General features: G+C 49.5%; 54 protein-coding genes, 1 riboswitch and 1 other annotated feature (2 of these 56 cut by a window edge). Of the genes, 22 read left to right on the plus strand and 32 right to left on the minus strand.

Annotated features, from left to right (window positions below):
• The 10 genes from C9I99_RS17820 to hisIE form a co-directional block, all read left to right on the plus strand.
• Window positions 1-167, plus strand: the 3' end of a protein-coding gene (locus C9I99_RS17820) for an EAL and HDOD domain-containing protein (RefSeq protein ID WP_107350203.1). 1,066 nt of this gene lie to the left of the window's left edge; only the last 167 of its 1,233 coding nucleotides appear in the window; its start codon lies off the left edge, out of view; its stop codon occupies window positions 165-167.
• Complete coding sequence (locus C9I99_RS27235; RefSeq protein WP_166645390.1) at window positions 164-682, plus strand: YchJ family metal-binding protein; 519 nt, start codon at window positions 164-166, stop codon at window positions 680-682. Before C9I99_RS17820 ends, C9I99_RS27235 begins: the two co-directional genes overlap by 4 nt.
• 378 nt (window positions 683-1,060) lie before the next feature.
• Window positions 1,061-1,197 (plus strand) — a sequence feature (His leader region).
• A 36-nt stretch (window positions 1,198-1,233) separates the two neighbouring features.
• Window positions 1,234-2,130, plus strand: a complete 897-nt coding sequence (gene hisG, locus C9I99_RS17830) for an ATP phosphoribosyltransferase (protein ID WP_107350204.1) — start codon at window positions 1,234-1,236, stop codon at window positions 2,128-2,130.
• Window positions 2,131-2,133: 3 nt separating this feature from the next.
• On the plus strand, window positions 2,134-3,447 hold the full coding sequence (gene hisD / locus C9I99_RS17835; RefSeq protein WP_107350205.1) for a histidinol dehydrogenase: 1,314 nt from the start codon (window positions 2,134-2,136) through the stop codon (window positions 3,445-3,447).
• A 7-nt stretch (window positions 3,448-3,454) separates the two neighbouring features.
• The gene (gene hisC, locus C9I99_RS17840) at window positions 3,455-4,501 is read left to right on the plus strand and encodes a histidinol-phosphate transaminase (protein ID WP_107350307.1); all 1,047 of its coding nucleotides are present in this window, start codon (window positions 3,455-3,457) and stop codon (window positions 4,499-4,501) included.
• A gap of 16 nt (window positions 4,502-4,517) precedes the next feature.
• A complete protein-coding gene (gene hisB, locus C9I99_RS17845; protein WP_107350206.1) occupies window positions 4,518-5,603 on the plus strand; it encodes a bifunctional histidinol-phosphatase/imidazoleglycerol-phosphate dehydratase HisB in 1,086 nt (361 codons plus the stop codon).
• Entirely contained in the window at window positions 5,603-6,262 is a 660-nt protein-coding gene (gene hisH, locus C9I99_RS17850; protein WP_107350207.1) for an imidazole glycerol phosphate synthase subunit HisH, read from the plus strand. Before hisB ends, hisH begins: the two co-directional genes overlap by 1 nt.
• 15 nt (window positions 6,263-6,277) lie before the next feature.
• A complete protein-coding gene (gene hisA, locus C9I99_RS17855) occupies window positions 6,278-7,012 on the plus strand; it encodes a 1-(5-phosphoribosyl)-5-[(5-phosphoribosylamino)methylideneamino]imidazole-4-carboxamide isomerase (RefSeq protein ID WP_107350208.1) in 735 nt (244 codons plus the stop codon).
• Window positions 7,013-7,029: 17 nt separating this feature from the next.
• On the plus strand, window positions 7,030-7,803 hold the full coding sequence (gene hisF / locus C9I99_RS17860) for an imidazole glycerol phosphate synthase subunit HisF (protein WP_107350209.1): 774 nt from the start codon (window positions 7,030-7,032) through the stop codon (window positions 7,801-7,803).
• A complete protein-coding gene (gene hisIE, locus C9I99_RS17865) occupies window positions 7,800-8,426 on the plus strand; it encodes a bifunctional phosphoribosyl-AMP cyclohydrolase/phosphoribosyl-ATP diphosphatase HisIE (protein ID WP_107350210.1) in 627 nt (208 codons plus the stop codon). The genes hisF and hisIE overlap by 4 nt, the downstream gene beginning before the upstream one ends.
• Before the next feature lie 72 nt (window positions 8,427-8,498).
• On the opposite strand, the gene C9I99_RS17870 is transcribed toward hisIE, so the two are convergent.
• Together C9I99_RS17870 and C9I99_RS17875 are read right to left on the minus strand one after the other, a co-directional pair.
• A complete protein-coding gene (locus C9I99_RS17870) occupies window positions 8,499-9,077 on the minus strand; it encodes a thymidine kinase (protein WP_107350211.1) in 579 nt (192 codons plus the stop codon).
• A gap of 184 nt (window positions 9,078-9,261) precedes the next feature.
• Window positions 9,262-10,857 (minus strand): Na+/H+ antiporter NhaC family protein, encoded by a 1,596-nt coding sequence (locus C9I99_RS17875; RefSeq protein WP_107350212.1) that lies wholly within the window; start codon window positions 10,855-10,857, stop codon window positions 9,262-9,264.
• A 100-nt stretch (window positions 10,858-10,957) separates the two neighbouring features.
• Window positions 10,958-11,141: riboswitch (Lysine riboswitch) on the minus strand.
• Between the two features lie 370 nt (window positions 11,142-11,511).
• Between C9I99_RS17875 and C9I99_RS17880 the strand changes: the two genes are divergently transcribed.
• The gene (locus C9I99_RS17880; RefSeq protein WP_107350213.1) at window positions 11,512-11,907 is read left to right on the plus strand and encodes an H-NS family histone-like protein; all 396 of its coding nucleotides are present in this window, start codon (window positions 11,512-11,514) and stop codon (window positions 11,905-11,907) included.
• A 279-nt stretch (window positions 11,908-12,186) separates the two neighbouring features.
• On the opposite strand, the gene C9I99_RS17885 is transcribed toward C9I99_RS17880, so the two are convergent.
• Both C9I99_RS17885 and C9I99_RS17890 read right to left on the minus strand, forming a co-directional pair.
• Window positions 12,187-13,155: a lytic murein transglycosylase gene (locus C9I99_RS17885; protein WP_107350214.1), complete on the minus strand. Its 969-nt coding sequence runs from the start codon at window positions 13,153-13,155 to the stop codon at window positions 12,187-12,189.
• Between the two features lie 3 nt (window positions 13,156-13,158).
• Window positions 13,159-13,443: a YcgL domain-containing protein gene (locus C9I99_RS17890; RefSeq protein WP_107350308.1), complete on the minus strand. Its 285-nt coding sequence runs from the start codon at window positions 13,441-13,443 to the stop codon at window positions 13,159-13,161.
• Window positions 13,444-13,664: 221 nt separating this feature from the next.
• Here C9I99_RS17890 and minC point away from each other — a divergent pair, with 221 nt between their 5' ends.
• Genes minC through minE form a run of 3 tightly spaced genes read left to right on the plus strand, consistent with a single transcriptional unit; the run spans window position 13,665 to window position 15,431 of the window.
• The gene (minC, locus tag C9I99_RS17895) at window positions 13,665-14,327 is read left to right on the plus strand and encodes a septum site-determining protein MinC (protein WP_107350215.1); all 663 of its coding nucleotides are present in this window, start codon (window positions 13,665-13,667) and stop codon (window positions 14,325-14,327) included.
• Between the two features lie 21 nt (window positions 14,328-14,348).
• On the plus strand, window positions 14,349-15,161 hold the full coding sequence (gene minD, locus C9I99_RS17900; RefSeq protein WP_107350216.1) for a septum site-determining protein MinD: 813 nt from the start codon (window positions 14,349-14,351) through the stop codon (window positions 15,159-15,161).
• Between the two features lie 6 nt (window positions 15,162-15,167).
• Window positions 15,168-15,431, plus strand: a complete 264-nt coding sequence (gene minE, locus C9I99_RS17905) for a cell division topological specificity factor MinE (protein ID WP_107350217.1) — start codon at window positions 15,168-15,170, stop codon at window positions 15,429-15,431.
• An 83-nt stretch (window positions 15,432-15,514) separates the two neighbouring features.
• On the opposite strand, the gene rnd is transcribed toward minE, so the two are convergent.
• From rnd to C9I99_RS17945, 8 genes are all read right to left on the minus strand, one after another.
• Window positions 15,515-16,639 (minus strand): ribonuclease D, encoded by a 1,125-nt coding sequence (rnd, locus tag C9I99_RS17910; protein ID WP_107350309.1) that lies wholly within the window; start codon window positions 16,637-16,639, stop codon window positions 15,515-15,517.
• A 63-nt stretch (window positions 16,640-16,702) separates the two neighbouring features.
• Window positions 16,703-18,388 (minus strand): long-chain-fatty-acid--CoA ligase FadD, encoded by a 1,686-nt coding sequence (gene fadD / locus C9I99_RS17915; RefSeq protein ID WP_107350218.1) that lies wholly within the window; start codon window positions 18,386-18,388, stop codon window positions 16,703-16,705.
• Window positions 18,389-18,502: 114 nt separating this feature from the next.
• Window positions 18,503-19,414, minus strand: coding sequence for an alpha/beta fold hydrolase (locus tag C9I99_RS17920; RefSeq protein ID WP_107350219.1), 912 nt, complete (start codon window positions 19,412-19,414; stop codon window positions 18,503-18,505).
• Window positions 19,415-19,420: 6 nt separating this feature from the next.
• Window positions 19,421-19,975, minus strand: a complete 555-nt coding sequence (locus C9I99_RS17925) for a Slp family lipoprotein (RefSeq protein WP_107350220.1) — start codon at window positions 19,973-19,975, stop codon at window positions 19,421-19,423.
• An 88-nt stretch (window positions 19,976-20,063) separates the two neighbouring features.
• Window positions 20,064-20,345 carry a hypothetical protein gene (locus tag C9I99_RS17930; RefSeq protein WP_107350221.1) on the minus strand — a complete coding sequence of 94 codons (282 nt, stop codon included), beginning with the start codon at window positions 20,343-20,345 and terminating at the stop codon, window positions 20,064-20,066.
• Window positions 20,346-20,422: 77 nt separating this feature from the next.
• Complete coding sequence (gene tsaB / locus C9I99_RS17935; protein ID WP_107350222.1) at window positions 20,423-21,124, minus strand: tRNA (adenosine(37)-N6)-threonylcarbamoyltransferase complex dimerization subunit type 1 TsaB; 702 nt, start codon at window positions 21,122-21,124, stop codon at window positions 20,423-20,425.
• The gene (yoaA, locus tag C9I99_RS17940) at window positions 21,125-23,083 is read right to left on the minus strand and encodes a DNA repair helicase YoaA (RefSeq protein WP_107350223.1); all 1,959 of its coding nucleotides are present in this window, start codon (window positions 23,081-23,083) and stop codon (window positions 21,125-21,127) included.
• Window positions 23,084-23,227: 144 nt separating this feature from the next.
• Window positions 23,228-23,701, minus strand: coding sequence for a group I truncated hemoglobin (locus C9I99_RS17945; RefSeq protein WP_107350224.1), 474 nt, complete (start codon window positions 23,699-23,701; stop codon window positions 23,228-23,230).
• A 130-nt stretch (window positions 23,702-23,831) separates the two neighbouring features.
• Between C9I99_RS17945 and purU the strand changes: the two genes are divergently transcribed.
• Window positions 23,832-24,665, plus strand: coding sequence for a formyltetrahydrofolate deformylase (purU, locus tag C9I99_RS17950; RefSeq protein ID WP_107350225.1), 834 nt, complete (start codon window positions 23,832-23,834; stop codon window positions 24,663-24,665).
• Window positions 24,666-24,839: 174 nt separating this feature from the next.
• On the opposite strand, the gene C9I99_RS17955 is transcribed toward purU, so the two are convergent.
• Entirely contained in the window at window positions 24,840-25,430 is a 591-nt protein-coding gene (locus tag C9I99_RS17955; RefSeq protein WP_107350226.1) for a VOC family protein, read from the minus strand.
• A gap of 423 nt (window positions 25,431-25,853) precedes the next feature.
• On the opposite strand from C9I99_RS17955, the gene argS reads away from it, so the two are divergent.
• Both argS and C9I99_RS17970 read left to right on the plus strand, forming a co-directional pair.
• A complete protein-coding gene (gene argS, locus C9I99_RS17965) occupies window positions 25,854-27,584 on the plus strand; it encodes an arginine--tRNA ligase (protein WP_107350228.1) in 1,731 nt (576 codons plus the stop codon).
• 135 nt (window positions 27,585-27,719) lie between these two features.
• On the plus strand, window positions 27,720-28,739 hold the full coding sequence (locus C9I99_RS17970) for a GGDEF domain-containing protein (protein ID WP_107350229.1): 1,020 nt from the start codon (window positions 27,720-27,722) through the stop codon (window positions 28,737-28,739).
• A 31-nt stretch (window positions 28,740-28,770) separates the two neighbouring features.
• Here C9I99_RS17970 and C9I99_RS17975 read toward each other — a convergent pair whose 3' ends face one another.
• Window positions 28,771-29,376: a DUF924 family protein gene (locus tag C9I99_RS17975; RefSeq protein ID WP_107350230.1), complete on the minus strand. Its 606-nt coding sequence runs from the start codon at window positions 29,374-29,376 to the stop codon at window positions 28,771-28,773.
• A 318-nt stretch (window positions 29,377-29,694) separates the two neighbouring features.
• On the opposite strand from C9I99_RS17975, the gene C9I99_RS17980 reads away from it, so the two are divergent.
• Window positions 29,695-30,126 carry an HIT domain-containing protein gene (locus tag C9I99_RS17980; RefSeq protein ID WP_107350231.1) on the plus strand — a complete coding sequence of 144 codons (432 nt, stop codon included), beginning with the start codon at window positions 29,695-29,697 and terminating at the stop codon, window positions 30,124-30,126.
• A gap of 49 nt (window positions 30,127-30,175) precedes the next feature.
• On the opposite strand, the gene C9I99_RS17985 is transcribed toward C9I99_RS17980, so the two are convergent.
• From C9I99_RS17985 to C9I99_RS18005, 5 genes are all read right to left on the minus strand, one after another.
• Complete coding sequence (locus C9I99_RS17985) at window positions 30,176-30,421, minus strand: FeoC-like transcriptional regulator (RefSeq protein ID WP_107350232.1); 246 nt, start codon at window positions 30,419-30,421, stop codon at window positions 30,176-30,178.
• A complete protein-coding gene (gene feoB, locus C9I99_RS17990) occupies window positions 30,418-32,697 on the minus strand; it encodes a Fe(2+) transporter permease subunit FeoB (protein ID WP_107350233.1) in 2,280 nt (759 codons plus the stop codon). The genes C9I99_RS17985 and feoB overlap by 4 nt, the downstream gene beginning before the upstream one ends.
• Entirely contained in the window at window positions 32,697-32,924 is a 228-nt protein-coding gene (locus C9I99_RS17995; protein ID WP_107350234.1) for a FeoA family protein, read from the minus strand. The genes feoB and C9I99_RS17995 overlap by 1 nt, the downstream gene beginning before the upstream one ends.
• Window positions 32,925-33,237: 313 nt before the next feature.
• A complete protein-coding gene (locus C9I99_RS18000; protein ID WP_107350235.1) occupies window positions 33,238-37,029 on the minus strand; it encodes a hybrid sensor histidine kinase/response regulator transcription factor in 3,792 nt (1,263 codons plus the stop codon).
• Between the two features lie 268 nt (window positions 37,030-37,297).
• Window positions 37,298-38,329, minus strand: a complete 1,032-nt coding sequence (locus tag C9I99_RS18005) for a zinc ABC transporter substrate-binding protein (RefSeq protein WP_107350236.1) — start codon at window positions 38,327-38,329, stop codon at window positions 37,298-37,300.
• 93 nt (window positions 38,330-38,422) lie between these two features.
• On the opposite strand from C9I99_RS18005, the gene znuC reads away from it, so the two are divergent.
• Complete coding sequence (gene znuC / locus C9I99_RS18010) at window positions 38,423-39,208, plus strand: zinc ABC transporter ATP-binding protein ZnuC (protein ID WP_107350237.1); 786 nt, start codon at window positions 38,423-38,425, stop codon at window positions 39,206-39,208.
• Window positions 39,201-39,986 carry a zinc ABC transporter permease subunit ZnuB gene (gene znuB, locus C9I99_RS18015; RefSeq protein WP_107350238.1) on the plus strand — a complete coding sequence of 262 codons (786 nt, stop codon included), beginning with the start codon at window positions 39,201-39,203 and terminating at the stop codon, window positions 39,984-39,986. Before znuC ends, znuB begins: the two co-directional genes overlap by 8 nt.
• A gap of 86 nt (window positions 39,987-40,072) precedes the next feature.
• On the opposite strand, the gene C9I99_RS18020 is transcribed toward znuB, so the two are convergent.
• From C9I99_RS18020 to sdhC, 9 genes are all read right to left on the minus strand, one after another.
• Window positions 40,073-40,375 carry a VF_A0006 family four-cysteine protein gene (locus C9I99_RS18020; RefSeq protein ID WP_243734369.1) on the minus strand — a complete coding sequence of 101 codons (303 nt, stop codon included), beginning with the start codon at window positions 40,373-40,375 and terminating at the stop codon, window positions 40,073-40,075.
• Between the two features lie 117 nt (window positions 40,376-40,492).
• Complete coding sequence (sucD, locus tag C9I99_RS18025) at window positions 40,493-41,365, minus strand: succinate--CoA ligase subunit alpha (protein WP_107350240.1); 873 nt, start codon at window positions 41,363-41,365, stop codon at window positions 40,493-40,495.
• Window positions 41,365-42,531, minus strand: coding sequence for an ADP-forming succinate--CoA ligase subunit beta (sucC, locus tag C9I99_RS18030; RefSeq protein WP_107350241.1), 1,167 nt, complete (start codon window positions 42,529-42,531; stop codon window positions 41,365-41,367). Before sucC ends, sucD begins: the two co-directional genes overlap by 1 nt.
• A gap of 129 nt (window positions 42,532-42,660) precedes the next feature.
• Window positions 42,661-43,875, minus strand: a complete 1,215-nt coding sequence (gene odhB / locus C9I99_RS18035) for a 2-oxoglutarate dehydrogenase complex dihydrolipoyllysine-residue succinyltransferase (protein ID WP_107350242.1) — start codon at window positions 43,873-43,875, stop codon at window positions 42,661-42,663.
• Window positions 43,876-43,906: 31 nt separating this feature from the next.
• Complete coding sequence (gene sucA, locus C9I99_RS18040) at window positions 43,907-46,717, minus strand: 2-oxoglutarate dehydrogenase E1 component (protein WP_107350243.1); 2,811 nt, start codon at window positions 46,715-46,717, stop codon at window positions 43,907-43,909.
• A 108-nt stretch (window positions 46,718-46,825) separates the two neighbouring features.
• Entirely contained in the window at window positions 46,826-47,539 is a 714-nt protein-coding gene (locus tag C9I99_RS18045; RefSeq protein WP_107350244.1) for a succinate dehydrogenase iron-sulfur subunit, read from the minus strand.
• 15 nt (window positions 47,540-47,554) lie between these two features.
• Window positions 47,555-49,321 carry a succinate dehydrogenase flavoprotein subunit gene (gene sdhA, locus C9I99_RS18050; protein ID WP_107350245.1) on the minus strand — a complete coding sequence of 589 codons (1,767 nt, stop codon included), beginning with the start codon at window positions 49,319-49,321 and terminating at the stop codon, window positions 47,555-47,557.
• Window positions 49,322-49,669: a succinate dehydrogenase, hydrophobic membrane anchor protein gene (sdhD, locus tag C9I99_RS18055; protein WP_107350246.1), complete on the minus strand. Its 348-nt coding sequence runs from the start codon at window positions 49,667-49,669 to the stop codon at window positions 49,322-49,324.
• A complete protein-coding gene (gene sdhC, locus C9I99_RS18060; RefSeq protein ID WP_107350247.1) occupies window positions 49,663-50,043 on the minus strand; it encodes a succinate dehydrogenase cytochrome b556 subunit in 381 nt (126 codons plus the stop codon). The genes sdhD and sdhC overlap by 7 nt, the downstream gene beginning before the upstream one ends.
• A 409-nt stretch (window positions 50,044-50,452) precedes the next feature.
• Between sdhC and C9I99_RS18065 the strand changes: the two genes are divergently transcribed.
• Window positions 50,453-51,742 carry a citrate synthase gene (locus C9I99_RS18065; RefSeq protein ID WP_107350248.1) on the plus strand — a complete coding sequence of 430 codons (1,290 nt, stop codon included), beginning with the start codon at window positions 50,453-50,455 and terminating at the stop codon, window positions 51,740-51,742.
• Between the two features lie 65 nt (window positions 51,743-51,807).
• On the opposite strand, the gene C9I99_RS18070 is transcribed toward C9I99_RS18065, so the two are convergent.
• From C9I99_RS18070 to C9I99_RS18080, 3 genes are all read right to left on the minus strand, one after another.
• Window positions 51,808-54,561 carry a cation-translocating P-type ATPase gene (locus tag C9I99_RS18070; protein WP_107350249.1) on the minus strand — a complete coding sequence of 918 codons (2,754 nt, stop codon included), beginning with the start codon at window positions 54,559-54,561 and terminating at the stop codon, window positions 51,808-51,810.
• A 447-nt stretch (window positions 54,562-55,008) separates the two neighbouring features.
• Window positions 55,009-55,767, minus strand: coding sequence for a Nif3-like dinuclear metal center hexameric protein (locus C9I99_RS18075; RefSeq protein WP_107350250.1), 759 nt, complete (start codon window positions 55,765-55,767; stop codon window positions 55,009-55,011).
• 156 nt (window positions 55,768-55,923) lie between these two features.
• A complete protein-coding gene (locus C9I99_RS18080) occupies window positions 55,924-56,130 on the minus strand; it encodes a DUF2517 family protein (RefSeq protein WP_107350251.1) in 207 nt (68 codons plus the stop codon).
• A gap of 133 nt (window positions 56,131-56,263) precedes the next feature.
• Between C9I99_RS18080 and C9I99_RS18085 the strand changes: the two genes are divergently transcribed.
• Window positions 56,264-57,067 (plus strand): DUF1853 family protein, encoded by an 804-nt coding sequence (locus C9I99_RS18085; RefSeq protein WP_107350252.1) that lies wholly within the window; start codon window positions 56,264-56,266, stop codon window positions 57,065-57,067.
• 90 nt (window positions 57,068-57,157) lie between these two features.
• On the opposite strand, the gene pgm is transcribed toward C9I99_RS18085, so the two are convergent.
• A protein-coding gene (gene pgm / locus C9I99_RS18090) for a phosphoglucomutase (alpha-D-glucose-1,6-bisphosphate-dependent) (protein WP_107350253.1) crosses the window boundary here: on the minus strand, window positions 57,158-57,671 show its 3' portion. 1,133 nt of this gene lie beyond the right edge of the window; only the last 514 of its 1,647 coding nucleotides appear in the window; its start codon lies off the right edge, out of view; it ends in the stop codon at window positions 57,158-57,160.

Below are 57,671 nucleotides of genomic sequence, written 5' to 3' on the forward strand. Positions count from 1 at the left end.
TGGGAGGGCTACTGCGCTTGGCCATTGCCTACGATCAAGCTGATTGGAAAGCTATTAAACGACTGTGCAGAGCACTGACAATTGAAGAATCAGTCGTTGCAGAGACCTATCTCGACTCTTTAAAATGGGCCACTGTCTTTGAACAAACATTACCGAGTAAACCATGACCCAACAAACCCTGTCATGTCCATGTGGCAGCCAACGTCCACTGGCTGAGTGCTGCCAACCTATCCACCAAAACCCAAGTTTGGCAACCCACCCAGAGCAACTAATGCGATCCCGCTACAGTGCCCACGTGCTGGGGTTGGTCGATTATGTCGTGGCAACTTACCACCCTAGCTGCGAGGCAGAAGAACACCGTGAAGCGATTGCCGAATCGGTAGCTAGCCAATGGTTGGGACTGGAAGTGATAAACAGTGAAATTGCGACAGAAAGCGAGGGTTTTGTTGAATTCAAAGCATTTTACCAAGATGGTGACGAGCAATACTGCCTACACGAACGGTCGCGCTTTCTTAAAGAGACGGTCAATGGTCAACAACAGTGGTTCTACATCGACGGTGAATACCCAGAACCATCCGTTATCGAAGCGCATAAGCCGGCCTCTGCAGTAAGCGATAAGGTTGGCCGCAATGATCCTTGCCCGTGTGGCAGTGGCAAAAAATACAAAAAGTGCTGCGGTTAATATCAACCTGAAATCATTTAGCCCCCCCTGTCAGCGCTAGGGGGCTTTTTGAACCGGCATATTATTCACCGAACCGAATAATCCCACTCTAACTGGCCTTTCCCTCCCTCCAGCCCCTGTTAACATTTCGTATAGTGGCTTGTTGCAACTCGTCTTACCACAGAGTAGAACAACAGCACCAAACTGTTCAATTTGATTGCAAAACCTCTTTAACTGGCGGCATTTCACCCAACCAGCGTTTACCGTCGGATAATTTTTTAATATTTCCGTAAAATTGCTATTGCAAAACAAATCCAGCTTCGTTAGTGTGAATCACAAGCAAGCGTTAATAATGATTTATACAGAGTACATAACTATGCGTATCCCAATGGTAAACCTACACCACCATCATCATCCTGATTAGTCTTTCGGGAGGATACGCCTCGCTCTGGAAGACGCAAAAACACTCTTCCAGCGGTCGTCATAGTACAGATTACAAGGCCCTCGGAAGAGACATCTTCCGAGGGTTTTTTCGTTTTCAGGCTCAACATCGAGTAACAGGGATTAAAACAATGCAGACACAACGACTACGAATTGCGATTCAAAAGAAAGGACGCCTGAGCAAAGAGTGCCAGGAATTGCTCAAGCGCTGTGGCGTGAAGTTCAACATGGTGGGTGAGCGCTTGGTAGTGCATTCTGAAAACATGCCGATTGACCTGCTGCTGGTACGTGATGATGATATTCCAGGCCTGATCATGGACGGTGTGGTTGACCTTGGTGTGATTGGTGAAAACGAACTCGAAGAAGTCGGCCTTGAGCGTGAAGCCCGTGGTGAACCCGCAAACTACATCAAATTACGCCGCTTGGACTTCGGCGGTTGCCGCCTATCGATTGCCATCGATAAAGACGCCCAATACAACGGTCCTCAGGACTTGCAAGGCAAGCGCATCGCGACGACCTACCCACAACTTGTAAAGCGTTATATGGACGAGCTGGGCGTGACATTCAGTACCTGTATGCTTAACGGTTCAGTCGAAGTTGCCCCACGTGCTGGACTTGCCGATGCTATCTGTGACTTAGTATCAACGGGTGCAACACTGGAAGCCAATGGCCTGAAAGAAGCGGAAGTGATCCTGCGTTCTAAAGCCGTGCTTATCCAGCAGACTGGTGATCTATCAGCTGACAAGCAAGCCCTTATCGAGCGTCTGCTAACGCGTATGCAGGGTGTTATCCAGGCCAAAGAGTCCAAATATATTATGCTGCACGCACCGGCAGAGCGCCTTGACCAAATCAAAGCACTGCTACCGGGCGCTGAAGATCCAACCGTGTTACCTCTTTCACAAGATAAAAGCCGCGTAGCCGTTCATCTTGTAAGCTCCGAAAACCTGTTCTGGGAAACCATGGAACAACTTAAAGAACTGGGCGCTAGCTCAATCTTGGTTCTACCAATTGAAAAAATGATGGAGTAAGCAATGAAAACCGTTGTGTGGCAATCTCTGAGCGATAACCAACAAGAAAGCCTGCTTGAGCGCCCAGCAATCACCGAAGGCGCCAACATCACCGCGATTGTTGCTAATGTGATTGCTGAGATCCGCAATCGTGGTGATCAGGCCCTGCTGGAGCTGACTGAAAAATTTGATGGTGTTATGCCTGATAGCATCAAGGTAGGTGAAGATGAAGTGTCTGCCGCCTGTGCGAGGTTGAGCGATAACATGAAACAGGCGCTGCAGCAGGCCTACCAAAATATCGCTACCTTCCACAACGCGCAAAAACAACCCACTTTGCGGGTCGAGACCCAACCAGGGGTATTGTGTGAACAAGTGACCCGCCCGATCAACTCCGTGGGCTTGTACATTCCGGGCGGCAGCGCCCCATTACCATCAACCGTTCTCATGCTTGGTGTTCCGGCCCAAATCGCAGGCTGTCGAGACGTGGTACTTTGCTCACCGCCACCAATCGCCGATGAAATTCTTTATGTCGCCAAACTGTGTGGCATTACCAATATCTATAACGCCGGTGGCTCGCAGGCGGTGGCCGCCATGGCCTACGGGACCGAGACCGTGACCAAGGTCGATAAAATTTTCGGCCCGGGTAATGCGTTCGTTACCGAAGCAAAACGCCAGGTCAGCAATGATTTTCGCGGCGCAGCGATTGATATGCCAGCAGGCCCATCCGAGGTCTTGGTCATTGCCGATAGCAGCGCCGATCCTGATTTCATTGCCGCTGACTTGCTAAGCCAAGCCGAGCACGGCCCTGACTCACAGGTCGTCCTCGTCACACCGGACCCAAGTATTGCCGATCGCACTGCTGATGCTATCCAGCAACAGCTCAAGGCCCTACCACGAGCAGACATTGCCCGCCAGGCACTGGGCTCGAGTATTTTGATTGTGGCCGAAAGCCTGACCCAATGTGTGTCGATTTCCAACCACTACGGTCCTGAGCACTTGATTGTTCAAACCCGCAACCCACGTGATCTGGTATCGCAGCTCGACAATGCCGGATCAATATTCCTCGGTAACTGGTCGCCAGAATCGGTGGGCGATTACGCTTCCGGAACCAACCACGTATTGCCAACGTACGGCTACACCCGTACTTATTCAAGCCTGGGTTTAGCCGACTTCAGCAAGCGCATGACCGTGCAGGAGCTCAGTGCCGATGGTCTAATGGAATTGGCACCAACCGTTGTTACTATCGCCGAAGCCGAAGGACTAGATGCCCATAAACGTGCTGTCACGATTCGAGTCGAGAAGTTAGCAGGCACTCCCGATGCAGTTAAAGAGGAATAATATGAAAATTGACCAACTTGCACGTAAAACCATCCGCGAGCTGACACCCTACCAGTCAGCACGCCGCCTTGGTGGCTGCGGTGATATCTGGCTCAATGCCAACGAGTCGCCTTTTGCCAATGAATATAACATCAACTGCGATCGCCTCAATCGCTACAGCACCTGCCAACCAGCAGCGCTAATTGAAGCCTATGCCGATTACGCTGGTGTTCGCCCAGAGCAGACCCTAACCTCGCGTGGCGCCGATGAAGGTATTGAGCTACTGATCCGCACATTTTGCGAGCCAAACCAAGACAACATCCTATACTGCCCGCCGACTTACGGTATGTATTCCATCAGTGCGCAAACCTTCGATGTCGGTACCAAGACGGTTCCGCTGACCGAAGAGTGGCAGCTTGATCTCGAGGGCATCCGCGACAACCTGGATGGAGTCAAACTGGTATTTATCTGCAGTCCGAACAACCCAACCGGTAACCTGATCAAGCGTCAAGATATCGAAACCTTGCTGGATATGACTCAAGGCAAGGCACTGGTCGTGGTCGACGAGGCATACATTGATTTCTGCCCTGAAGCCACCACGGCCAATATGCTGGATCAATACCCGAATCTGGTTGTGCTGCGTACGCTGTCAAAAGCCTTTGCCCTTGCCGGCCTGCGTTGCGGCTTTACCTTGGCCAACCCAGAGGTCATTGACCTGCTACTGAAAGTCATTGCCCCCTACCCGGTACCGGTTCCTGTGACCGATATCGCGGTGCAAGCACTCTCTCCTGCAGGGCGTGCCAGAACCAAATTTCAGGTACTGGATACCGGTGCCAACCGCGCTTACCTCCAGGCAGGCCTTGGCATGCTAAAAGACGTGACCGTTTTTGAAGGCTATGGCAACTACCTGCTGGTGAAATTCCCCGATGCGGATGCCCTGTTTAACGCCCTGTGGGAGCACGGCATTATCCTGCGTCGCTCGCCAATCGAGAACTGTATCCGGATCAGCATCGGCAACCGCGACGAATGTGAAAAAACACTGGCCTTCATCCGAGAGCAGCTAGGACAAAACTAAGAGAAAGGACAACACTGTGAGCAAGGAAAAAATCTTATTTATCGACCGTGACGGCACCCTGATTGTTGAACCGCCTGTTGATTTCCAGGTCGACCGCCTCGACAAGCTCAAGCTGGAGCCCTTTGTGATCCCTGCGTTGCTAAAGCTTCAGGATGCCGGTTACAAATTGGTGATGGTGACCAACCAAGACGGCCTTGGCACCAGCAGCTACCCACAGGAAGAGTTCGATGCCCCGCATAACATGATGATGGAGATCTTCGAATCGCAAGGGGTGAAATTCGACGATGTACTGATCTGCCCGCACTTCGATGAAGACAACTGCAGCTGCCGCAAACCAAAACTTGGACTGGTCAAAGGGTACCTTCAGCAAGGCAAGGTGGATTTCGAAACATCGGCAGTGATCGGCGATCGCCACACCGATCTCCAGCTCGCTGAAAACATGGCTATCCGTGGTATCCAGTACAACCCGAACTCTACCGAAGAGAACGGCATGAACTGGCAGCAGATCGTTAACGATCTAACGACCCACCCGCGGATCGCCGAAGTGGTACGCACCACCAAAGAAACCGATATCCGGGTCAAGGTCAACCTTGATGAGACCGGCGGCAATCACATTGCCACAGGCCTTGGCTTTTTCGATCACATGCTGGATCAAATCGCGACCCACGGTGGCTTCCGTATGGAGCTGACCGTTGATGGCGATCTTCACATCGATGATCACCACAGTGTAGAAGATGCTGCACTGGCATTGGGCGAAGCCTTGAAAAAGGCCTTGGGTGACAAGCGCGGGATCGGCCGATTTGGTTTTAGCCTGCCGATGGACGAATGCCTGGCCCAGTGTGCACTGGATCTATCTGGCCGCCCATACTTGAAGTTCGACGCAACGTTCAGCCGTGAGCAGGTAGGGGATTTGTCGACGGAAATGGTCTCGCACTTCTTCCGCTCGCTGACCGATACCCTAGCATGCACCCTGCACCTATCATCGACCGGCAACAATGATCACCACATTGTCGAAAGCCTATTCAAGGCCTTTGGCCGTACCCTGCGCCAAGCGATTCGGGTGGAAGGTAACGAGCTGCCAAGCAGCAAGGGAGTATTGTAATGTCAGCGCCTAACCAACAAGTCGTCATTATCGATACCGGTTGTGCCAATGTGTCTTCAGTACGGTTTGCCATCGAACGCCTAGGCTACCCGGTAACGGTAAGTAAAGAGCCCGAGGTCGTTTTGGCAGCAGACAAACTCTTCTTGCCGGGCGTCGGGACGGCCAGCGAGGCCATGAAAAATCTCGAACAGCGTGATCTTATTAACCTAGTAAAGCAGGTCGATAAGCCGCTGCTGGGTATTTGCTTGGGAATGCAGCTTCTCGGTGAGCTGTCGGAAGAGCAAGGGCAAAGCGGTACCGAGCAGGTCAATTGCCTTGGCCTGTGCGGCGCGCCAGTGAAAAAAATGCAAACCGGCGAGCTCCCCCTCCCCCACATGGGCTGGAACACCGTCGCCGCCGACGCTGGGCACCCTCTTTTTAAAGACATCCCAGCAGAAAGCTATTTCTACTTTGTGCACAGCTATGCGATGCCGGTATTCGGTCAATCCGATGCTGATAAAAATAATGAATCGCAGACCGGCCGAACTATTGCCCGTTGCGAATACGGACAGCCGTTCACTGCAGCGGTACAAAGCGGCAATTATTTCGGTGTGCAATTCCACCCGGAGCGCTCAAGCAAAGCCGGCTCGCAACTGATCAAAAACTTTCTGGAAATGTAAGGACAAGGACGAATTATGATTATCCCCGCACTCGATTTAATTGACGGTCAGGTCGTCCGCTTATTTCAGGGAGACTACGGTAAGGTCACCGAATACAAAGTTGACCCTGCCGAGCAGTTCAACCTTTATCACCAAGCCGGTGCCGGATGGCTGCATTTGGTTGACCTTACCGGTGCCAAAGATACCGCGGCGCGCCAGTTGGGGTTGATCAGTAAGCTACTGGCTAGCACCCCTGCCAATATCCAAATTGGCGGCGGTGTTCGCACCGAGCAAGACGTGGCCGATTTAATCAATGCTGGCGCCCAGCGCGTGGTGATCGGCTCGACAGCCGTCAAGCAACCTGAGCTTGTCAAAAGCTGGATGGAAAAATACGGCCCTGAGCGTATTGTGCTGGCACTGGATATCAATATTGATGCCGAAGGCAAGCGTAATGTTGCCGTATCGGGTTGGCAGGAGGACTCGGGCGTGACAATCGAAGCCCTGCTCGATGACTTCTTGACCGTCGGCCTCAAGCATGTGCTGTGCACCGACATTTCCCGTGACGGCACCTTGGAAGGCTCCAATGTTGAGCTTTACCAAGACCTTTGCGCTCTGTATCCGCAAGTACAATTCCAGTCATCGGGCGGCATTGGTTCACTCAATGATATCGCCGCCCTGAAAGGCTCAGGCGTTGCCGGTGTCATCGTCGGTCGTGCCCTGTTGGATGGCAAGTTCACCGCCGAGCAAGCCTTTGCTTGCTGGGCAGAATAAGGCAAGGAGAGAACACCATGTTAGCTAGACGAATTATTCCCTGCCTTGATGTCAGAGACGGTCAGGTGGTCAAAGGGGTGCAATTCCGTAACCACGAAATCATCGGCGACATCGTCCCTCTGGCCAAACGCTATGCCGAAGAAGGTGCCGATGAGCTGGTGTTCTATGATATCACCGCATCCAGTGATGGCCGGGTGGTAGACAAAAGCTGGGTTGCCCGCGTGGCAGAAGTGATCGACATCCCTTTCTGTGTTGCCGGCGGGATCAAATCTGCCGAAGATGCCAGCCGTATCCTACAGTTTGGGGCTGACAAGGTTTCGATTAACTCACCGGCCCTGGCCGATCCAAACTTGATCACTGAGCTTGCTGATAAATTCGGCGTGCAATGTATCGTGGTGGGTATCGATTCCTACTTTGATGCCGAGACCGGAAAATACCAGGTCTACCAGTTCACCGGCGACGAGAGCCGTACCAAGGCCACCCGCTGGGAAACCCGCGACTGGGTACAGGAAGTCCAACGCCGCGGTGCCGGTGAGATTGTCCTCAACATGATGAACCAAGACGGGGTTCGCAACGGCTACGATCTCACCCAGCTCAACATGGTACGCGACGTCTGCCATGTGCCACTTATTGCCTCAGGCGGTGCCGGTGAGATGGTGCACTTTGCCGATGCCTTCAACAAAGCGAATGTCGATGGTGCCCTCGCCGCATCGGTGTTCCACAAACAAATCATCAATATTGGTGACCTCAAGCAATATCTGAAACAACAAGATGTGGAGATCCGACTATGAGCCTAGCAAACAGCATTAATTGGGACAAAGTAGATGGATTGGTTCCGGCTATCGTGCAGGACAACACCAGCGGTCAGGTTCTGATGCTGGGGTACATGAATGACATGGCTTTGAGCAAAACCCTCGAGACCCAGCAAGTGACGTTCTGGTCCCGCACCAAAGAGCGCCTTTGGACCAAAGGGGAAACGTCCGGCAACGTGCTGCAACTCAAGAGCATCAAGCTCGATTGCGACCAAGATACCCTACTGGTGAAAGTCGACCCTATCGGCCCAACCTGCCACACTGGCACTATCACCTGCTTTGACAGCGATACTGCAGAGGAAGGGCAAGTTGAACAACCCGCTCTGGTATTTCTTCATCAACTTGAACAGCTCCTGGCTTCTCGTAAAGGTGCCGATCCCGAATCGTCCTATACCGCCAGCCTGTATGCTCGCGGGACCAAGCGGATTTCGCAGAAGGTGGGGGAAGAAGGCGTTGAAGTCGCGCTTGCGGCAACGTCGGGTGACAAGGCGGAATTAGTCTGTGAGTCCGCCGATTTGATCTATCACCTACTGGTACTGCTACAAGATCAGGGCATGTCGCTGTCGGATGTCACGGCCAAGTTGCAAGAGCGCCATAAGTAAAATAGCGTTTATTAACACGCCAATAATAAAAAAACCGGCCATCATTGGCCGGTTTTTTATGGAATGCAATCTTTAGCGCTCAAGGGCTTCCTTGTAGTGCTTTCGGCATACCGATACATAACGGTCATTGCCGCCTATCTCGACCTGATCACCGTCAGCAATCGCTTTACCACTGGCATCTTGGCGGATCACCATATTGGCTTTACGGCCACAGTGGCAGATGGTTTTCAATTCAACCAATTTATCGGCCCACGCAAGCAAATAACGGCTTCCTGCAAATAACTCTCCGCGAAAATCACTGCGCAAGCCATAACAAAGTACAGGAATATTGAGCTTGTCGACGACTTCCGTCAATTGGTAAACCTGCTCTTTGGTTAAGAATTGGCATTCATCTATCAATACACAGTCAACTTTTTGTGTTGAATGCATATCTTGCAGGCGGGTATACAGATCATCGCTTGCATTAAAGAGCTCAGCTTCCTCTTGCAAACCAATTCGAGAGCTGACCATGCCTTTGCCATAACGATCATCAATGGCCGCGGTAAAAATCACCGGCGTCATTCCCCGCTCGCGGTAGTTAAATGATGACTGTAATAATGTTGTCGACTTACCCGCATTCATTGCCGAGTAATAGAAATACATCTGGGCCATTAAGCTTCCCTAGTAATACGGTTGGTGCGTGAAAAATCAGCCGAGATGCTACAGAAAAGCCCTTCAGATTAAAAGGAGCAAGCTCAACTTCTTTGTAACTGGATACCGGTAAAACCGCTCACCTCACTGAAATGAAAAAAGCCTGTATTAAATACAGGCTTTTTCCATATTCACACCGTCAGGATTAAGCGCTAGCCGCGGCTTCCTGAGGACGGCGAGATAACCATGACAATCCGGCACAAGCCACGATAAAGGCAACGGTTGCGGCCATGAACGACACCGCCAGAGAGCTGGTGAAACCAAGAACCAAGAAACCAATGGTTGATACCACGGCCATCGACAAGGCGTACGGTAACTGAGTCGATACATGATCAATATGGTGACAACGCGCACCTGTCGACGACAGGATTGTCGTATCAGAGATAGGAGAACAATGGTCACCGAAGACCGATCCCGCCAATACGGCCCCTAGCATAGGAAGCATTAACATAATATCCGTCGCAGCTGCCAGATCACCGGCGATTGGAAGCATGATACCGAACGTACCCCATGACGTACCGGTTGAGAATGCCATCAAACCCGCAAGCAAGAACAGAATAGCCGGCAACAACATTGGGCTGATATTACCTTCCACCATGGTCGACAGGTATTTACCTGTCGCCATATCGCTTATCACCGAACCGATGCTCCATGCAAACAGCAGGATTAGAATCGCGCCGAACATTGACTTAGCACCGATCCACAACGTAGACGACACATCGGCCATCGGGATGCGCTGGCGGAAAACCGGAACAAGTGCGGCAGCAAAGCCCACCAAACCACCGTATACCAAGGACATACCCACATCAGTGTTCTCAAAGGCACCTAAAACGCTAAATGCGAGACCATCAGCAGCCAGTGCTTGGTAACCTGTAAAGATCATAAAGAAGAAGGTCGCCACAATCAGTGTCACGATTGGCATGATTAGATCAGCAACACGACCATTTTTACTTTCTTCAATTTCAAGTTCGTCATTCAGATCTTTGGCACGGCTATCATCATCACCTTCGTCAAATCCACGGCAGTGACTGGCTTCCAGCTCGTGCTTTTTCATCGGGCCCACATCAATTTGGAACCAAGCCACTACGAATACCATCAGCAGGGCAAAAACTGCATAGAAATTCATTGGAGCCAACTGAACAAATGCGCCCAGCGGAGTATATTCCGTCACGCCATGTGAGGCCAAAATACCACCAATCAAGGTGATAATGTAAGCACCCCAGCTTGAAGCTGGCATTAATACACACATTGGTGCTGCTGTTGAATCAAGGATATAGGCCAGTTTGGCACGAGACACATAAAAGCGGTCTGTCACTGGTCGAGAGATCGAACCAACAGCCAAGCTATTAAAGTAATCATCAACAAAAATAAACACACCCAAGAAAGCAGCCAGCAGTTTGGCACCACGCTTGCTCTTGATTTTGGTTTGTGCCCATTCTGCAAATGCACGGGTACCGCCAGAAAGTGTCAGCAATGCTGTGGTCATACCCAGCAAAATAAGGAAGGCGACGATACTCATGTTCCAACTGTTAATGGCGCCGTCATCAATAAACAGCCCTTTAACCGTGGTACCAATGTAACTTGCGGTGCCGCCAACCGAAAAATCAGTTAACAGGAAAGCGCCCAGGAGGACACCAACACCCAAAGAAACTAAAACGCGTCGTGTAAGGATTGCCAAGCCCAGTGCAACCAAAGGTGGCAACAATGACATGGCGGAATGGGAAAAATCTACAATATTCATGATCTCGACTACAACCGATCCTGGTTGGAGATCTACTGTTTTACACGACATCTTGTCGTATATAGAAGAGCATTAGGAAGAAGACATTATCCTTTCCCGACTCCACAGTAGCGCTCCATAGTTAATGTAATTATATACTATGGCAGTGTTGTCCCTGTTCGGTGACAACACCAGCAAACTGGCTTGATAGTCCGAGCTTACTTCGGCAACGGCTCCTTTCGTAAATCCTCATCGGTATCACCCTACGATTTACTACTTATAGACGATGCGCCTCTACCCTTAGTCTAGGTCTGGTCAATTCTACGGAATAGACATCTAAATGCAACAAGTTAATATGAAAAAAATGACACAAATAGTGAATAGTCTTGCCGCAGGGGGCAATAATTATACAATTAAAAGCAAAATTTCATACTCGCCGCATATGAAATTGATGGCAAATATTTAACAACGTCTGATGATTGTAGATAAGATTATTTACTCATCTCAACCATTACATTCTATTACAAATGAGAAATGAACCCGATAATTGGCGAAAAAACAAATAAACCCTTCATTTTTTAATTGGCATCGCTGTATTAAAAGTATTATTATTGCAATTATTGAATTGTCACTGCTATTATTAAATTATAGTTTTAGGCCTACAGGAAATAAAAAATGTCTGATGCAATGAAAGCGCTACTAAACCTTCGCAGCCTTCGCGCCCTTTCTCGTGAATATTCTCTTGAACAACTACAGGAAGCGCTAGAAAAACTTCAAACGGTTGTTACTGAACGTGAAGAGTCTGAAGCTGAAGAAGTCGCAAAAGAAAAAGAACGTACAGAGAAACTAGCTCAATACCGTGAAATGCTTCTTGCTGATGGTATTGACCCAGAAGAGCTTCTAGCGACTCTAAATAAAGCACCTAAAGCGAAACGCGCACAGCGTCCAGCAAAATACTCCTTCATCGATGAAAACGGTGACAAGAAAACTTGGACTGGCCAAGGCCGTACACCAAGCGCTCTGAAAAAAGCACTTGACGAAGGTAAGTCTCTAGAAGAATTTGAAATCTAATCATTCAAATTATCTTGCGAATATCTAAAAAACCCGGCTATAGCCGGGTTTTTTTATTGCTAGGGAAAGCACCCTTGATAAATATAAGCTTTTGATATGTAAGGTAAAAAACAACAACACCAACCACATAACCATGACAAAATTAACTCGACGAGTTAATAATACCCAATAATGAGTCGTTCATTTTGAGCCATCATTTCGATTATAGGGAAACTCGTTACTTTCTTTAAAGCATAAAAAACCAGACCTTTTGGTCTGGATTTTTTTCATAACATGAAACTAGCGAATCTGATCAGCTAAATGGCTTACCGCCAAAGCAAAATAGTGTGAACGGTTCCAGTTAAGCAAGGACTGATAATTACCGTAGATCAAGTAAGCCCGGCCATGTTTGTCATCCGGTTGAATAAGCCACGCATCAATATCGACATTCGGTAGTGCCTGTCCATTGAAGCGACGAACGCCTAATCGTTGCCAGTCAGCTAAGCTTTTGGCTTTACTCTTTTCAACCCCCATCAACGAAGCATTGATAGAAGTTGGCAGTGAAACTTGTCGGCCCCAGGTATATTTATCATCCCAGCCCGCTTGTTTTAAATAATTCGCAGCAGAAGCAAAAACATCGGCCTCTGTCTGCCAGATATCAATCTTTCCATCATTATTGCCATCAACTGCATAAGACAAAAACGACGTTGGCATAAACTGAGGTTGCCCCATCGCGCCTGCCCAAGAGCCCTTCATATCCTCAGGGCTAATATGGCCAGCATCCAATATCTCCAGCGCTGCCATTACCTGCCCGCGGAAAAATGCCTCACGACGACCTTCATAAGCCATGGTCGATAAAGCTTCAACCACATTATAATTCCCCATCAAGCGCCCGAAATTACTTTCCACGCCCCACAAGGCAACAATAAAGCGGGGCTGCACCCCATATTGCTGACCGATTTTATCCAGCGTCGATTTATGCTTATGATAAAGCTCATTCGCCTGTTTTACTTTCCAAGCTGGTACCGCGCGCGGAATATATTCATCCAGTGTCAATTTACGTTCTGGTTGATTTTTATCCGCTTTTACTGCTCGTTCGACAAACGTAATGCCATCAAAAGCAGAGTTGATAATCGACTCTGAAATTCCTTTTTCCTGGGCTTCTACTTTTAGTCCTTCGACATATTTATCAAACCCTTCATCAGCATAAACCGCCGATGATAATCCTAACCCTAAGGCCACGAAGGCCGATATCAATCGCTTATGCATAGTTTATCCTTTGCTGCTGGCGGCTTTATCCGCTTTGTATTGCTCCAGTAAGTTTGGCACGGGTGGCGGTACTTGCAGGTAATATCCACACCCCTTGAGATCCGCTTTTACTTTATCGATATCTGCCTGTGCCAACTTATGACGTGCATCTAACTTAATTACCATGACAAATTGTGGCGTACCAAATGTTTTCATCAGCGTTTCAGGCACTGATGAAAAATCATCTTTCTTGTTGATATAGAGGTAGGTATTGTCTTTCTTAGGGCTTTTGTAAATTGCGCACAACATATTGTCGGTAACCTGTTCGTTAATTTTGCTCTTTATCAGACAACGATTCGCATAAATCATTCCCTACCGGAGAGAGGATCGCCTACTTGATGAGACGGTTGTCTGAATTTCCAACGCAAAAGCAAGGATAGCTTGCTGATATACGGTTTGGAATATAACATGCAAGTTACCCAAGAGATAACGTTCCCGAACGACTAATTTAGCGACAGTCATCAATACACATGACAAAATCTGCAGAACTCAAGGGAGGCTCTTTCACCCTCTCTGCCCTCCACTTGGTGGACGGCGACATACAGCAAGCAATCAACTTTCTCAAAGAGAAAGTTGAGCAGGCTCCTCATTTCTTTTCAGCAGCCCCCATCGTCATTGATGTCAGCCAAGCCGGAAATAAGTTGGATTTCGCCTTACTAAAAAGCCATGTTCAAGCTGCAGGCATGATCCCTGTTGGGATCAGTGGCTGCAAACAACCTGGTCAACAAGAGCAGGCAAAACAAGCCGGGTTTGCCATTATGAATGCGGCCAAACAGGCCAAAGCGGCCGAACCTGTGATGACCCCGACAAAAATAATTAAAAATCCAGTTCGGTCAGGCCAGCAAATTTATGCTAAAAATAGTGACCTGATAGTGCTTGGACATGTAAGCCCTGCTGCAGAGATAATTGCTGATGGCTGTATCCATGTCTATGGCACCCTGCGAGGGCGTGCCATCGCTGGGGCTAGCGGTCAAAAAGAGGCAAAAATTTTCTGCCATAACTTACAACCTGAACTCATTTCCATTGCAGGGAATTACTGGTTAAGCGACAAAATACAAGAAGAGTTCTGGGGATCAAATGTCGTTATCTCGCTGGCTGAAAATAATTTGAACATAGAGCAAATGGCTCTATAACGTTTAATAAGGAATTTAAAGATGGCACGTATTATCGTGGTTACCTCAGGTAAAGGTGGCGTTGGTAAAACTACCTCGAGTGCAGCTATTGCATCAGGCCTTGCGCTTAGCGGCAAGAAGACGGCGGTGATCGATTTCGATATCGGCCTGCGTAATCTTGACCTCATCATGGGCTGTGAGCGTCGCGTAGTCTATGACTTCGTCAACGTTATCAATGGTGAAGCTAACCTAAACCAGGCACTTATCAAAGACAAGCGTGTTGACAACCTATATGTTCTACCCGCTTCTCAAACCCGTGACAAAGACGCGCTGAGCCGTGAAGGTGTCGAACGTGTTTTCAACGATATGGCTGAGATGGGCTTTGATTTCATTATCTGTGATTCACCGGCAGGCATCGAGACCGGTGCACTGATGGCGCTATACTTTGCCGACGAAGCCATTGTCACTACCAACCCTGAAGTGTCTTCTGTGCGTGACTCTGACCGTATTCTTGGCATCCTTGACTCAAAGTCTCGTCGCGCCGAGCAAGCCGAAGAGCCAGTCAAAACGCACCTACTGCTAACACGCTATAACCCGGCTCGGGTAACATTAGGCGAAATGCTGAGTGTGGGCGATGTCGAGGAAATCCTTCATATTCCTCTGCTCGGTGTGATCCCGGAAAGCCAGGCAGTACTGAATGCATCGAACAAAGGTGAACCGGTTATTTTTGACAAAGAATCCGATGCGGGTATCGCCTACGAAGACACAGTTGCCCGCTTGCTGGGTGAAGAGCGTCCCTTCCGCTTCCTTGAAGAAGAGAAGAAAGGCTTCCTAAAACGTCTATTCGGAGGATAATACACGATGGCATTGTTAGAATTCTTCCGCCCCAAGAAAACAACGACTGCCAGTCTAGCCAAAGAGCGGCTGCAAATTATCGTTGCTGAACGCCGTTCTGCCGATCATAGTGCACCTAGCTATTTACCGCAGTTGAAACAGGATATCCTGGACGTCATCCGCAAATATGTTGAAATCAGCCCTGAGCAGGTTTCTGTAAACCTCGATCAGAAAGAAGAAGATCTTTCCGTACTCGAACTCAACGTCACTCTGCCAGACGAAGAAAAGTAAGTTTATCGCTATTAAAGCTATTAAAAAGCCCTGCACACTGTGCGGGGCTTTTTGTTGGCTATAACGCTATCTCTGCGCTGCCTTTAGTCTTTTTTCAGCAAAGGCAATACTTTTTGCTCAAACAGCGGCTTGCGCCATGTCTTTAGCATATCCGGCATGCTGTCAGACGGCGCGTCTTTTTTCCATGCCCAAGAGATCAACTGGTTGATCTGCTTTTTCGATGCCAGAAACTCTGCCATCAGGCCAGTTTCCGTCTCTACCGTCGTCACCACATCCTTAATGTGCTTAACCTTTTGCTTGTAACCCGGCAAATCCATCAGTCTGGTGATTTTTTCAGGGTACTGCTCTGGCGGCATGTCATCGACATCGTAAACCATTTTTAGCAAACGGTTCGCATGGCGTTGAATTTCCATGCTCTCGAAGCCTTCTTTCGCCATGACCGCCTTGGACTTGATGCCGAAACGGGCCAGCTTCCAAAGGTGCAGCTCTTTCACAATAAAATTCAGGGCCAAGTCGCGCTTACGCGCTTCCAACACACGCCATTTAGCGGCTTTTTGCAAAATAGCCAACTGCTTAGGGTTTAGCTGCCAAGCGTTTTTGATATCAAGAAAGGCTTTATCCGGATCGATGGTCTTAACCCGCTTGAGCATCAAGCCAGCACACTCCTGAGCCAGCGCCTCCTGCCAGCCTTTGTTTACCACTTGCGGCATCAGCTTCTGGTAAAGCGGCAGCAGATAGTACACATCGGCGGCGGCATAATCGAGCTGACGGTCGGTCAGTGGACGGGCGAGCCAGTTAGTGCGCGCCTCACCTTTATCAAGCTCAATACCCAGATAATCTTTTACCAATGTACCGAAACCGGCTGACACTCCGTAGCCAAGGAATGAGGCCATGATCTGGGTATCAATCATCGGCACAGGCAGACAACCGGCATAGTATTGGAAAACTTCCAAATCTTCGCCACAGGCATGAAGTACCTTGATCACCGACTGATCGCGCAGCAGATCCCACAACGGCTCAAGATCCTCAATCGCCAACGGGTCAATCAATGCCAGCGACTCACCATCAAATAGCTGGATCAAGCCAAGCTTCGGGTACAGGGTCCGGGTTCTGACAAATTCAGTATCCAGCATGACAGCGGTCTGGCGGCGAGCCTGAAGGCAGATCGTCTCCAGCCGTTCACGGCTGGTAATTATTTCAAAATTCACAGTATTCTCACCAATAAAATGCCGGCTTGAGGCCGGCATTCTTTGTATTAATTCACGATGTGCTTACGCACTCTGGTTTTGCTGAGCTGATTCTTCACGCAATGCTCGGCGTAAGATCTTACCGACATTAGTTTTTGGAAGCTCATCTCGGAACTCAACAATTTTCGGCACCTTGTAACCTGTCAGGTGCTCGCGGCAGTGTTCAAGCAGCTCCTCGCGGGTTAGGCTGACATCGCGTTTAACCACGCAGATTTTAACCAGCTCACCAGAAACTTCATGAGGTTCACCAATTGCAGCGACTTCAAGTACTTTACTGTTAAGGGCAACGACATCTTCAATTTCATTCGGGTAAACGTTGAAGCCTGATACCAAAATCATGTCTTTCTTGCGGTCAACAATATGCAGGAAGCCTTCATCATCAAAACGAACAATGTCACCCGTTGACAGCCACCCGTCTTCGGTCAGGACCTCTTTGCTCGCTTCCGGGCGCTGCCAGTAACCCTGCATCACCTGCGGGCCACGAACCTGAAGCTCACCCGTCTGATCGTTACCCAATACTTGGCCTTCGTCATCAACAATACGCACATCCGTTGAAGGAACCGGCAAGCCGATAGAACCATTATAGTCGGTCAAATCATACGGGTAAGCGGCCACAAGCGGCGAACACTCCGTCAGGCCGTAGCCTTCGAGCAAGTAATTACCGGTAATTTGCTTCCACTTTTCAGCCACAGCGCGCTGGACAGCCATACCGCCACCCACTGACAGACGAAGCTGACTGAAGTCAATTTCATGGAAATCTTCATTGTTGACCAACGCATTAAACAAGGTGTTGACACCCGTGATGGCGGTGAACGGATAGCGCTGCAGCTCTTTGACAAACGTCGGGATATCACGCGGGTTAGTGATCAGCAGGTTACGTCCACCCATTTCGATAAACAGCAAGCAGTTCACGGTCAGGGCAAAGACATGGTACAGCGGCAACGCTGTTACTATCAGTTCGCGACCTTCAGTCAAGACCGGGCCGTATGCGCCTTTGGCCTGCATCACGTTAGCCAGCATGTTGCGGTGGCTAAGCACCGCCCCCTTAGCAACCCCTGTCGTACCGCCGGTATACTGCAAAAAAGCGGTATCGTCGCCTGACATAAACGGCTTAACATATTGCATACGACGACCTTTGCGCAAAGCCATGCGCATGGAGGTTGCGTGAGGAAGGTGGTATTTAGGCACCATTTTCTTGATGTATTTCACCACAAAGTTAACCAGAGTACCCTTCGGGCGAGATAGCTGATCACCCAGGCTGGTCAGTACCACATGCTGGACGCTGGTATTTTTAACGATGCTTTCTAGGGTATGGGCGAAGTTAGAAACAATGACGATCGCTTTGGCACCGGAGTCGTTCAACTGGTGCTCTAGCTCACGCGGGGTATAAAGTGGGTTAACATTCACCACCACACAACCGGCACGTAAAATTCCAAACAGGGCAATTGGATACTGAAGTAGATTCGGCATCATGACCGCCACGCGGTCGCCTTTTTTTACCTTCAGTTCATTTTGCAGGTAGGCGGCAAAAGCACGGCTACGCTCTTCCAGCTTGCGGAAGGTCATGACCTGTCCCATATTGATGAACGCTGTCTGATCAGCGTACTTGTGTACTGACTGCTCAAACATTTCAACCAATGACGGATACTGATCCGGGTTAATTTCAGCCGGTACATCTCCCGGATAGCGGTTAAGCCAAACCTTATCCACTTTGCACTCTCCTTATTGATTTTGGCATGGTGCCTACACTGTGCTGGCAGGTAATTAAAACATGTGTTTACACCGCAATTACAGCACACCTAACATACAAGTAACACTGGCCTATTAGACCAATGCATTAAAATTTGAATTAAATAACAATATCTCATCCGCCACCCGTTCAGGACTCTGAAGGTGACAGTGGTGACCACCAGCAACCTCGATTTGCTCTAGCTGCTGCCACCCTTGAGCATCTGGTTGCTCTCGCTTCAATTTACGGTAACCGGTTTCGCCAATAATCGATAACACCGGACATTGCACCGATGCCACCAAGGCTCGGGACTGCTCGTGAGCCATTCGGTACAATGAATCGCACCGCAAGCGATTGTCATGTCGCCAGTACCAGCGCCCGTCGCGCTGCAAAACGGCCCGCGCCACCACCGGCTTGATCTGCTCTGGCATTAGGCCGTTGACGGCACAACGGAGATCCAGTGCCTGCTGGAACGAGTCCATTGAGCGGTTCTGTCGCTGCTGCGCTCTCGCTCGGTAGCGTTGTCGGCTAACAATGCCCTGCCGAAGCCTATCTGGGGTACTTTCCGCCGTTTCAGACAATGGCGCTAAACCTTCAATCAACATCAGGGAGTCGACCTTATCGCCAAAAGCCGCGGCAAAACATACCGCCACCAATGCCCCCATAGAGTGGCCAACCAGCGTTACCTGTGGCTGATCCAACAAAGCGACCAACTGGGCCAAGTCATCAACATAATCGACAAAATGGTAGAAATTATCAGCCGACCTCGATGTCGAAAGCCCATGCCCAGGCCAATCAATGGCGATAATATGAAAGCGCTCGGACAACTTGCCAAATAAAGGGGCAAAGCTTGCAGCATTATCCTGCCAACCATGCAGCATGACCATGACTGGTTTTTGCGTTAACACGGCACTTAGCTGGGCTTTGTTTTCTATAGGCCTTTCGGAAGAAAACGAGGCCAGCCCTGACAGCCGCTGGTCGGCCAACTGAAACTCTATCTGATACATAGCAATTTACTTGGTCACCCGCTCCCTAACTTCAGCCCTTGAGAAGCCATTGTTAAGAAGGCTGGGTGAGCAATGTAGACCAACACAGCGCCTGAAACGGTCAAAATCATCGATCCAGACTTCCTGTTTCACTTGCCACAATTGGGTTCCTGTTGCGGCTACCACCGGGAAACGGTAGTTAAACTCGCCAACTTTACCGTCTTCTTCCCCATCAACATGCCCGGCAACAGAGACCAATCGCCCGGGATGGTATGCAATCGGTTCAAGGAAGCCATCAACATACGCGACGAAGCGTTGTTGGGCGCTACTGCCCAACTTGGGTTTACCGTCACTGCCTATCGGCATGGCTACAATTTCCAGCCGGGTTTTCTGTTCACCGTTATCAATGGCGGCAATCACCCCACCAAGGCGGATTGCCTGACCAAAATCTTGGCCAGCAGGATCGCTCAGCGCAGCAACATCTGTGATTGGGTCATCGCTATCGGTCATGAGGGCCTCAGGCACCGCGGCGCAGCCTATCATAGTCACAGCAAGCAACCCAACGATTAGCTTCCTAAACATCGGTAACTCCATTGTAAATGATGAATATCCGCACAATTCCTGAGCACCAGGCAGCTAATCGCACAGCTTATTCCAATGTGACACGGTATTAAACATAGACATCGACCCCTACCAACATCGAGAGTTCATCTCGCTTGTGCTGGTGCATCACCCCCATATAGCTCTCCAATGCCTGACGGTTTCTCCCCTCGGGTTGATCATACTGGATATGACTGTGCGCAGCGTCGAGCAACTCAGGGTCACGCACTGATTGGGCAACGGCCTTGGCAACAGGGGTGGGTTCACTGGCCCCGTTAACAGAGGTGCGGGTGACTTTCGTCTTTGAAGGCGTTTGGGGTATTGTGACAGGAAGGCGCTGAATAGAAACCATAGGAAACGTCCAGTATCCAAGTGATTGCCGAGTATGCTACAACCATAGTATGCATACACGGCAATGAGGCAAACGTATTATTCGCGACCCGGCAATTTTTTCCAGGTGACTGTATCACGGAGGTACACAGGGCTAGCTTCCTCAGCTAACACCGCCTCGCCACGAGCCAATGCATATTTGGCCAAATGCACCATATCCGCGGCATCCGGGTAAAGTACCGAACCCGATACAGCTTCAACAGGTAATTGTGCCAGTTGTTCAGCATAGCTTTCCCAGCCTGTACCGGCCGTTAACCACTGGCCTTCACTCAATGGCAGTTGCGTGATCAACATCTCAGGCTTAATAACTAACTCACTGCCTTGCACTACCCAGTCGCCATCTGCCTGACGGCGATACTGACCCCAGTAGATTTCATTCATGCGGGCATCAATGGCTGCCATCACCTGCTCGGCCTGATGCTGGCGGTATGACCCCTGTGCCATCGCGGCCAAGGTCGAGATACCTAGCATCGGCAGATCTGCACCAAATGCCAAGCCCTGAGCAATACCAATGCCGATACGTACCCCGGTAAAGCTACCTGGACCACGGCCAAAAGCCAGTGCATCAAGTTGGTTTAATTTTAGGCCAGCCTGTGCCAGTACGTTATCCACCATCGGCAGCACCTTGGTGGTGTGCTCACGTGGCGCATACTCACAGAGAGAAATCACTTCATCGCCCACCAGAAGGGCGACGGAACAGTTTTCGGTGGCAGTATCTACTGCAAGAATTTTGTTGCTCATTCAAGCCTCTGAATGCTGTTCTTCGGTTGTGGCAGGCTCTTGGCGGCCATTAACCGAAGATAAGAATTGCCCGACGCTAACAACATCCCGAGTTCGCGGGATAGACGGCAGGCTGTTAAGAAAGACCGCGCCATAAGGACGCGTTACTAACCGGTTGTCACAGATCACCAGGACACCTTTATCCTGTGTATCACGAATAAGTCGACCGACCCCTTGCTTGAGGGTGATCACCGCATCCGGGATCTGTACTTGCGCAAAAGGATCCCCACCACGTAAACGGCAGTCCTCTATACGCGCTTTCAGCAGCGGATCATCCGGTGCTGTAAAGGGTAATTTATCAATGATAACACAGCTTAGGGCCTGCCCTCTAACATCCACGCCTTCCCAGAAGGCACCAGTCGCTATCAACAAGGCATTACCCCGCTCAAGGTATTCCGCCAGCAACTTCTGCTTGGTCGTTTCGCCCTGCACCAATACGGGAAGGTCGAGCTTGGCCCGGAACCCTTCGGCCAACTCACGAACCATCTGATGTGAGGTACACAAGAAGAAACAGCGCCCCTGGTTCTCTTCAATAACAGGGGCCATCATCTCCACCAGTCGTTCTGCAATACCAAAGCTATTGGGCTCAGGCAAAAAGCGGGGCACGCACAGCAGCGCCTGTTGCTGGTAATCAAACGGGCTTTCCAGCGAAAACTGCTGCTTAGGTTTGAGTCCCAGCCGCTGGCTGAAATGGCTAAAGTCCTCGTTTACCGCAAGGGTCGCCGAGGTAAAGATCCACGCTCCCCCCTGCTGCTCGATCTGCTCACTGAACTTATCGGCCACCGACAATGGCGTAATGTGCAGGCTGAAATGACGGGGGGTACATTCATACCAATAGGAATAGCCGGTAATGCTGGTATCGCAGACCCGCTCTAGCCGTGCCTTGATTAAGGTCGCCCGTTCAAAGGCCGCGTCCAGCAACTGGCTCCGGCCCAATGCCAACTTCAGCACTTCGTGGGTTAAATCCAAGGCGTCATTCAAACGGGTGATTTCTCGCTGAATCGCTTGGCTGGTTATCGCTTCGCGCCAGTTGCCGCGAAAACCGGGTTCGCCAAGTACAATACGCATATCGGCCGCCGCTTGGTACAGCCTGTCGGCGGTTTTTTGCAGCTGGCGCATATCCTTGGCTTCGGTGCGATAGCCAATCTCAACATCTTTCGCCAGCTCTTGGATCTGACGGCTTGATAAGCTCTGGCCAAAATACTGGCTGGCAATATCTGGCATTTGGTGGGCTTCATCAAAGATGAATACCTCGGCTTCGGGGATCAATTCGCCAAAACCGGTTTCTTTGATCGCCTGATCGGCCAAAAAGAGGTGGTGGTTGACTACCACGACATCGGCTTCCATTGCCCGACGGCGCGCTTTGACCACAAAGCAGTCGTCATAGGACGGACATTCCCGGCCGAGGCAGTTGTCATTGGTCGAGGTGATCATCGGGATCACCGGACTGTCTTCGGCAATATCCTCACAATCGCCCAAATCACCGCTCTTGGTCGACGACGACCAGCTCCGAACCTGAACCAACTGACTCAACAGTTTCGGATCGGTATGGACGCCATGGCTTTCGGTGATTTGACGACTCAGCCGATCGAGACATAAGTAATTCGACCGCCCTTTGAGCAAAGACACCCGGCCGGTAAAACCGAGAGCATCCGCCATCAAGGGCAAATCCCGGTGGAACAATTGTTCCTGCAGGTTTTTGGAGCCTGTAGAAATTATGGTCTTTTTACCACTGACCAAAGCGGGTACCAAATAAGCAAACGTCTTGCCGGTTCCCGTTCCCGCTTCAACAACAAGCTGGCTCTCGGTCTTAATGGCATCGGCCACGGCTTGCGCCATATCGATTTGCGGCTGGCGGGCCTGGAACCCGGGGATGGCTTTATCTAGCGCACCGCCGGAGGCAAAAAACTTGGCTATCATAGGCTTTTGAATATCTAGGCTTTCGACTATCTGCTTTAGGAAAACGGGCTTTAGGCAACACCGTCGGATGACCGGTCATTATGCCAATATTCCCACTTAGCAGCCATGATTTATTCCAGCCGCCGCGTGTAATACCAAACGTCGTTATTCGGCTGCCACTATGTCTGCCTTAGTGGAATCAACAATAGCCAACAACTCTTGCTGCTCTTTTTCAGGGAGCTCATATTTATTGAATACACCGGTAAGCAGTACCACCATATGTTGCCACTCAGCCGGTGTAATGTTGAGAGGCTGATGGGAATTTTTCATTGCACGCCCTGTATACTGGCATGGGCCACCAGTTGCTTGGCAGATCATCGTAGTCACTTGATACTTTAAGTAAGCTGCCGGGACACTTTTTCTTGCCAGATCAACCGCTGGGTTACTATTAAGTACATCATCAACAACCATCACATCAATGAAGTCATTCACTACCACAGTGATAGGTGCCAGGCCCCCCAAGCGGTTATACAACAATTCAGGATCTTCAGCGTGCGTTACCGCAATCGCATAATGGAAAAGCGGATAAAACGCGAGAAGGCCGAGCCCCCCTGCCCATATTTTCGGTAATCTTTTCATGGGAAGTTCCTCGTCAATGTCACTTTGTACAAAGTAATAAATCCATTTACTCAATATTTATGTTTTGACCCTGAAAACGATCCGATGTAAATAAAAGAAAGGATTTATATATTTTAGTGCAAGGAAGAACATGGAAAAGAAAACCCTGCTGACCGATTGCCCGGATGCAATGGGCCTGATCAGCAAAATCACCAATATCTGTTACAAGCACCAGCTCAATATTGTTCACAACAATGAGTTTGTCGATCACTCCCATAGCCAGTTTTTTATGCGCACCGAACTGGAAGGCTACTTCAATGACGAAACCTTCCTTTTCGATCTGGACCGTGCACTGCCTGAAGGGAGTCAACGACGCCTGATCGGTTCAGAGCGTAAACGCATTGTGATCATGGTGACCAAAGAAGCTCACTGCTTGGGTGATATTCTGGTCAAAACCTTTGATGGCACACTCGATATCGAAATTGCCGCCATTGTCGGCAACTACGACCATTTGGCTGAGCTCGCCCGCAACTTTGGTATTCCCTACCATCACATCAGCCATGAAGGGATCAGCCGGGACGAGCATGAGGCCCTATTGCTTGAAACCGTGCAGCAGTACACGCCCGATTATGTGGTGCTGGCCAAATACATGCGTATTCTCACGCCGAATTTCGTTGCCCAGTTTCCCCATAAAATCATCAATATCCACCATAGCTTCCTGCCAGCCTTTATCGGTGCCAAACCTTACCAGCAAGCCTTTGAACGCGGGGTGAAAATCATTGGTGCCACAGCCCACTTTGTGACTAACGATCTTGATGAGGGCCCGATCATTACCCAGAACGTGATTCCGGTTGACCATAATTTCAGTGCCAAAGACATGGCACGAGCAGGCAAAGATGTTGAAAAGTCGGTGCTGAGTAAAGCCCTAGGCTTAGTGATTGATGATCGGGTCTTTGTTCACGGTAACCGGACTGTGATTTTGTAATCACCAACAACACTGAACGCCAAGCAGCAGGGCAAATTATCAAAAACGCATAAAGGCATCCATGTCGCTCCTACCCACCATCCATGGTGGGTAGGTTTTGCTAATTTACCCTGCTACTCTCGCAGAAGGAGTACCACAGATTCGATCAGTTCAATAAAGGAGTGACTTCTTTGCTTACTCCGCTTCACTCTCAATGACGGCTTTTAGTGAATGCGGGTGCAGCTTAATACAAACCCCATCTTGCTTGAAAGCATAGGTTGGGTTGGAAAGGCGCTCTTTCTCACCTGACGGGCAGCTGGCTTTCACCTTAATGCCTTTATCGACTAATTTGTCCCACTGACTCGCTAACTCAGGAAACGCTTGATCCAAAGTGACCTTCAACACATCGGTATCGCCTGCCTTTGATGGGATCACAAATTCGATATGCTCCCATCCCTCTTGCGGATACGCTTTTTCCCCCGGATACGGTAATTCCAGTGCTTCGATCTGCCAAGGACCGCAGCTAAGCGGGGTATTAAAGCCAATCACCACAATCGGCCGGCCGTTGATTTCATTGGTCGACCACTCCTTGCCATAAGCCAGCCACGCCTTGTGCAACTGCTCTGCAACGTCCCAATCGTTGACCCGCAAAGCAATATGATCCGCTTGGTAACTGGCAAGCGATAGGCCCAACTCTTCGGCAAGGCGTTCAATTTTCGCCATGAAAGCGGGTAACTGGGCCAACATTTGCTCTGGTAACAGACCTTTTTGTTCTAGCTTGTGCATGTCTTTTCTCCGATTATTCACGCTGAGCGATTGAACGCATAATTATCCATAGTTTTCGGCTTGACAACAGCCCTATTCGCATCGGCAAAGCCCTTGTGCTTGCTAGACTCCTGCATATTTTTCACCCCACTATGGATATTAAAAAAAAATCGCAATCTATTGTCTTTACGGCTTGCCAAACCACCTAAATTTGTGGGTATTATTAGGGCAATGCAACCAGCGTATTCAAGATGTCTCCCCTCTTCCACTTCTGAGGCGGCCCCGTCAAAAATACTCACGTAAATAAATTATCACTTGGTGCTATCTTTATAGGCCAATGGTCGTGATTATTTTTGACGGTTATATCCCTTGAATACGGTGCCGTTTTTGCCTCGCCAATTTGCATTACTTATTGGCGTTACAAACGATTTAAAGGATAAGCGTGTGAACATTCAAGCACTCATTAATGAAAAAGTATCTCAGGCGCTAGAAGCCGCAGGCGCACCTGCCGGCAGCCCTGCTGCAGTTCGCCAGTCTGCGAAAGCGCAATTTGGTGATTACCAAGCCAACGGTGTAATGGGCGTAGCCAAAAAACTGGGTACTAACCCTCGCGAGTTCGCACAAAAAGTTATCGAACAGCTAGACCTTGACGGTATCGCTGAAAAAGTTGAAATCGCTGGCCCTGGCTTTATCAACATCTTCCTGAGCAAAACCTGGCTCGCCGAGCAAGCGGAAAATGCCCTGAAAGATGAACGCCTAGGCGTATCAACTGAAGAACAGCAAACTATTGTTGTTGATTACTCTGCGCCAAACGTTGCCAAAGAAATGCACGTAGGTCACCTACGCTCAACTATCATCGGTGATGCGGTTGTTCGTACCCTTGAGCACCTAGGCCACAAAGTGATCCGTGCTAACCACATCGGTGACTGGGGTACACAGTTCGGTATGCTTATCGCTAACCTTGAGCGTGTACAAAAAGAATCTGGTGAAGTTTCTATGGAGCTTTCTGATCTGGAAGCTTTCTACCGCGAATCGAAAAAGCTGTACGACGAAGATGCCGAGTTTGCAGCACGCGCACGTAACTACGTAGTTAAACTGCAAGGTGGTGACGAGTACTGCGCTGATATGTGGAAGAAGCTGGTTGATGTCACCATGATCCAGAACCAGCGCAACTACGACCGCCTAAACGTATCACTGAGCCGTGATGACGTGATGGGTGAATCAATGTACAACGACATGCTGCCTGGTATCGTGGCTGACCTGAAAGAAAAAGGTCTGGCTGTTGAAGATGACGGCGCGCAGGTTGTTTTCCTTGAAGAGTACAAGAACAAAGACGGCGAGCCTATGGGTGTGATCATCCAGAAGCGCGACGGCGGTTTCCTATATACCACCACTGACATCGCTTGTGCAAAATACCGTTACGAGCAGCTTGGTGCAAACCGTGTGCTTTACTTCATCGACTCCCGTCAGCACCAGCACTTAATGCAGGCTTGGACTATCGTCCGTAAGGCGGAATACGTGCCAGAAACCGTCAGCCTTGAGCACCACGCTTTTGGTATGATGCTGGGTAAAGACGGTCGTCCATTCAAGACCCGTGCAGGTGGTACCGTTCGCCTAGCCGACCTTCTTGACGAAGCTGAAGTACGTGCAACGAAGCTGATCGAAGAGAAAAATCCTGAACTAGACGCTGAAGAGAAAGCCAACATTGCCAACACGGTTGCAATGGCTGCGGTTAAGTATGCTGATCTGTCTAAGCACCGTACCACTGACTACATCTTCGACTGGGACAACATGCTTGCCTTCGAAGGTAACACGGCACCGTACATGCAATACGCATACACCCGTGTCGCTTCTATCTTCAAGCGTGCAGATGTTGAGCTTGCTGATCTGACTCACCCTGTCGTGATTAACGACGAGAAAGAACAAGCACTGCTTTCTGCCCTGCTTCAGTTCGAAGAAGCGGTACAGAATGTAGCTCGTGAAGGTCAGCCACACCTAATGTGTACCTACCTATTCGAGCTAGCAGGTAAATTCTCAAGCTTCTACGAAGCGTGCCCTATCCTGAACGCTGAAGAAGGCGTTAAGCAGAGCCGTCTGAAACTGGCCCTACTGACAGCGAAGACAATCAAGCAAGGTCTGGATCTGCTGGGTATCGAAACTCTTGAGCGCATGTAATAAAACGCTAGCATAATTCAATAAATATCTAATAATTCATAGCCTTCTAGGGTATCCTTAGAAGGCTATTTTATTATCTATAGCTATATTCATAGCAATTGGCGATCAGAAGACCAGTAATATTGGATGTTAGGTATGAGTAACGACAGCTTTGCAAAATCAACGGAGATCCTCAAACAAGCCGTTCCCCTGATGATTAAGCATAAGGTCCCCACCACCCCAACCAACTATGCCCTGTGGTATACCTATAGCTCTCAGCAAAATCCCCCGCTCAATATAGCACTCGAACGTGGTATCGAAGCTATCGGCCATTGCACGCCGACATTGTGCGAAACCCTGTACCAAGACCACTTAGCCAGCCAAACCGATAACAACGTCAAACAGCTCAAGCTCAGTCTCACGGCTATGATGCAGGAGCTCTCCCACAGTATGGCTGACACCCTGTCAGATACCAATAGCTTCCATAATGTGCTTGAGTCAACATTCGGTCGGCTGGAGCAGGTTGGAAAAGAAGGGGTATCCCTTGAAGAGACCATTACCTTAGTTCGTGAGCTGCTTCGCGAATCACAGCAGATGCGCCAATCGACAGGGCTGTTTAAAGGCCAGCTCGATTCTGCCCAGCAAGAGATCCAGTCCTTGCGGGCTGCGCTTAACAAAAGCCAACAGCAGGCCAACGAAGATGCGTTAACCACACTCTACAATCGTCGTGCCTTTGATCAGGATATTCAAAGCTATCTCGACAACCAGATCCCGACTAGCCTGGTGTTGCTAGACATTGACCACTTCAAATACTTCAATGATGAATTCGGCCACCTTATGGGCGATCAGGTCTTGAAGATGGTCGCCAAAAGGCTATCGGAGTGCTGCCGTGATTATGCCAAAGCCTATCGCTTCGGTGGGGAGGAGTTTGCCATTTTGCTGCCGCATAAGTCATTACCCTCGGCCCGCCAGCAAGCGGAAACCATGCGCAGAGCCATTGAAAAAATTTCGATACGCGATAAGAAATCTGGGCAACGGATCAATTCCGTTACCGCCTCATTTGGTATCAGTAGCTCACAAGATAATGAGCACAGCTTGGCCGTTATTGAGCGCGCTGATCACTTCCTCAGCCAAGCCAAGCAACTGGGGCGAAACCGGGTACTGCCGATTTCCTAGCCCAGCAAGCTGACGGCTTTGCCAGCTTCAGCTACTGACCAAACCGTTGGCCACCTTTATGCAGCCATTCCAGCTCTTCCTGAGTCGATAAGCGGCCAAAAGCCGCGTTACGGTGCGGAAAACGGCCAAAGCGCTTAATCACATCATGATGGCTGACCGCATACTGATAGAAACCCTCGAAGGTATCGGCATGTGCCGGGTTAACCGTCTGCATCAGGCGGTCAAACCGAAATACCGCCTCTTCCTGATCCTCGATGGCTTCTGAATGCTCCAGAGGCAAGTAGAAAAACACGCGCTCTATTGGCGTTAGATCCAGGTCTTGGTTCTTTGCCAAGCCCCGCCGACACAAAGCCAATGCCAGTGAGTCATAGCGAAATGCAGCACTTAAACCGCGGTAAATATTGCGGGTAAATTGATCGAGCAGAATGATCAGCGCGAGGGTCCCCCTTGGCTCCTCAGTCCACGCACTGAGTTCACCGAGCCCAGCCTGACTCACTTGATGTAGGAAACGTTCGGCAATAATTTGATCCGTTTCTTTCCCGCCACGAAACCACAGTGTATTCCGATCCGTGACCGTTACTTCTTCACCTATCTCGCCGAACCAAAAGTCCAGCACATCTTGATATTGAGCACCCATGCCTCACTCCCACTAGAACGCCGTCACGATACCGCCGATTTCACAACGCGGATAATCCCGAACCCACTTCCTGCTCACATCCTATATCCAAGTAACTCAAGCCGTTTGATTCCGAGAAAGTTACTTGAGTATATTTCACCTACGCATTAAAAAATTACCGCCGGTCATGGCAGAAAGCATTGCTACTGCATTATATTCACACTATCGTATTGTTATCAGTGCAGCTCCTGATGTCGTTATCCTACCCCAAAGCCCATTTTCGGCTGTTGGCAAATATCTCAGCATGTGAGCTGCACAATACAATTAAGGAATAATTCCATGCAGTTTTCACTTCATCCGAGACTGGCCGCAGATACTACGATTGTCGGTAACCTTCCACTGTGCCAAGTACTGCTATCTAAAGAAGCCCTTGGCCCTTGGCTTATTTTAGTGCCACGTAAAGACGCCCTGCGCGAAATCCATCACTTACCAGAAACCGAACAGCTTCAATTGATGAAAGAGTCCTGTGCCGTGGCGACAGTGCTTGAAAAAGATTATCAGGCAGACAAAATCAACGTTGGCGCTTTGGGTAACCTTGTGCCACAGTTGCATGTCCATCATATCGCCCGCTTCAAAGATGATGTTGCTTGGCCGGGCCCTATCTGGGGCAATACTGACGGCACTCAGCGTGACGAGGCCCTGCAACAAGCCCTCACCGAAGAGCTAAGGGCCGAGCTGAGCCACATCGACGGTTTCAGCACCGTGGAATAAGGCAAAAAAAAGGCAACCCGCAGGTTGCCTTTTTCTTTTCAATTACTTGCTAGCCACGCATAACGGTGACTGAAAGCTCATCACTCTTGAGCGGACGATACCAGATCTCTTGCGCGCCCTGGCAGCACCCATCACTGTCGCAGCCGATCAGCTCCTTGCCCAACTTGCCTTTGCGGATCCATACATCCAGCATGGCCTCGACGCCGTCTTCGGACATCCCGAACCGCATTGCCAATACCTTGCGGCTGGCGCGACCGTGTTGCTCAATATATTGTTTCAGCTGCTGCAGGATCATAGGGTGACTAGCTCCTCAGTTTGCACTTGCTGTCCCTTACGCTTGAAGGTAATAAACAGGCCAGCATTGATAGCCGTGAACAAACCAATCCACATCATGCTCGTTGCCGGGTGATCGGCAAAATGAGCGATCTGGTAGTAATAAGTCGCAAAGGTATACGCCAGTAACATGGTATATGAGGCAATGAACAGCGAATACTTCTGGCCAAACTCACGCACATAGGCCCCCATAGCTGCTGCACAAGGCGTGTAGAGCAAAATGAAGATCAGGTATGCCATTGCCGCTGCAGAGCTCACAAAGTGCGCCTGGATGTTACCAAAGATTGATGCATCGACTTCCTGCTCTTGTGCAACCGCCGCGGTATCTTCTAATTCACCGACATCGATACCTAGTGGGTCAGAATAGCTTAGCCCAGACAAGTTATCACCAATACTCGCTACCGCTTCTTGCAGGCTTCCCACCAAGTCGTACTCGGCGTCTTCCTCACCTTCAGCTGGCGCATATAAGTTATTTAAGGTACCAACTACCGCTTCTTTGGCAAAGATACCCGTCAGAATCCCCACGGTTGCAGGCCAGTTATCTTCCTTCACACCAATTGGTGCCAATACTGGTGTAATGACCTGAGCTGTTTTTGCCAGTACCGAGTTTGGCGTATCTTCATTACCGAACGAGCCATCGGTGCCCAGTGAGTTGAAGAAGCTCAAAATGGCGACAACCACGACAATGGTCTTACCGGCACCCAGCACAAACTTCTTCAGCTTCTGCCATGTTTTGATACCGACATTACGCAGTGTCGGCATTTCGTAGTCCGGCATTTCCATGATAAAGCTATCGCTGCTACCCGGGTAAATAGTATGGCGTAACACCAAGCCTGTCAGAACGGCAGCCGCAATACCCAGCAGGTATAGCCCAAACACCACATTTTGGCCGTTTTCAGGGAAGAAAGCCGCGGCAAATAGCGCATAAACAGGAAGTCGAGCCCCGCAAGACATAAATGGCGCCATCGCGGCGGCCAGTTTACGCTCACGCTCCTGCTCCAGCGTACGGGTTGCCATAATTGCCGGTACGTTACAGCCAAAGCCCAGAACCAATGGAACAAAAGCTTTACCCGGCAAACCAACTTTCTGCATCACTTTATCAAGAACGAAAGCAGCACGTGCCATATAGCCTGAGCTCTCGAGCATTGCCAAGAACAGGTACAAACAGGCAATAACTGGAATAAATGTTGCGACAGTCTGGATACCGCCACCAATACCATCAGCAATCACTGTTGTAAGCCATATCGGCAGGTGATCATCCAGCAGGTAATGGCCACCATCCACCAGAATGGCACCGGCACTGATATCGAAAAAGTCGATAAAGGCACTACCGATATTGATGGAGAACATGAACATCAGGTACATCACGACAAAGAAGAAGGGAATACCAAATGCACGGTTAAGCAACACGCTGTCGATTTTATCGCTCAAACTCCGGCTCAGCTTGCCTTCCTGACGGCGGACTTTACTGCAGAGCTGGTGCAAGAAGCTATAGCGCACATCGGCAACCTGGATGTCAGGGTCAATATCAACCATCAAGTTATTGCGAACATTGCATACCTGATTTTTCTGCTCTTCAGAAAGTCCGTTGATCACTAATGTGTCATTTTCCAGCGCCCTGATAGCTTGCGCGCGACTATTTAGCTGGTCAGCGGTAAAGAAAGATTCCGTCTCGGCAATCGCCTGCTCAAATTGGGAACCGTAATCCAGTGTGAGTTCGTTGACCGCAATTCCCTGGGCCAGCATTTTATGCAGGTGGGTTTTAAATTCGGTAACCTGCTTGAGGTTATTTGCCGACAAGCTCAATACCGGACAGCCCAAAACTTTCTCGAGCCCTTTGATATCCAGTTTCTGGCGCTGGCGCTCAAGCACATCCATCTTGTTCAGTACGACAACCATTGGTCGGCCCAACTCACGCAACTGCAGGGTCATGTACAGGCTGCGCTCAAGGCAAGATGCATCAACCACATTGATGATGACATCCGCCGGCATGGTCAATATGGCGCGGGAGGCAATTGCTTCATCCAAGCTGTTGACGTCATTGGCACTATCAAGATTGTAAATACCAGGAAGATCGGTCAGCGCAAAACTATCGCCAGCACACTCATAGCGACCTGTTTTCTTTTCTACGGTTACCCCAGCCCAGTTACCCACCTGTTGCTTGGCTCCTGTCAGGCCGTTAAACAAGGTTGTTTTACCGCTGTTAGGGTTACCGACTGTCAGAATATTGTACGGCATCAGTTCACCTCCACATCAATGCTTTCAGCTAGTTGCTTACGCAATGCGATATCCACACCGCGTACTCGCACCTGCAGAGGGTCCCCTAAAGGCGCAACGCGAATAACGCTTACAGGCGTATTCGGCAGCATTCCCATTACCATAAGCTTTTTACGGGTAGCGACGGGTAAGCCCGCTAAACTGGTAACCCTTCCCTCAGCCCCGCATGACATTTCTGACAGTTTCATTCCAAATCGCCACCCTAAATAAGAATAATTAGCATTAGTGCTTTCAATGTTACAGATTGAAACACATTGTTTGTTGTTTTAAATCAAAAAAGCGCCCTCATTTTTGCATTCATTGTTTGCATTATTGACACCAAGCACGTTCTGCGACCATAACGCTGGCAAATTGACGCCCCAAAAAGGTCGCCATATATTGAAGATAAATTAAAACATGAACTTATTGGCAATGTGGCGTGATATTACAGGTGGTGATGCCTGCTTGATAACGAGGAAGAAGGGTAGCCGTGATATGGCCGACAGGCCATATCACGATTTTTTATCCCATATTGATAGAACTCATGGCAAATTCGGCCGGAGTTTGGCCGCAGTAGGCCTTGAAACGGGTACTGAAGTAGGCCGGATCCCTGAAGCCGCAAGCAAGAGCAACATCAGATATCTTATCGCCCTGCCTGAGCATCACCGTTGCCTGCTCAAAGCGAAACTGGGTAACATAGTCTTTGAATGACAACCCGAACTCTTGTTTGAAGCGCTGCTGAAATGTCCGCTCTGACATATACAGGGCTTTGGCTGCCGCAGAAGTGCCAAAGTCCGAATGGTGAAAGTGTTCCGACACTAACGACTGGACACTCCCCTGCCATTCACTTCCCTGCCGCTCTTCAAACGCTGTTTTCTTTCCTAAGGCGGCTTGCTGATGCCTCAACAAATATTCAATCTCAGCTAACAGCGATTGAGCCTGTAATGGCTTCGTGAGTAATTTGTCAGCCCAACTTACAGGGTCGTGGTCATGTGCATTGCTCTTTGTTACCGCGCAAACTGCAACGATCACAGGCGAATGCTGGCCAAAGAAGTCATCCTTTAGCCCCTGAAGCAACTGCTCATCACTTGACTCAAGTACAGACTGATCAATTAGCACAACATCAGGCAATTGCTCATCGAGTAACATTAGATCCTCATAATCTCCGCGAGAATAAGTCACATGATAGTGTTCAGATAACAGGTTACCCCACTCACTATCAGCATCTTCCTCTTCACCGATGATCATTATCCAGTCCGATAGTTCGTGCTCCGTTTTCTCCATTCGGTTAGGCAAGGATCTAGCCGCTAATGGCAGACGAATAATAAATTCACTTCCCACCCCTTGGTAACTGATGACCGAAATCGTCCCGTGGTAAGTCTCGACCAGTTGCTTGACAGTGCTCAGCCCCAGGCCAAAACCACCTTCGGCGCTATATTGAGGTTCTTCTTGATAATAGCTATCGAATAAACGAGCTTTGGTTTGCTCTGACATGCCACGCCCGGTATCACTGACCGAAATAACCAGCAGCGGCTCCTGAACCCTCACATTGACGGTGATCCCCCCTTTACTATCCGTATATTTCATGGCATTGGACAATAAGTTACCTAGCATGATTTCGAGGTGGTAAGGAGCAAGGTCAATACACGTTTCGGCTGAGGTATGATCTTCAAGACACAGGGCGATATGTTTTTTCTCTGCTTCGATTTGCCAACTCATACAGCAAGCCTGAATGATCGGGCCGACCAACTGCTCACACGTTTTCTTCGGTTCCACTAGCGCAAAAACATCGCGAGCCAGTAGCTGTTCGGTCACGTGCAAAGCATGAACAATATTCTTTTCAGCGATATCGATCTTGCTCGGGGCCTGACAATACGGCCGAAGATCTGACAATAAGCCAAGCGACAGCTGCAATGGGGTTCTCAACTCGTGGGAAAGGTGCGCCATAACATGCTGCCTGACATCCAATATTCGCTGCAGATGCACATTACTCGCATTGAGTTGCTTTTTCTGCAGCTCAATTTTGGCCGTTTTTTGGAACACAGCCTGTTTGAGCTGTTGTGCTTGATCCCGAAACACCTTACTCCGCCAGTAGAAGAGCAGCAGCACCAGTAACAAGATCGACAAGACCACAAAGCCTACCAGTGCCTGATAAACCCGCCAGGCAGATTGAACCGTGAATACGTAGCTCAACTCAACCCGATCGTCACCTGATGGCTTTACCCTGCGAACTTGCAACGTATAGCGCCCAGCAGACAAGGTTCCAACCGATAGCAACGGTTGGGCTGCAATTTGCCACTCTCCAGCTTGCTCGTTTTCATCGACCAAGCGATATTGATACAACACTGAATGTGACGGCATGGTCTCGAGCTTAAAGGCGATTGCCGCTCCATAGGGCAAGCGTCTAAGTTGACTCCAGGAATCTCCCAGCGGCCAAATATCATCATCGACCCATACCGCGCTGAGTGACAATTTGGGCTCAACGGTATATTCGTCAAACAATGCCTCATCAGGAATGCTCAGTACCCCTTGTCGATATCCGAGCACCAGTGCATTCATGTCATCCTGCAAACAGCTACGCGAGCCCACATCATCAGGCACTAATCCACTGTCGAAGCCAAGGTGCTGTCTTAGATCCGCATAATAGCTGACAAACGACAGCCCATTACTCGAGGAAAGCCACACCCCATTACTGCCACCAGCAAGGCAATATGGCCGAACGAGATCGGAAGACAGTTGGACCTCTTGCAGCTTGAGCGGAGCCAGGCCCTGGGAGACTAGCAGCGCATAGTCCGTCGCCACCCACAACTGCCCCATTCGGTCTTCATAAATATCAATGATCCCACCCAGCTCGGTGGTACCCGGGACGAAATGAAGCATCCCAGCATCAAACTTGTACATACCATAGGTCGTGCCGACCCAAACCTGATATTCACTGTCTTCCACAATACTGGTGATCTGCTCACCGCCTACCGGATCCCTCAGCCAATGACTGCCAAAATGCATCCATTCCCTGAACTCCGGCCAATAACGGTACAGCCCGTTTTCGGCCCCGAGCCAAACCGAGCCAAAGTGATCCACCATAAGTCTATTTATTGTCTGGCTTGGTATATCTTGCGGCATACCGATACGCTGGATACGGGACTGCCCAACGTCATACAACGCCAACCCATTCTCGAGCAACATCCAAAGTCGGCCATTGGATAAAGTCAACTGCTTGATTGCGCCCAAATCAGGCGTATGCTGGACAATATCAAGCATTGGCGAAAGCTCAAATAGGCCGTTATCGGTTGCTAGCCAATAATGACCATTTCTGGCATGGGCAATATCGGCAATCAACGTAGCATCTATCTGCCCTTCCTCTTTGCCTAGTCGCACCCGCTTTAGCCGGTGAGAGCCTACCGGTAACTGACTCATTCCTTTTGGCGTGGAGACCCATAGGTTCCCCTGTAGGTCTTGATGGAGATCCACCACTCGGCGGCCAGGCAGGGCATATTTATCGTAGTCAGAGGGCATGAAGTGCTGGTTTATCACCATGTCCAGCCCCATCAAATAGAGCCCCGAGGTACTACCTACCCACATACCTTCCGGCGTTGCTTGTAGGCTCAGTACCGCCTTGTCGCCACCGAGAGAATGCAACGAGCCATCCTTGCCTTTCACTACCCCTCCCCGCGTACCAAACCACAGCTCACCCTGTAAATCTTGCTCCACAGCCGTTACATGGTGATCATCGAGTATTTTCGTAGGGGGTAAATCCGGTGACAAGTATTCATAGACCCCCTGCTGAGCGGCAACATACAGGTGATTACCGGCCGCATGTAAGCCTGATAGCTTTATCGGGTGGGGAAAAGGCAAGAATTGTGCATTCGGCTCATCCTCCGAAAGACGATACACCCCCCGGCGATTGGCAAACCAGGCGGCATTTTCCAGCTGAATCACCGACTCAATAGGGATCAGGCTAATATTGTGCCTTTCCAGCAGGGCAAGTTCGGGAGAATAGGAGTAGGCATGGCTATCTTTGACCAGCCACAGTGTTTTATTCACCACGGCCATATCGGTCACACCAGTGATAGGCTTGCCCTCTCTGTCGAGCGCAGGCTTGAGATTCGAGCCATCATAAAATTGCAGTTGGCCGCGAATATCCACCAGCCACAGGCCCTTATTGGCGTCATTGATCATTTTACGAACGGACAGTGTCGTTGGCCCATTGAGTTCTGACATTGAACGGAAGAGGTAATTCGAGGCAAAGGCTGACGCCGAATTAGCCAGTCCCATGACCAAGATAAAGGTCACAAGTAATAATCGTCTGTCCATAACAGCGTAAATAAAATCCCAACCCCAAAACAATCGCGCTTATTATGCAGTATTGACCGTTTGAATATAAGCGGGCATTTATAAAATGAGGCAGAATGCATAAAAAAACGCACCTCAGTGCGTTTTGTTATCATTCTCATACCATAAAGCGTTGGAAAAAAAACGTATATACTTTTTAAAAGGGAATACCATTCCAGCAAACCTTCGCCTTACATTGAATGAGCTGGCCCCCCCCTTAATCCTGCACGGTGAGGTAACTTGGGTATACTTATTTCAGGCATTGGCTAAAACTATGGCCTAGCGTATGAAGAAACTCGACATAGCTACCATCACCATAGGCAATATCCGCCCCCATAGGATCCAACGTACCAATACTGACCCCAGTCCCCCTTACAACACTGTCAACCACAGCAGGAGAGAACTGAGGCTCACTGAACACACAGTGCGCATGCTGATCTTTGAGTGAATTACGAATTGAGATCAACGTTTTGGCACCTGGTCGGCGATCAGGTTCAACCGTGAAGTGGCCAAGGTTATTCAGGCCAAACTGCTCTTCGAAATAGCCATAGCCATCATGGAAAACGAAGTACCCTCGATCAGCAACCGGTGCCAATGTCTGTTCAAGAGACACCATTGCCGCTTTCACTTCATGACTAAAATTCACGAGGTTTGCTTTGAATTTCTCTTCATGGGCTGGGTCAAGTTCTGCCAGTTTATCGGCAATCACTTGCGCAGCTTGGATTGCCTGCTCAGGACCTAACCAAAAGTGAGGATCGATACCATCGTGGCTGTGGCCATGGTGGTCATCATGCCCATGCTTGTCGTGATCATGGCCTTCATGCTCATCATGCCCGTGCTTGTCGTGATCATGGCCTTCATGCTCATCATGTCCGTGCTTGTCGTGATCATGGTCTTCATGCTCATCATGTCCGTGCTTATCGTGATTATGGCCTTCCTGAACATCACCATAGTGGCGGAAATCAATACTGTGCTGTGACGTCAATGTCAGTGTATTTTCGTTACCGTCCAGCACTCTCGTCAAAAACTGCTCCAACTCGGGGCCAACCCAAATCACCAAGTCAGCATCGTTGAGTTTGCGAGCATCCGAAGGGCGCAGTGCGTAATCATGGGGTGATGCGCCTGCTGGCAACAGCGTTTCAATCGACGTTACTCCCTGGGTCAACTCCTGAACAATCATGGTGACTGGCTTCACGGTCGACACCACTTTCAGATCTTGAGCATAAACTGAAGGTGCACACAACAAGCCCAGCGTGCTACAGGTAAAGAGTAAACGGCGCATATAAGTTTCCCTGAATAATTCTTGATTACAACATTTGCCAAAGATGTTATATTATAACATCTCACTTTGGCAAATACCTTAAGCAAGAAATATATGACCTCCTTAGTTGAATTACAGTCGGTCACAGTCACGTACTCGGAAAAGCATGTGCTGGATCAGGTTTCCCTAAAGCTAGAACGGAAACAGATCACGACCCTGATCGGCCCAAATGGTGCCGGCAAGTCGACCCTTGTCAAAGTCATCACAGGTTTGACCAAGCCAACAGTAGGGAACATTATTCGTCAGAAAGGACTTCGTATTGGTTATGTGCCGCAAAAGTTGGCACTCAACAACACACTGCCGCTTAGCGTCGATCGGTTCATGCGCTTAGCCGGCCGTTACAAAGAAGCCCAGCGCATAGAGGCACTTGAACTCGTCAGCGGCAAGCATCTGCACCATAGCAATATGCACTCGCTATCCGGTGGTGAGATGCAGCGCGTACTGCTCGCAAGGGCGTTGCTGCAAAAACCAGACTTGCTGGTGCTCGATGAGCCCGTGCAAGGGGTGGATGTCAATGGCCAGCTAGAGCTATACAGCCTGATCCAGGCGCTGCGTGACAAGCTCAACTGCGCCATATTGATGGTCTCGCACGACTTACACTTGGTAATGGCAAAAACCGACCATGTCATCTGCCTACACCATCATATTTGCTGCTCTGGCGAACCAGAGGCGATCACCAGTCATCCATCGTATGTCGCACTCTTCGGCCGACATCAGTGTGAACAACTGGCACTTTACCAGCACCACCATAACCATGAGCATGATTTATCTGGCAACCCAGTCGGTCCCTGCCAGCATGAACACCAGCATTCAGAACAACAAGAGATAAACAATGCTTGATTTATTGCTTCCCGCATTGATTGCGGGCATTGGCATCGCCATCCTTGCCGGCCCGCTAGGCTCCTTTGTCGTTTGGCGCAAAATGGCCTATTTCGGTGACACCTTATCCCATGCTTCACTATTGGGTATTGCGCTTGGATTCTTGTTCAACATCAACCTCAATCTTGCCCTGCTCATATGCTGTCTTGCCTTAGCGGTGATTCTTGTTGGCCTGCAAAAACAAAAATATGTCGCTACCGACACTCTGCTAGGCATACTTGCACACAGTGCACTTTCACTTGGCTTGGTGGCGGTCAGTTTCCTCGATCATGTCCGAATCGACCTGATGTCTTATTTATTTGGCGACTTGCTCGCTGTCACCCCTTCAGATCTGCTTTGGATCTACGGGGGAGGTGCGATTGTGATGGCCATGCTGATCACTTTATGGCGACCATTGCTATCAATGACGATCAATGAAGAGTTGGCACAAGTCGAAGGGGTTAATGTCGATTTAATGCGCCTACTGCTGATGATCATGGTGGGTATGGTTATTGCTGTGGCGATGAAGTTTGTCGGCGCGTTGATCATAACCTCTCTTCTGATCATCCCAGCAGCAACAGCTCGCAAATTCTCTCGCAGCCCTGAAACGATGGCAGTACTGGCATCGGTACTCGGTATCATTGCAGTTATGTGCGGGTTAGCCATGTCGTGGCATTATGATACCCCAGCAGGGCCTTCGGTCGTGGTATCGGCAGCTGCCCTGTTCATGATTAGTCAATTCAAACGTACCGAAGCCTAGTCAGTCATAGCCAATAAAAACAGCAGGCGCAACGCCTGCTGTTTCGCAATTCTTCCCTCTGTAGATCAAACCGCTACCCAAACCTGTTAATTGAATAAGCTGCGGTGACGGTTGTTACAGGTACTCTTTACCTGCATGGCAGTGCGCAGATGCTTGGTCTGCGGCAGATAAGCCAATAAGCAGTGGAAATAAGCCTGATCCTTGTCCGACAGCATAAAGTTGTCAATATATAGCCGGTGGCAGGCATTGGTCATCAAGTTGGCTGCGGTGCCATTTTCCGCCAGAGAGACGTGCTCAAGAATGCAGGTTTCATAACTTTCCTTGTCTTCTTTAGCCAAGCTCGGCTCAGAGCTTATAGCGACAAACAGCAGCAAGGTTAACTTATTCACTTTCAAACCTCTGTACCACTAACCTTTCTTAAGCATATACTCAGGTTACTGTCAGGAGCACAGCTATAAAAAAACCCGCCGATTGGCGGGTTTACTATCTGACATTGGCAGTATCGCTTACCAGCCTGTCACTTCGCGCAGTGCTTTACCGATATCTGCAAGACTCTTCACGGTTTTCACGCCAGCTGCTTCCAGTGCTTGGAACTTATCTTCAGCCGTACCTTTACCGCCAGAGATAATCGCACCAGCGTGGCCCATACGCTTACCCGGAGGCGCAGTCACACCGGCAATATAAGACACTACCGGCTTACTGACGTTCTCTTTAATGTAGGCCGCCGCTTCTTCCTCAGCGGTACCGCCGATCTCACCGATCATCACGATAGCTTCAGTTGCTGGATCTTTCTCGAATAGCTCAAGCACATCAATGAAGTTCGAACCTGGGATTGGGTCACCACCGATGCCAACACAGGTCGACTGGCCGAAGCCTTCGTCTGTGGTCTGCTTAACAGCTTCATAAGTCAGCGTACCCGAACGGGACACGATACCCACTTTACCCGCTTTGTGGATATGGCCTGGCATGATACCGATCTTACACTCATCCGGCGTGATCACACCCGGACAGTTAGGACCAATCATACGCACACCAGCTTCATCAAGGCGAACTTTGACATCAAGCATATCTAACGTTGGAATGCCTTCTGTGATTGTTACAATCAGCTCGATACCGGCATCAATTGCTTCAAGGATCGCATCTTTACAGAAAGGAGCAGGTACATAGATAACAGTAGCGGTTGCACCTGTGGCTTCAACAGCTTCACGAACAGTATTGAATACCGGTAGGCCTAGGTGCTTAGTACCACCTTTACCAGGAGACACGCCACCGACCATCTGCGTTCCGTACTCAATCGCTTGCTCTGAGTGGAATGTACCCTGCCCGCCAGTGAAGCCCTGACAGATCACCTTGGTATCTTTATTAATTAGTACAGACATTATTTACCCTCCGCTGCAGCAACAACTTTTTCCGCTGCTTCAGTTAGGGAAGTCGCAGCAATGATATTCAAACCACTCTTCGCTAGGGTTTCTGCCCCCAGCACCGCATTGTTACCTTCAAGACGAACAACGACCGGCACTTCAACACCGACTTCTTCGACCGCACCGATGATCCCTTCAGCGATCAGATCACAACGAACGATACCGCCGAAGATGTTCACCAGTACTGCTTTTACGTTGGTATCAGATAAGATGATCTTGAATGCTTCGGTCACACGCTCTTTGGTCGCGCCGCCGCCGACATCGAGGAAGTTGGCTGGCTGGCCACCGTGCAGATTTACGATGTCCATGGTCCCCATTGCCAAACCCGCACCATTGACCATACAGCCAATATTACCGTCTAGTGCAACATAGTTCAGCTCCCACTGTGCCGCATGTGCTTCACGCTCGTCTTCCTGCGAAGGATCGTGCATTTCGCGAAGCTTAGGCTGGCGGTACAGGGCGTTGGAGTCAATGTTGATCTTGCCGTCAAGACAAAGCAAGCTGTCATCACCCGTGATCACCAACGGGTTAATTTCTAGTAGGGCTAGGTCGTAGTCCGCAAACATGTTGCCAAGGCCTAAGAAGATCTTGGTGAATTGCTTTATCTGGTCGCCTTTTAGGCCCAGTTTGAATGCCAGCTCGCGGCCTTGATAAGGCTGTGGGCCGACTAGCGGATCAATCGCCGCTTTGTGGATCAGCTCAGGGGTTTCCTCAGCCACTTTTTCGATTTCCACACCGCCTTCTGTTGACGCCATGAATACAATACGACGGGTACCACGGTCGACAACCGCACCAAGGTACAGCTCGTTGGCAATGTTAGAGGCTTCTTCAACCAGAATCTTAGTGACTGGCTGGCCATTTGCATCGGTCTGATACGTTACCAGATTCTTACCCAACCACTTCTGGGCAAAGCCCTTAATACCTTCTTTGGTGTCATGAAGCTCCACACCGCCCGCTTTACCACGGCCACCGGCATGTACCTGACATTTCACAACCCATTTGTCGCCACTGATTTTACCAGCTGCTTCAGCAGCTTCTTGTGGCGTATCGCAAGCGTAACCTTCTGGAACTGGCAGACCGTACTCGGCGAACAGCTGTTTCGCCTGATATTCATGCAAATTCATGATGTTCTATCCGTTTTCTTATCCCTTGGGGAATTGTTATATCCATATGAAATACTCTTCGGTATTTCTTCCATTATAACTGCAATAATGGCAGGTCAACGGTCGAGCCTCACTGACCTGCCTACAGGGTTACACGTCTAGCAGCAGACGCGTAGGATCTTCAAGTAGTTCTTTGATAGTAACTAGGTAACCCACTGACTCACGACCATCAACCAAACGGTGGTCATAAGACAGGGCTAGGTACATCATTGGTAAGATTTCAACTTTACCGTCTACAGCCATTGGGCGATCTGCAATCTTGTGCATCCCCAAAATTGCCGACTGAGGCGGGTTGATAATCGGCGTCGACATCAATGAGCCGAAGACACCGCCGTTGGTAATGGTGAAGTTACCGCCGATTAGCTCATCAACAGTCAGTTTGCCGTCGCGTCCCTTGATAGCCAGTTCACGGATCCCTTTTTCGATTTCCGCCAAGCTCAGCTTGTCACAATCTCGAAGAACCGGTGTCACCAAACCACGTGGCGTTGATACCGCAATGCTGACATCAAAGAAATTGTGGTAAACAATATCATCCCCATCAATCGAGGCATTGACCTCAGGGAAACGCTTCAGCGCTTCAACGACAGCTTTCACGTAGAAAGACATAAAGCCCAAGCGGATACCGTGGCGCTCTTCAAAAATGTCTTTGTACTGCTTACGCAAGTCCATGATTGGCTTCATGTTGACTTCGTTAAACGTCGTCAGCATCGCCGTGCTATTTTTCGCTTCCAGCAGACGCTCTGCGACCCGCTTACGTAAACGGGTCATCGGTACGCGCTTCTCGCTGCGGTGGGCAAGCGGTGCTTCAATCTTGGCTTCTACCGGTGCTGTTGGCGCCGGCGTCGCCTGACCTTCTTTCACGTACGCTTCGACATCTTCGCGTGTAATACGGCCACCGACACCGGTACCTTTCACATCTCCCGCACTGATGCTGTGCTCAGCCAACAGGCGACGTACCGCAGGACTTAATGCTTCGTTGGTCTCGTCACCCAGCGCGGCAGTATTGCGCTTGTTGGGTGATGATTCTGCTTCAGCAGGGACATCCAGAGTCGGCTCGCCAGCAACCGCACCCGCTTTGATCTTACCGATCAGTTGCTTGGTCAGTACTGTAGTGCCTTCATCTTCAAGAATTGCTTCAAGAATACCGTCTTCCGGTGCCGGTACTTCCAACACCACTTTGTCTGTTTCGATATCAACCAGAACTTCATCACGGGTTACAGCATCGCCTGGCTGCTTGTGCCAAGTTGCTACTGTTGCATCTGCAACTGATTCAGGTAAATCGGGAACCAGAATTTCGATCGTCATATCGGTTTTGTCCTTTTTGTTCCAGTTCTTACTAATCTATTGTCAATGCGTCTTCAATCAACGCTTTTTGCTGTTTCAGGTGAACCGACATGTAGCCTACAGCCGGTGATGCCGAGGCCGGGCGGCCTGCATACTCAAGCTGGGCGCCGGCTGGAAGCGCAGAACGGAAATTATGCTGGCTGGAATACCATGCACCTTGGTTCTGGGGTTCTTCCTGACACCAAACAAAATCAGTCACATGCTGATAGTCTGCCAGCGCAGCTTCAACGTCTTCTTTCGGGAATGGGTAAAGCTGTTCAATACGAACAATGGCAACATCAGTCTGCTCGTTCTTACGGCGCTGCTCCAACAGGTCAAAATACACTTTGCCCGAGCAGAACACTACGCGCTTGACCTGTTTCGGATCTAACGCATCCACTTCACCAATCGCCGGCTGGAATGTCCCGCTGGCCAAATCATCCAACGTGGATGTACAGAGCGGATGACGCAATAGCGACTTCGGTGACATCACCACCAGCGGGCGGCGCATAGGACGAACAACCTGGCGACGCAGCATGTGGTATACCTGAGCTGGCGTAGATGGGATCACCACCTGCATATTCTGCTCAGCACACAGCTGAAGGTAACGCTCAAGACGGGCAGATGAGTGCTCGGGGCCTTGCCCTTCGTAGCCATGAGGCAGCAGCATGGTCAAGCCGCACATACGACCCCATTTCTGCTCACCGGAGCTAATGAACTGGTCAATCACCACCTGGGCACCATTGGCGAAATCACCAAACTGGGCTTCCCAAAGTGTCAGTCCGCTTGGCTCTGCCGTAGCGTAGCCATACTCAAACGCCAGTACCGCCTCTTCTGACAATACCGAATCGAAGACTTGGAATGGACCCTGTTTGTCATGGATATTGGCAAGTGGGATATACGTACTGGCGTCACCTTGGTTATGCAGCACCGAGTGACGGTGGAAGAACGTACCACGACCAGAATCCTGACCGGTGATCCGGATACGGTGACCTTCATCGACCAAGGTGGCATACGCTAAGGTTTCAGCCATTCCCCAGTCTACCGCTTTCTCACCGGCAGCCATCGACAAGCGATCATTGTAGAGTTTCTGCACTCGGCTCTGAAGCTTGTGGCTCTCTGGGAACTGACACACTCGCTGAGCCAATTCGTTCAAACGTATTGGATCAATCTTGTTCGGCCAATCCACTGTCCAGTCGTGACCGATATACGGTTCCCAGTCAACAGAGTGGAGCTTCATCGGACGCCATTCTTTGACCACACACTCACCACGATCAAGGGCATCACGGTACTCGTTAATCAATGACGTTGCCGTTTCCAGATCTACAGCCCCTTCATCGGTCAAGGCATCGGCATAGATCTTACGCGGCGTTGGGTGCTTCTTGATTTTCTGGTACATCAACGGCTGAGTCGCATTGGGCTCATCCGCTTCATTGTGACCGTGGCGGCGGTAACAAACTAAATCAATCACCACATCGCGCTTGAAGGTATTGCGGAAATCAAGGGCAATACGGGTAACAAATGCAACGGCTTCGGGATCATCGGCGTTAACATGGAAAATCGGTGCCTGTACCATTTTGGCGATATCGGTACAGTATTGGGTCGAGCGGGTATCATGCGGGTTAGATGTCGTGAAACCAATTTGGTTATTCACCACGATACGGACCGTACCACCAACACGGTAACCCCTTGACTGCGACATGTTGAACGTCTCAGCAACCACCCCTTGGCCGGCAATCGCCGAGTCGCCATGGATAGTGATCGGTAAGACTTGCGAGCCATCTTTATCGCCCAAGCGGTCTTGTCTTGCTCGTACCGAGCCAACAACCACTGGATTTACAATTTCCAAGTGAGACGGGTTGAATGCCAACACGAGATGCACGTCACCGCCAGGGGTTGCAAAGTCAGCCGAGAAACCTTGGTGGTATTTCACATCACCGGTACCCCAGGTGTCATCATGCTTACCGGCAAACTCATCGAACAAGTCCTGGGGCTTTTTACCCAGAACGTTGACCAACATGTTCAATCGGCCACGGTGAGCCATACCGACCACCACTTCGCGGGCACCATTGGTTCCGGCGTAGCGGATCAGCTCTTTGACCATTGGGATCAGGGCATCGCCCCCTTCGAGCGAAAATCGCTTCGCGCCTGGGAATTTGGCACCCAAATAGCGCTCAAGACCTTCAGCAGCCGTTAGCTCATCCAAGAAAGTCAGTCTTTCTTCCTCGGAGAATGTCCCCCGCCCTACTACCGACTCAAGGCGCTGCTGAAGCCAGCGTTTTTCATCAGTATTGGTGATGTGCATGTACTCAGCACCGATTGAACCACAGTAGGTTTTTTTCAGTGCGTCATAAAGTTCTGACAGCTTCATGGTCTCCTGCCCAATGGCAAAAGAACCGACATTGAATGTCTCGTTGAAGTCATCGACGGTCAGGTTATGATATTCAGGATCGAGGTCAGAGACTCGCTCCTGCTGCCATAATCCCAACGGATCTAAGTTTGCATGCTGGTGCCCACGGAAACGGTATGCGTTAATTAACTGCAATACCTTAACCTGCTTAGCATCAACATCTGGATCGCTGACGGTAGCACTTAGATAGGTTGTTTCCTTCGCTAGACGCCGGAAATAGTCACGAACACGCGAATGAGGCTGCTCAACAGCCGTCTCATTCACGACAGGCAGATCACTGAATACGTGACGCCATTCTTCATCTACTAATTCTGGGTCGCTAAGATACAACTCGTAGAGTTCCTCTACATAAGTTGCATTGGCGCCAGCCAGGTGTGAAGACTCAAGCCAAGCCTTCATAACGCCGTTCTGCATTGTTTTCCCTTAACCACTAGTTATCGCCATTTTCCCGGTTCTCAGACCGGAATTGAGGCTGGCTCCAGAGAGCGAATCATGAAGCCAGCATATCGATAATTCTTCTATTTATACTGCACGTTTTAACAACATCGACTTAATGTGTCCAATCGCTTTCGTCGGATTTAGCCCTTTAGGACAAACATTTACACAGTTCATGATGCCATGGCAACGAAAAACGCTAAAAGCGTCGTCCAAATCAGATAAACGCTCATCCGTTGCAGTATCACGACTATCAATTAGCCAGCGATACGCAGCCAACAGACCTGCTGGTCCGATGAATTTATCCGGATTCCACCAAAACGATGGACACGATGTCGAGCAACACGCACACATGATGCACTCGTAAAGCCCATCAAGGTGTGCACGCTCTTCCGGCATCTGAAGGTTTTCACGTGCCGGCGGCTGGGCACCGTCATCAATCAGGAATGGCTTCACTTTGGCGTAGTTGGTATAGAACTGTTCCATATCGATGATCAAGTCACGGATAACGGGCAAGCCCGGCAGCGGACGGATCACAATGGTGCTCTTATCAGTCAATACCGATAGCGGTGTGATACAGGCCAAGCCATTTTTACCATTCATATTAATACCATCGGAGCCACAAACTCCCTCACGGCATGAACGGCGGAATGACAACGTCGAGTCCTGCTCTTTGAGCAAAATTAACGCATCGAGCACCATCATGTCGGAGCCTTCAGGCACCTCAAGGGTATAACCCTTCATGTGGGGCGCGTTGTCTACATCAGGGTTATAGCGGTAAATCGAGAAATTCAGTTTCATAGTTCTATCCTCCCCTTAGTATGTACGCGCTTTAGGCGGAAATGCCTCACGATGAACCGGTGCCATATTGACATCACGCTTGGTCATCTGCTCTGTTTCTGGGTTATAGATAGAGTGGCACAGCCATTGTTCATCATCGCGCTCAGGGAAGTCGAAACGGGCATGGGCTCCTCGGCTTTCGGTACGGTAGTTCGCCGCGACTGCCGTTGCGTATGCCGTTTCCATCAGGTTTTCAAGCTCTAGACACTCAACACGCTGGGTGTTGAACTCGGTCGACTTATCCGACAAATGCGCATTTTTCAGGCGTTCACGAATTGCTTTCAGCTCTTCCAGGCCTTTCGCCATTGCCTCACCTTCACGGAATACCGAGAAGTTATTCTGCATACACTGCTGTAAATCTTTGCGGATTTGGGTCGGGTCTTCACCACCGGTACTGTTTTCCCAGCGATTATAACGCTCAAGAGATGCCTCGATATCCGCTTCCGTCGCAGGTTTCGCTTCTGCTTGCTTTTGCAGTGTCTCACCAAGGTGAAGGCCCGTAGCTCGGCCGAACACCACCAAATCAAGCAGTGAGTTACCACCTAAGCGGTTCGCACCATGGACGGATACAGAGGCAATTTCACCACAAGCAAATAGGCCTTGAACTTCAACATCAGCGCCGCTTTGATCTTGCTTGATCGCTTGACCTGAAACCTGGGTTGGTACACCCCCCATCATGTAATGACATGTCGGGATAACAGGAATCGGCTCTTTGACAGGATCAACATGAGCAAAAGTACGCGACAATTCACACACACCCGGTAGGCGAGACTCAAGCACCTCTTTACCCAAGTGATCCAGCTTCAGTTTGATATGCGGTCCCCAAGGGCCATCGCAGCCTCGGCCTTCACGGATCTCGACCATCATTGAGCGAGCAACAACATCACGGCCAGCCAAATCCTTCGCGTTGGGTGCATAGCGCTCCATAAAGCGCTCGCCGTCTTTATTGAGCAGGTAGCCACCTTCACCACGGCACCCCTCGGTCACAAGTACACCAGCCCCCGCAATGCCCGTTGGGTGGAACTGCCACATTTCAATATCCTGCATCGGCACGCCAGCACGGATCGCCATACCCACACCATCACCGGTATTGATGTGTGCATTCGTAGTCGAGGCGTAAATACGACCGGCACCACCGGTAGCAAGAATCGTTGCCTTAGCTTTGAAGTAGCATACTTCACCGGTTTCCATACAAAGTGCGGTACAGCCTAAAATGGCCCCGTCTTCATTCTTGACCAGATCCAGTGCATACCACTCAGAGAAAATTGTCGTTTTATGTTTAATATTCTGCTGGTAAAGGGTATGAAGCAAGGCATGGCCAGTACGGTCAGCTGCAGCGGCGGTACGTGCCGCTTGCTCACCACCGAAGTTCTTCGACTGGCCACCAAATGGACGCTGATAAATAGTGCCATTATCAAAGCGAGAAAACGGCAAGCCCATTTTTTCTAGCTCAATAACAGATTTTGGTCCGTTCTTACACATGTACTCGATAGCATCTTGGTCACCGATATAGTCCGACCCTTTTACGGTATCGTACATATGCTGTTCCCAGTGGTCGTCATGGGCATTACCAAGGGCTACAGTGATCCCCCCTTGGGCCGATACGGTATGAGAACGGGTTGGAAATACTTTGGACAGCAACGCACACTTAAGGCCTTGCTCAGAAATTTGTAGTGCGGCACGCATTCCTGCACCACCAGCACCGATAACTACGGCATCAAACTCACGTACTGCAATGCTCACTTACGCACCCCACACAATAAAGAAACCTGAAAACAGGTAAACAAAAAGAACAGCGACTACACAAAATTGGATACCCGCTCGAAGTGCGGCAGGCTTAATGTAGTCCGTCAGTATTTGCCATAGACCAATCCAGGCATGAATTAGGATCGACAGCAACGCCAACATGGTGAAGACCTTGGTACTTAGTTTGCCAAAAAAGGCGGTCCAGGTTGCAAAGGTCAGTTCCGGGCCAAAGGCGAAAAAGCCCACCATATAAAGGGTGTATAACGTAAGAATGATGGCGGTAGCACGGATCAGAATAAAGTCATGAATTCCATTGCGGCCGATTGTTGAGACGTTGCTTACCATACCAGGCCTCCTGCAAACAGAGATAGAACACCGACAATGACAAAGCTCACTTTGGCACTTTTGATCCCGGTTTCCATTTCTTCAAAATACCCCATGTCCATCAGCAAATGACGGATACCTACCACGATGTGATAGAACAGCGCGGTTAGGATGCCCCACAGCACCAACTTCACAAAGAAGCTGTCTACGATGCCAGCAGCACTTGAAAAACCTTCAGGGGATGATAAGGAGAGGCCCAGTAGCCATAGCAGGATAGCCACGGCAACAAAGGTGATCACGCCTGAGACGCGATGCAAGATAGACGCTATCGCTGTAAGGGGAAAGCGAATCGTCTGTAGGTCGAGGTTGACAGGTCTTGGCTTATTTACTTTCACGGTGATTGCCCACTCAGCTCCATTGAAGCAATGTTATTGTTATCACTCCCTGTTTCTACTGACGCCGAACAAGTGCGTTAACATAACCGTAACCCGAGGTTGCAATTATGTTTTACATTGCAAGTGTAAAACAGTGCCTTCGCTAACTTACTCTAATTATTGATAACTTTGGCATTTGCGTCTGGCGGCGGCAGAACCAGAGACCTGCCGCGAGTATACGCCGCGCAACAACCAAATACAAACCTTGTTACATGACCTCTAACACGGTTTTAGAAATTTGCATCTTTTTATCCAAAGTTATTAACAAGCGCACACAAGCAGGCACAAAAATTGACATTTGGGCAGTTGAACGGTACAACAAACGTACATCCGCCTTGGATTAGGATTATAAAAAACAAAGGAGATTGTTATGGCAGACAAGAAAGCTACTCTTCACATTGAAGGGAAAGCACCCGTCGAACTGCCGATTATCGGGGGCACTGAAGGGCCAGAAGTAATTGATGTACGTAAGCTTGGAGCTAACGGTTATTTTACATTCGACCCTGGTTTTCTAGCCACTGCATCATGTGAATCTCAAATTACTTACATTGATGGTGATAAAGGGATTCTGCTTCACCGCGGATACCCGATTGACCAATTGGCCAATAACGCCGACTATCTGGAAGTTTGTTACATCCTTCTTTACGGTGAGGTTCCGACCCGCGAGCAGTACGAAACATTCCGTACCACTGTCACCCGCCATACCATGGTGCATGAGCAAATCTCAAGCTTCTTCCACGGCTTCCGTCGTGATGCACACCCAATGGCTGTAATGTGTGGCGTTGTGGGTGCACTTGCTGCGTTCTACCATGATTCACTGGATATCAATAACGATACTCACCGTGAGATCACGGCGTTCCGCTTGCTGTCGAAAATGCCAACATTGGCAGCGATGTGTTACAAGTACTCGAACGGTCAACCTTTTATCTTCCCGCGTAATGATCTGGATTATGCAGAGAACTTCCTGCATATGATGTTTGCTACACCGTGTGAAGAGTATGAAGTGAGCCCGGTTGTCGCACGCGCCATGGATAAAATCTTTACCCTGCATGCCGATCACGAGCAAAACGCATCTACATCAACCGTTCGACTAGCTGGTTCTTCAGGCGCTAACCCATTTGCCTGTATTGCCGCTGGTATCGCTTCACTTTGGGGCCCTGCGCACGGTGGTGCCAACGAAGCCTGTCTGAAGATGCTTGAAGAAATCGGCAGCGTAGACAAAATCCCTGAGTACATCGAACGCGCGAAAGACAAAGATGACCCATTCCGCCTGATGGGCTTCGGTCACCGTGTATACAAGAACTACGACCCACGCGCCACGGTGATGCGTGATGCCTGCCACGATGTTCTCCAAGAGCTGAACATTCAGGATCCGTTATTGGATGTTGCCATGGAGCTTGAGCGTATTGCTCTGTCTGATGAGTACTTCGTGGAGAAGAAACTGTACCCGAACGTTGATTTCTACTCAGGTATCATCCTGAAAGCGATTGGTATCCCAGTTTCTATGTTTACGGTTATCTTCGCGATGTCGCGTACGATTGGCTGGATTGCTCACTGGAACGAAATGCACAACGACCCAGGCAACCGTATCGGTCGTCCCCGTCAGTTGTACACCGGTTACAACCAGCGTGAGTTCAAACCGCTCTACGAGCGTGAATAACCGTTGTTTGCTAGATAAAAAAAAGGGCCCGAAGGCCCTTTTTTTTTATCATCAACTATTTGTTATTAAACAAATTTAATCTTAGTCACTTCTTTCAAGCCAGATAGAACCAGCGTTGGTAGAGATGCCGCCAAGAACACCGTAATTAGGTGGCTAGCAGACAAACCTTCAGTGCTGAAGATAAACTGGCCAACACCGGTGTAAATCACACCTAGAGACAGCGTTGCTGATAGCGCTACGGCACCCAACAGCGCTTTATTGGTGAATGGGTTCTTGCGGAATAGCGTAGTAAACGAACGCGAATCGAAGATGTGCCATAGCTGACAGAACACTAGCATTGCAAAGGCCATTGTCTGTGCGTAGTTAGCGCTTAGACCTGCGTTCATTGCCCAGTTGAAAGCCAAGAAGCTCATACCACCCTGGGTAAGACCACGAATCACAATACGCGTACCAAGGTGATCGCTGAAGAAGCTTTCGTTACGCTTACGAGGTGTACGCTCCATCAGGTCTTTTTCTTCTGGGTCAACACCAAGTGCCAGTGCTGGTAGACCGTCAGAAACCAGGTTGATCCATAGGATCATCAATGGTGTCAGTGGCAATGCCACTTCTGGGCCCATGAACAGGAAGGCAAACAGGATTACCGATACTTCACCCACGTTCGCAGTCAGAGCCTGACGGATAAACTTGCGAAGGTTATCGAAGATCTGACGACCCTGGCGTACTGCCTTAACAATCGTGCTGAAGTTATCGTCCAGCAGGATCAGGTCACCTGAATCTTTAGCAACCGATGTACCGGTGATACCCATAGCAACACCGATGTCAGCACGGCGTAGCGCTGGAGCATCGTTCACACCGTCACCTGTCATCGCGGCAACTTCGTTGTTGTGCTGTTGAGCCTGAACGATACGCAGTTTGTGCTCTGGTGTTACACGGGCAAATACCGCAACCTTCGGACAGATACGACGTAGTTCGTCATCGTCCATGTCGTCAAGCTGACTACCTGTCACAACCAAGTCTTCTTCGCTACGGATAATACCGATTTCACGAGCAATAGCAGCCGCTGTAAGCGCATGGTCACCAGTGATCATTACCGTACGTACACCAGCGTCGTAACAGCTATCTACTGCAGCACGTACTTCAGGGCGTGGTGGATCCATGATGCCGTACAGGCCAAGAATCGTTACATCTTTCTCAAGCTCTGCAGGATCACGCTTCAGGTCTGCTTCAGACAGCTCACGGATACCTACCGCCAGTGTACGAAGTGCCTGATGGGCAAAATCCTGAATCGCAGCTTCGTAGCTAGCCACTAGCTCGTCTGCCGGGTTAGCGGCTACCGCTAGGTTGCCTTCAGCAACCGATGGCTGATTAGCAACGACTTCGCCATTGACCATGAAGCCAGACGCGTTACGCAGTACGACATCAGGCGCACCCTTAATCGCTAGGAAGTGCTTCCCTTCAGGGCCCTTAACAATTACCGAGGCCATTTTACGCGATGAGTCGAATGGGAACTTATCAACAATCGAGTAACCGCCAGTTGATAGCATTTCAGCTTGTTGTAGGCCGGCTTTAGCAGCAGCAACAATCAGTGCGCCTTCAGTTGGGTTACCACGTACAGAAGACTTGTCGCCATCTTGAATGTATTCAGCATCGTTACATAGTGTCGCAACAACCAGGCCTTGCATCATCTCAGGGCTGTCTTTCACATCAGTGCTGTGTGAAAGTGGCTTAAATTCACCTTTAGGAGAGAAACCTTTACCACTTACTTCCCAGTTACGGCCAGATGCATCATAAGCTTTCATCACCTGCATCTGGTTCTGAGTCAGGGTACCTGTCTTATCAGAACAGATAACAGTTGTAGAACCTAGCGTTTCAATCGCTGCTAGCTGCTTAGCCAGCGCGTTGCTCTTAACCATACGGGTTGAACCCATGGTAAGAACGATAGTAACAACCGTTGGCAAACCTTCAGGAATAGCAGCAACAGACAGTGAAATACCTGTGTTTAGGATTTCAAGCCATGGCATACCGTGGTATAGACCGATAACACAAACAACCGCAACCACACCCAGCGCTACAGCCATTAGCGTTTTGGCGATTGTGTCCATGCGCTCTTGCATTGGCGTCTTGGTTTCTTCAGTGTTTGCCATCATGTCAGCGATGTGGCCAACTTCAGTCTGCATACCGGTACCCACAACGATACCCAGGCCAGTACCTGAGGTAACCATTGTGGTCATGAAGCCCATGTTAATCTGGTCGCCTAAGCCAATATGGCCGTCTTCTAGCGCATCAGCTGTCTTATCAACTGGTTCAGATTCACCCGTTAGTGCCGCTTCATCTATTGATAGACGATTCGATTCAACGATACGCACATCAGCCGCAAGAATGTCACCCGTGCTGATCTTTAGGACATCACCCGGGACAATATCGCGTGCTGGGATATCCATCCATTCGCCATTTCGACGAACCTGCGCCATCGGCGCTGCCATATCGCGCAGTGCTTCCATCCCTTTCTGGGCTTTGAATTCCTGCCAGAAAGCGATAAGTACGTTGATAACGATGATGACACCGATTGCCACGGCATCAACCAAGTGACCAGTAAAGAAGGAAACAATCGCACCGACCCCTAGAATAAAGATCAGTGGATTCATAAATTGGTGGGCAAGCAACTCAAGCACGGTCTTGCCGGCTTGCTCTTGCAGTTCATTGGCGCCAAATTGTTCCTGGCGCTGTTTCACTTCTTCAGAAGATAAACCACTTTCGGTTGACGTGCCCAAATTGGACACAGTACTGGCAACCGTTTCGGTAAACCATTTTTTAGTCATGGGGGAATCTCCAATTAAATACATTCAGTCGACATCAGTACAATTTAAAACTGATAAAAAACATTCGCTGAATAGGTCAAAGTCATTTAAAGCTCGTTATTAAAGGCATCATGCCAATTAATTGTTTTACATCCCTGAATACTTACTGAATAAAGCATTCTAGTTCATTAAAACGAGTAAATTTAAATTACCTGAAAGAATGGTAGGTTGTAATTATATTTCGCTAAGCCAAACAAAGGTTCAGAATGAATCTTTGACAATTATCAAGAATTAAACCGAAAGCCCCACCAAACCCCATAAAAAGTTGAAACAAAGTATGAATTAGACCCAGATCTAACAGATACAATACCTCCGAAATAACGAAATATGAAATTTTACAACACAAAATAAAAGGCTTAATGCGCTCGCATTAAGCCTTTTTATGTCATCCATTAGGTTAACCCAGTGTTAAACAGGGTTATCTATGTCGATAAACTTAACATCAAAATTATGTTTTTCAGCTAAGTAATTTCCTAATGATTTAATTCCATAACGTTCAGTTGCATGGTGGCCCGCACTAAAATAATGAATACCTAACTCTCGGGAAATATGAACTGTTCTTTCGGAAATTTCTCCTGAAATAAAAGCATCCAGTCCTTTATTCGCAGCTAATTCTATAAAGTCTTGACCTCCGCCAGTACACCATCCCACGGTTTTTATTTCTTGTGGAGCATTATCGCCAATGTGCAACGGCTCACGATGTAAGGTAATAGAAAGCCTTGCCGCAAGTTCTTCACCACTTAGTGGCTGAGCTAACTGACCATAAATTGCCACCGAATTCGGATTGCCCTCTTCCAAGCCTCCTAGCACTTCGATATCCAGCAATTCAGCCAATTGTGCGTTATTACCTAATGTCGGATGGACATCCAACGGCAGGTGGTAGGCGTATAGATTGACACCATTCTCAATAAGCGCTTTGATGCGACGATATTTCATGCCACGAATTTCAGCTGGCTCCCCCTTCCAGAAAAAACCATGGTGGACAATAAGTGCATCGGCTTGCTCTGCGATCGCTCGGTCAATCAGAGCCTGGCAGGCTGTTACCCCAGTAATGATTTTCTTTACCTCTGACTTACCTTCAACCTGCAAACCATTCGGGCAGTAATCTTTGATCTGATGTGGGCTCAGCAGTTCATTAAGCACTGATTCTAATTGGATATTGTTCATCGTCTATTTCCTTCTCCGCAATAGCGATATTCTATACCCAAACTTCGATAGCTGTTGACCTTTTCCTGTGCACTGTCACCAGAGCGGGTTATGTATCGTACCCACAAAAAAGCTGCCGAACGGCAGCTTTATCTATTAAGGTCATTAGTATAAAGGTCAGTATAGCTGCTGGGCCGCCAGCTCTGTCTGGGTTAGCCAAACTGGCTTGGTACTGGTTTTCAACCATACCCGATGCAGGTAGCTATATAGCCGTGAGCGTGTTTCCATTGCAGTGAACATCATGACAGGAAAGGTCACTACCCCGACAGTAACAACAAACGCACGGCGAACAAAAATACGCAATGGTGAATAGCGAGTGTACATAACGCCTCCTTGGCCAAGCAGAACTACATACTGGTCTTATTGTTCTAATCTATTGAAATAACCTAGAGTTAACACTCTAAAACAGGGTGTTTAATAGTCAATATCATTATAAAAAGAAGGGTTTTATAGCGAAATGTCCATTTTTTACAATAAAACAACGGCTAGTGATCATGCTGATAACAGCTTCAACGCCGTACTTGCCCTTCCACCACTATTAGACGGTCACCCGTTCATTGCCGACCAACGCTGGCTTGATAAGTTTTCCAGTAACGCCATTATCCCACAAGGTATAGAGTACCAAGGTGGACGCCGTTTGGGCTTTTTCTACCAGTGGCTATGGCAACAGCTGATCATGCACCACCCCAGCTATGATCTACTTGCAGAGGAAATTCAGCTGAGTGTCAACAAACGCACTCTCGGCGCTGTCGATTTCCTGGTTAAAGACATACGGTCAGGTGAGGTAGAGCACTGGGAAGTCGCCATCAAATTTTACCTCGCTTTTGAAGAAAGCTGGCCCGGTCCCAATGCCCGTGACGATCTGGATAAGAAGGCCAACAAGATGCTCAGTCACCAGCTAATGCTGTCTGAGCATCCTGCCTTTATTGATCAATATCAGGCACTATATGGCAAGATAGATAAGCGCCGGCTGATCATGCAAGGGCGGTTGTTTTATCCGGCCTTTACCGATTTTATCGGTTCGGGGATCCAACTTGCATCAGAGGCCGCTCAAGGCTTGTGGTGCTATTCAAAGCAAGCTGCCGATTTGAAACTCCGCCCTATCGCCAAACCGGAATGGATTGCCCCTCCCCGCTACAACCAAATAGCCGATGAGCCGACACTGGTGTCCGTCAGTAATCCGACGATGGCAATTGCACCCGATGACAAGGTGTGGTTTGTGATGCCTGAACACTGGCCCCACTCTTCAATGAAACCTTAAATCATTAACCAATAACCAATAACCAATGCTATAGACATAAAAAAACGCCCGCTCTATAGAGCGGGCGTTTTCACAATCAATCTCGAGAGATTACAGGCCAGCGTCGGCAAATACCTTGCTGACAATTTCCTGTGCTTCTTTCTCAATCAAGGCCAAGTGTTCTTTGCCTTTGAAGCTCTCGCAGTAGATCTTGTAGATGTCTTCCGTACCTGAAGGACGCGCAGCAAACCAACCGTTTTCAGTGGTCACTTTCAGGCCACCAATAGCAGCACCGTTACCCGGCGCATGCGTCAGGCGTGCAGTGATGGCATCACCCGCCAGCGTTTCAGCGGCAACCATCTCAGGAGATAGCTTGCTCAGTACTGCTTTTTGCTCACCGTTAGCCACAGCCTGCAGGCGATTGTACTCAGACGCACCGTGCTTAGCTGCCAGTTCTTCGTAGTATTGCTGCGGGTTCTTACCGGTTACGGCAGTGATTTCTGCCGCAACTAGGCAAAGCAGGATACCGTCTTTGTCGGTAGACCAAGGTGTACCGTCCATGCGTAGGAATGATGCCCCCGCACTTTCTTCGCCACCGAAGCCAAGCTCACCGCTGTAAAGACCA

This window comes from Photobacterium lutimaris (assembly GCF_003025555.1).
Classification (GTDB): Bacteria; Pseudomonadota; Gammaproteobacteria; order Enterobacterales; family Vibrionaceae; genus Photobacterium; species Photobacterium lutimaris.

Bases quoted from the DNA above. Each gene is read 5' to 3' on its own strand.
- C9I99_RS18005 (WP_107350236.1), bottom strand. From the start codon at position 38,329: ATGCGCCGTTTACTCTTTACCTGTAGCACGCTGGGCTTGTTGTGTGCA.
- C9I99_RS17995 (WP_107350234.1), bottom strand. From the start codon at position 32,924: ATGAAACTGTCAGAAATGTCATGCGGGGCTGAGGGAAGGGTTACCAGT.
- C9I99_RS18080 (WP_107350251.1), bottom strand. From the start codon at position 56,130: ATGTACACTCGCTATTCACCATTGCGTATTTTTGTTCGCCGTGCGTTT.
- sucC (WP_107350241.1), bottom strand. From the start codon at position 42,531: ATGAATTTGCATGAATATCAGGCGAAACAGCTGTTCGCCGAGTACGGT.
- C9I99_RS17975 (WP_107350230.1), bottom strand. From the start codon at position 29,376: ATGGGTGCTCAATATCAAGATGTGCTGGACTTTTGGTTCGGCGAGATA.
- C9I99_RS18085 (WP_107350252.1), top strand. From the start codon at position 56,264: ATGTCCATTTTTTACAATAAAACAACGGCTAGTGATCATGCTGATAAC.
- C9I99_RS17875 (WP_107350212.1), bottom strand. From the start codon at position 10,857: ATGAATATTGTAGATTTTTCCCATTCCGCCATGTCATTGTTGCCACCT.
- hisD (WP_107350205.1), top strand. From the start codon at position 2,134: ATGAAAACCGTTGTGTGGCAATCTCTGAGCGATAACCAACAAGAAAGC.
- minD (WP_107350216.1), top strand. From the start codon at position 14,349: ATGGCACGTATTATCGTGGTTACCTCAGGTAAAGGTGGCGTTGGTAAA.
- C9I99_RS18065 (WP_107350248.1), top strand. From the start codon at position 50,453: ATGGCAGACAAGAAAGCTACTCTTCACATTGAAGGGAAAGCACCCGTC.
- C9I99_RS17985 (WP_107350232.1), bottom strand. From the start codon at position 30,421: ATGATCCTGCAGCAGCTGAAACAATATATTGAGCAACACGGTCGCGCC.
- purU (WP_107350225.1), top strand. From the start codon at position 23,832: ATGGAAAAGAAAACCCTGCTGACCGATTGCCCGGATGCAATGGGCCTG.
- minE (WP_107350217.1), top strand. From the start codon at position 15,168: ATGGCATTGTTAGAATTCTTCCGCCCCAAGAAAACAACGACTGCCAGT.
- hisF (WP_107350209.1), top strand. From the start codon at position 7,030: ATGTTAGCTAGACGAATTATTCCCTGCCTTGATGTCAGAGACGGTCAG.
- C9I99_RS17980 (WP_107350231.1), top strand. From the start codon at position 29,695: ATGCAGTTTTCACTTCATCCGAGACTGGCCGCAGATACTACGATTGTC.
- C9I99_RS17870 (WP_107350211.1), bottom strand. From the start codon at position 9,077: ATGGCCCAGATGTATTTCTATTACTCGGCAATGAATGCGGGTAAGTCG.
- C9I99_RS18000 (WP_107350235.1), bottom strand. From the start codon at position 37,029: ATGGACAGACGATTATTACTTGTGACCTTTATCTTGGTCATGGGACTG.
- C9I99_RS17930 (WP_107350221.1), bottom strand. From the start codon at position 20,345: ATGGTTTCTATTCAGCGCCTTCCTGTCACAATACCCCAAACGCCTTCA.
- C9I99_RS17885 (WP_107350214.1), bottom strand. From the start codon at position 13,155: ATGCATAAGCGATTGATATCGGCCTTCGTGGCCTTAGGGTTAGGATTA.
- hisH (WP_107350207.1), top strand. From the start codon at position 5,603: ATGTCAGCGCCTAACCAACAAGTCGTCATTATCGATACCGGTTGTGCC.
- tsaB (WP_107350222.1), bottom strand. From the start codon at position 21,124: ATGAGCAACAAAATTCTTGCAGTAGATACTGCCACCGAAAACTGTTCC.
- odhB (WP_107350242.1), bottom strand. From the start codon at position 43,875: ATGACGATCGAAATTCTGGTTCCCGATTTACCTGAATCAGTTGCAGAT.
- C9I99_RS17880 (WP_107350213.1), top strand. From the start codon at position 11,512: ATGTCTGATGCAATGAAAGCGCTACTAAACCTTCGCAGCCTTCGCGCC.
- sucD (WP_107350240.1), bottom strand. From the start codon at position 41,365: ATGTCTGTACTAATTAATAAAGATACCAAGGTGATCTGTCAGGGCTTC.
- C9I99_RS18075 (WP_107350250.1), bottom strand. From the start codon at position 55,767: ATGAACAATATCCAATTAGAATCAGTGCTTAATGAACTGCTGAGCCCA.
- sucA (WP_107350243.1), bottom strand. From the start codon at position 46,717: ATGCAGAACGGCGTTATGAAGGCTTGGCTTGAGTCTTCACACCTGGCT.
- C9I99_RS17955 (WP_107350226.1), bottom strand. From the start codon at position 25,430: ATGCACAAGCTAGAACAAAAAGGTCTGTTACCAGAGCAAATGTTGGCC.
- C9I99_RS17925 (WP_107350220.1), bottom strand. From the start codon at position 19,975: ATGTTTAGGAAGCTAATCGTTGGGTTGCTTGCTGTGACTATGATAGGC.
- C9I99_RS17890 (WP_107350308.1), bottom strand. From the start codon at position 13,443: ATGTTGTGCGCAATTTACAAAAGCCCTAAGAAAGACAATACCTACCTC.
- C9I99_RS17920 (WP_107350219.1), bottom strand. From the start codon at position 19,414: ATGTATCAGATAGAGTTTCAGTTGGCCGACCAGCGGCTGTCAGGGCTG.
- hisG (WP_107350204.1), top strand. From the start codon at position 1,234: ATGCAGACACAACGACTACGAATTGCGATTCAAAAGAAAGGACGCCTG.
- C9I99_RS17945 (WP_107350224.1), bottom strand. From the start codon at position 23,701: ATGAAAAGATTACCGAAAATATGGGCAGGGGGGCTCGGCCTTCTCGCG.
- znuB (WP_107350238.1), top strand. From the start codon at position 39,201: ATGCTTGATTTATTGCTTCCCGCATTGATTGCGGGCATTGGCATCGCC.
- hisA (WP_107350208.1), top strand. From the start codon at position 6,278: ATGATTATCCCCGCACTCGATTTAATTGACGGTCAGGTCGTCCGCTTA.
- C9I99_RS18070 (WP_107350249.1), bottom strand. From the start codon at position 54,561: ATGACTAAAAAATGGTTTACCGAAACGGTTGCCAGTACTGTGTCCAAT.
- hisIE (WP_107350210.1), top strand. From the start codon at position 7,800: ATGAGCCTAGCAAACAGCATTAATTGGGACAAAGTAGATGGATTGGTT.
- znuC (WP_107350237.1), top strand. From the start codon at position 38,423: ATGACCTCCTTAGTTGAATTACAGTCGGTCACAGTCACGTACTCGGAA.
- minC (WP_107350215.1), top strand. From the start codon at position 13,665: ATGACAAAATCTGCAGAACTCAAGGGAGGCTCTTTCACCCTCTCTGCC.
- C9I99_RS27235 (WP_166645390.1), top strand. From the start codon at position 164: ATGACCCAACAAACCCTGTCATGTCCATGTGGCAGCCAACGTCCACTG.
- sdhD (WP_107350246.1), bottom strand. From the start codon at position 49,669: ATGGTAAGCAACGTCTCAACAATCGGCCGCAATGGAATTCATGACTTT.
- C9I99_RS18045 (WP_107350244.1), bottom strand. From the start codon at position 47,539: ATGAAACTGAATTTCTCGATTTACCGCTATAACCCTGATGTAGACAAC.
- yoaA (WP_107350223.1), bottom strand. From the start codon at position 23,083: ATGATAGCCAAGTTTTTTGCCTCCGGCGGTGCGCTAGATAAAGCCATC.
- feoB (WP_107350233.1), bottom strand. From the start codon at position 32,697: ATGCCGTACAATATTCTGACAGTCGGTAACCCTAACAGCGGTAAAACA.
- C9I99_RS17970 (WP_107350229.1), top strand. From the start codon at position 27,720: ATGAGTAACGACAGCTTTGCAAAATCAACGGAGATCCTCAAACAAGCC.